This is a genomic window from Cohnella sp. WQ 127256 (genome assembly GCF_024519285.1).
Taxonomy (GTDB): Bacteria; Bacillota; Bacilli; order Paenibacillales; family Paenibacillaceae; genus Cohnella.
In genome coordinates this window covers 1-57,671 of sequence record NZ_JAMZCY010000006.1, presented here as the reverse complement: position 1 = coordinate 57,671, position 57,671 = coordinate 1, and the positions used below count along the sequence as shown (strand labels likewise).

58 protein-coding genes, 2 tRNA genes, 1 rRNA gene and 1 riboswitch (1 of these 62 running past the window's edge) are annotated in these 57,671 nt (G+C 46.5%); of the genes, 14 read left to right on the top strand and 47 right to left on the bottom strand.

The genetic code is table 11. The features are described 5' to 3' along the window. On the top strand, positions 1-267 hold the 3' portion of the coding sequence (locus M1K58_RS18750; protein WP_256760407.1) for a zinc-dependent alcohol dehydrogenase family protein. Its footprint begins 747 nt before the window's first position; 267 of the gene's 1,014 nt are visible here — the last part of the coding sequence; its start codon lies off the left edge, out of view; the stop codon is at positions 265-267. 38 nt (positions 268-305) lie between these two features. On the opposite strand, the gene M1K58_RS18745 is transcribed toward M1K58_RS18750, so the two are convergent. The 10 genes from M1K58_RS18745 to M1K58_RS18700 all read right to left on the bottom strand — a co-directional run bounded on the left by M1K58_RS18745 (position 306) and on the right by M1K58_RS18700 (position 10,177). Further along, a complete protein-coding gene (locus M1K58_RS18745) occupies positions 306-797 on the bottom strand; it encodes a hypothetical protein (RefSeq protein WP_256760406.1) in 492 nt (163 codons plus the stop codon). A gap of 29 nt (positions 798-826) precedes the next feature. Next, the gene (locus M1K58_RS18740; protein ID WP_256760405.1) at positions 827-1,852 is read right to left on the bottom strand and encodes an ABC transporter ATP-binding protein; all 1,026 of its coding nucleotides are present in this window, start codon (positions 1,850-1,852) and stop codon (positions 827-829) included. Continuing rightward, complete coding sequence (locus tag M1K58_RS18735; protein WP_256760404.1) at positions 1,852-2,847, bottom strand: ABC transporter ATP-binding protein; 996 nt, start codon at positions 2,845-2,847, stop codon at positions 1,852-1,854. The genes M1K58_RS18740 and M1K58_RS18735 overlap by 1 nt, the downstream gene beginning before the upstream one ends. Before the next feature lie 23 nt (positions 2,848-2,870). Further along, positions 2,871-3,716 carry an ABC transporter permease gene (locus M1K58_RS18730; RefSeq protein ID WP_256760403.1) on the bottom strand — a complete coding sequence of 282 codons (846 nt, stop codon included), beginning with the start codon at positions 3,714-3,716 and terminating at the stop codon, positions 2,871-2,873. Between the two features lie 5 nt (positions 3,717-3,721). Further along, entirely contained in the window at positions 3,722-4,705 is a 984-nt protein-coding gene (locus M1K58_RS18725; RefSeq protein ID WP_306220562.1) for an ABC transporter permease, read from the bottom strand. A gap of 15 nt (positions 4,706-4,720) precedes the next feature. Then, positions 4,721-6,304, bottom strand: coding sequence for an ABC transporter substrate-binding protein (locus tag M1K58_RS18720; protein ID WP_256760401.1), 1,584 nt, complete (start codon positions 6,302-6,304; stop codon positions 4,721-4,723). Positions 6,305-6,415: 111 nt separating this feature from the next. After that, positions 6,416-6,868 (bottom strand): MarR family winged helix-turn-helix transcriptional regulator, encoded by a 453-nt coding sequence (locus tag M1K58_RS18715; RefSeq protein ID WP_256760400.1) that lies wholly within the window; start codon positions 6,866-6,868, stop codon positions 6,416-6,418. A gap of 198 nt (positions 6,869-7,066) precedes the next feature. Next, positions 7,067-7,696 carry a 2OG-Fe(II) oxygenase gene (locus M1K58_RS18710; protein WP_256760399.1) on the bottom strand — a complete coding sequence of 210 codons (630 nt, stop codon included), beginning with the start codon at positions 7,694-7,696 and terminating at the stop codon, positions 7,067-7,069. Positions 7,697-7,980: 284 nt separating this feature from the next. Continuing rightward, a complete protein-coding gene (locus M1K58_RS18705; protein WP_256760398.1) occupies positions 7,981-8,583 on the bottom strand; it encodes a class I SAM-dependent methyltransferase in 603 nt (200 codons plus the stop codon). Positions 8,584-8,626: 43 nt separating this feature from the next. Continuing rightward, on the bottom strand, positions 8,627-10,177 hold the full coding sequence (locus M1K58_RS18700) for an ABC-F family ATP-binding cassette domain-containing protein (protein ID WP_256760397.1): 1,551 nt from the start codon (positions 10,175-10,177) through the stop codon (positions 8,627-8,629). 227 nt (positions 10,178-10,404) lie between these two features. On the opposite strand from M1K58_RS18700, the gene M1K58_RS18695 reads away from it, so the two are divergent. After that, positions 10,405-11,016, top strand: a complete 612-nt coding sequence (locus M1K58_RS18695; protein WP_256760396.1) for an Hcp family type VI secretion system effector — start codon at positions 10,405-10,407, stop codon at positions 11,014-11,016. A 104-nt stretch (positions 11,017-11,120) separates the two neighbouring features. Here M1K58_RS18695 and M1K58_RS18690 read toward each other — a convergent pair whose 3' ends face one another. From M1K58_RS18690 to M1K58_RS18675, 4 genes are read right to left on the bottom strand one after another with little or no spacing between them, the layout of a single operon-like run. Then, complete coding sequence (locus M1K58_RS18690) at positions 11,121-11,507, bottom strand: S-layer homology domain-containing protein (RefSeq protein WP_256760395.1); 387 nt, start codon at positions 11,505-11,507, stop codon at positions 11,121-11,123. A 37-nt stretch (positions 11,508-11,544) separates the two neighbouring features. Further along, a complete protein-coding gene (locus M1K58_RS18685; RefSeq protein WP_256760394.1) occupies positions 11,545-11,742 on the bottom strand; it encodes a hypothetical protein in 198 nt (65 codons plus the stop codon). After that, a complete protein-coding gene (locus tag M1K58_RS18680; RefSeq protein WP_256760393.1) occupies positions 11,732-12,421 on the bottom strand; it encodes a histidine phosphatase family protein in 690 nt (229 codons plus the stop codon). Before M1K58_RS18680 ends, M1K58_RS18685 begins: the two co-directional genes overlap by 11 nt. Then, positions 12,418-13,290 carry a sugar phosphate isomerase/epimerase family protein gene (locus tag M1K58_RS18675; protein ID WP_256760392.1) on the bottom strand — a complete coding sequence of 291 codons (873 nt, stop codon included), beginning with the start codon at positions 13,288-13,290 and terminating at the stop codon, positions 12,418-12,420. Before M1K58_RS18675 ends, M1K58_RS18680 begins: the two co-directional genes overlap by 4 nt. Before the next feature lie 227 nt (positions 13,291-13,517). Here M1K58_RS18675 and M1K58_RS18670 point away from each other — a divergent pair, with 227 nt between their 5' ends. Beyond that, positions 13,518-14,405, top strand: a complete 888-nt coding sequence (locus tag M1K58_RS18670; RefSeq protein ID WP_256760391.1) for an AraC family transcriptional regulator — start codon at positions 13,518-13,520, stop codon at positions 14,403-14,405. A gap of 283 nt (positions 14,406-14,688) precedes the next feature. Here M1K58_RS18670 and M1K58_RS18665 read toward each other — a convergent pair whose 3' ends face one another. The 3 genes from M1K58_RS18665 to M1K58_RS18655 form a co-directional block, all read right to left on the bottom strand. Continuing rightward, complete coding sequence (locus M1K58_RS18665; protein WP_256760390.1) at positions 14,689-15,543, bottom strand: sulfurtransferase; 855 nt, start codon at positions 15,541-15,543, stop codon at positions 14,689-14,691. A gap of 49 nt (positions 15,544-15,592) precedes the next feature. Beyond that, a complete protein-coding gene (locus tag M1K58_RS18660) occupies positions 15,593-16,792 on the bottom strand; it encodes an MFS transporter (RefSeq protein ID WP_256760389.1) in 1,200 nt (399 codons plus the stop codon). A gap of 146 nt (positions 16,793-16,938) precedes the next feature. Continuing rightward, a complete protein-coding gene (locus M1K58_RS18655) occupies positions 16,939-17,571 on the bottom strand; it encodes a DUF975 family protein (protein WP_256760388.1) in 633 nt (210 codons plus the stop codon). Between the two features lie 114 nt (positions 17,572-17,685). Here M1K58_RS18655 and M1K58_RS18650 point away from each other — a divergent pair, with 114 nt between their 5' ends. Together M1K58_RS18650 and M1K58_RS18645 are read left to right on the top strand one after the other, a co-directional pair. After that, entirely contained in the window at positions 17,686-18,189 is a 504-nt protein-coding gene (locus M1K58_RS18650; RefSeq protein WP_256760387.1) for a GNAT family N-acetyltransferase, read from the top strand. A gap of 80 nt (positions 18,190-18,269) precedes the next feature. Further along, entirely contained in the window at positions 18,270-18,473 is a 204-nt protein-coding gene (locus M1K58_RS18645) for a DUF378 domain-containing protein (protein ID WP_256760386.1), read from the top strand. Between the two features lie 485 nt (positions 18,474-18,958). Here M1K58_RS18645 and M1K58_RS18640 read toward each other — a convergent pair whose 3' ends face one another. The 7 genes from M1K58_RS18640 to M1K58_RS18610 are packed head-to-tail and all read right to left on the bottom strand — an operon-like array spanning position 18,959 to position 27,845. Further along, complete coding sequence (locus tag M1K58_RS18640; RefSeq protein ID WP_256760385.1) at positions 18,959-20,710, bottom strand: ABC transporter ATP-binding protein; 1,752 nt, start codon at positions 20,708-20,710, stop codon at positions 18,959-18,961. A gap of 36 nt (positions 20,711-20,746) precedes the next feature. Next, positions 20,747-21,037 carry a 4a-hydroxytetrahydrobiopterin dehydratase gene (locus tag M1K58_RS18635; protein WP_256760384.1) on the bottom strand — a complete coding sequence of 97 codons (291 nt, stop codon included), beginning with the start codon at positions 21,035-21,037 and terminating at the stop codon, positions 20,747-20,749. Next, positions 21,009-21,785 carry an ECF transporter S component gene (locus M1K58_RS18630; RefSeq protein ID WP_256760383.1) on the bottom strand — a complete coding sequence of 259 codons (777 nt, stop codon included), beginning with the start codon at positions 21,783-21,785 and terminating at the stop codon, positions 21,009-21,011. Before M1K58_RS18630 ends, M1K58_RS18635 begins: the two co-directional genes overlap by 29 nt. Beyond that, positions 21,782-23,485, bottom strand: coding sequence for an ABC transporter ATP-binding protein (locus tag M1K58_RS18625; RefSeq protein ID WP_256760382.1), 1,704 nt, complete (start codon positions 23,483-23,485; stop codon positions 21,782-21,784). The genes M1K58_RS18630 and M1K58_RS18625 overlap by 4 nt, the downstream gene beginning before the upstream one ends. Then, positions 23,458-24,351, bottom strand: coding sequence for an energy-coupling factor transporter transmembrane component T (locus M1K58_RS18620; protein ID WP_256760381.1), 894 nt, complete (start codon positions 24,349-24,351; stop codon positions 23,458-23,460). Before M1K58_RS18620 ends, M1K58_RS18625 begins: the two co-directional genes overlap by 28 nt. Continuing rightward, entirely contained in the window at positions 24,348-25,037 is a 690-nt protein-coding gene (locus M1K58_RS18615; RefSeq protein WP_256760380.1) for a DUF4430 domain-containing protein, read from the bottom strand. The genes M1K58_RS18620 and M1K58_RS18615 overlap by 4 nt, the downstream gene beginning before the upstream one ends. Before the next feature lie 51 nt (positions 25,038-25,088). Further along, entirely contained in the window at positions 25,089-27,845 is a 2,757-nt protein-coding gene (locus M1K58_RS18610; protein ID WP_256760379.1) for an S-layer homology domain-containing protein, read from the bottom strand. 267 nt (positions 27,846-28,112) lie between these two features. Then, a riboswitch (cobalamin riboswitch) is annotated at positions 28,113-28,301 on the bottom strand. A 232-nt stretch (positions 28,302-28,533) separates the two neighbouring features. Between M1K58_RS18610 and motA the strand changes: the two genes are divergently transcribed. Both motA and M1K58_RS18600 read left to right on the top strand, forming a co-directional pair. Further along, a complete protein-coding gene (gene motA / locus M1K58_RS18605; RefSeq protein WP_256760378.1) occupies positions 28,534-29,340 on the top strand; it encodes a flagellar motor stator protein MotA in 807 nt (268 codons plus the stop codon). Next, a complete protein-coding gene (locus M1K58_RS18600) occupies positions 29,321-30,154 on the top strand; it encodes a flagellar motor protein MotB (RefSeq protein WP_256760377.1) in 834 nt (277 codons plus the stop codon). Before motA ends, M1K58_RS18600 begins: the two co-directional genes overlap by 20 nt. An 84-nt stretch (positions 30,155-30,238) precedes the next feature. Here the strand turns inward: M1K58_RS18600 and M1K58_RS18595 are convergent, their stop codons facing one another. Continuing rightward, positions 30,239-30,772: a hypothetical protein gene (locus M1K58_RS18595; RefSeq protein ID WP_256760376.1), complete on the bottom strand. Its 534-nt coding sequence runs from the start codon at positions 30,770-30,772 to the stop codon at positions 30,239-30,241. A 235-nt stretch (positions 30,773-31,007) separates the two neighbouring features. On the opposite strand from M1K58_RS18595, the gene tadA reads away from it, so the two are divergent. Further along, a complete protein-coding gene (tadA, locus tag M1K58_RS18590) occupies positions 31,008-31,469 on the top strand; it encodes a tRNA adenosine(34) deaminase TadA (protein WP_256760375.1) in 462 nt (153 codons plus the stop codon). Here the strand turns inward: tadA and M1K58_RS18585 are convergent. Continuing rightward, positions 31,431-31,679 (bottom strand): aspartyl-phosphate phosphatase Spo0E family protein, encoded by a 249-nt coding sequence (locus M1K58_RS18585; RefSeq protein ID WP_256760374.1) that lies wholly within the window; start codon positions 31,677-31,679, stop codon positions 31,431-31,433. The genes tadA and M1K58_RS18585 overlap by 39 nt on opposite strands. Before the next feature lie 214 nt (positions 31,680-31,893). Here M1K58_RS18585 and M1K58_RS18580 point away from each other — a divergent pair, with 214 nt between their 5' ends. The 4 genes from M1K58_RS18580 (at position 31,894) to M1K58_RS18565 (ending at position 37,236) form a co-directional block, all read left to right on the top strand. After that, a complete protein-coding gene (locus M1K58_RS18580) occupies positions 31,894-32,583 on the top strand; it encodes a response regulator transcription factor (protein ID WP_256760373.1) in 690 nt (229 codons plus the stop codon). Continuing rightward, positions 32,571-33,887: a sensor histidine kinase gene (locus M1K58_RS18575; RefSeq protein WP_256760372.1), complete on the top strand. Its 1,317-nt coding sequence runs from the start codon at positions 32,571-32,573 to the stop codon at positions 33,885-33,887. Before M1K58_RS18580 ends, M1K58_RS18575 begins: the two co-directional genes overlap by 13 nt. Positions 33,888-34,003: 116 nt before the next feature. Further along, positions 34,004-34,696, top strand: a complete 693-nt coding sequence (locus M1K58_RS18570) for an ABC transporter ATP-binding protein (protein WP_256760371.1) — start codon at positions 34,004-34,006, stop codon at positions 34,694-34,696. Then, positions 34,693-37,236 (top strand): ABC transporter permease, encoded by a 2,544-nt coding sequence (locus M1K58_RS18565; RefSeq protein ID WP_256760370.1) that lies wholly within the window; start codon positions 34,693-34,695, stop codon positions 37,234-37,236. The genes M1K58_RS18570 and M1K58_RS18565 overlap by 4 nt, the downstream gene beginning before the upstream one ends. 65 nt (positions 37,237-37,301) lie before the next feature. Here the strand turns inward: M1K58_RS18565 and M1K58_RS18560 are convergent, their stop codons facing one another. The 5 genes from M1K58_RS18560 to M1K58_RS18540 form a co-directional block, all read right to left on the bottom strand. Beyond that, positions 37,302-38,309, bottom strand: coding sequence for a LacI family DNA-binding transcriptional regulator (locus M1K58_RS18560; protein ID WP_256760369.1), 1,008 nt, complete (start codon positions 38,307-38,309; stop codon positions 37,302-37,304). Positions 38,310-38,447: 138 nt separating this feature from the next. Beyond that, positions 38,448-39,590, bottom strand: coding sequence for a serine hydrolase domain-containing protein (locus M1K58_RS18555; protein WP_256760368.1), 1,143 nt, complete (start codon positions 39,588-39,590; stop codon positions 38,448-38,450). 168 nt (positions 39,591-39,758) lie between these two features. After that, the gene (locus M1K58_RS18550) at positions 39,759-40,001 is read right to left on the bottom strand and encodes a YolD-like family protein (RefSeq protein WP_256760367.1); all 243 of its coding nucleotides are present in this window, start codon (positions 39,999-40,001) and stop codon (positions 39,759-39,761) included. Continuing rightward, positions 39,998-40,207, bottom strand: coding sequence for a hypothetical protein (locus M1K58_RS18545; RefSeq protein WP_256760366.1), 210 nt, complete (start codon positions 40,205-40,207; stop codon positions 39,998-40,000). Before M1K58_RS18545 ends, M1K58_RS18550 begins: the two co-directional genes overlap by 4 nt. Positions 40,208-40,397: 190 nt before the next feature. Continuing rightward, entirely contained in the window at positions 40,398-41,939 is a 1,542-nt protein-coding gene (locus tag M1K58_RS18540) for a toxin-antitoxin system YwqK family antitoxin (protein WP_256760365.1), read from the bottom strand. Positions 41,940-42,280: 341 nt separating this feature from the next. On the opposite strand from M1K58_RS18540, the gene M1K58_RS18535 reads away from it, so the two are divergent. Beyond that, positions 42,281-42,916 (top strand): CatB-related O-acetyltransferase, encoded by a 636-nt coding sequence (locus M1K58_RS18535; RefSeq protein ID WP_256760364.1) that lies wholly within the window; start codon positions 42,281-42,283, stop codon positions 42,914-42,916. Here M1K58_RS18535 and M1K58_RS18530 read toward each other — a convergent pair whose 3' ends face one another. Next, positions 42,917-43,066 carry a hypothetical protein gene (locus tag M1K58_RS18530; protein WP_256760363.1) on the bottom strand — a complete coding sequence of 50 codons (150 nt, stop codon included), beginning with the start codon at positions 43,064-43,066 and terminating at the stop codon, positions 42,917-42,919. It abuts the gene before it with no gap. A 315-nt stretch (positions 43,067-43,381) separates the two neighbouring features. Then, positions 43,382-43,457, bottom strand: a tRNA-Arg gene (locus tag M1K58_RS18525). A 298-nt stretch (positions 43,458-43,755) separates the two neighbouring features. Between M1K58_RS18525 and M1K58_RS18520 the strand changes: the two genes are divergently transcribed. Beyond that, positions 43,756-43,923 (top strand): hypothetical protein, encoded by a 168-nt coding sequence (locus M1K58_RS18520; protein ID WP_256760362.1) that lies wholly within the window; start codon positions 43,756-43,758, stop codon positions 43,921-43,923. An 82-nt stretch (positions 43,924-44,005) separates the two neighbouring features. On the opposite strand, the gene M1K58_RS18515 is transcribed toward M1K58_RS18520, so the two are convergent. The 14 genes from M1K58_RS18515 to M1K58_RS18450 all read right to left on the bottom strand — a co-directional run. Beyond that, positions 44,006-46,432 (bottom strand): S9 family peptidase, encoded by a 2,427-nt coding sequence (locus M1K58_RS18515; RefSeq protein ID WP_256760361.1) that lies wholly within the window; start codon positions 46,430-46,432, stop codon positions 44,006-44,008. 173 nt (positions 46,433-46,605) lie between these two features. Next, positions 46,606-47,700, bottom strand: a complete 1,095-nt coding sequence (locus M1K58_RS18510) for a hypothetical protein (protein WP_256760360.1) — start codon at positions 47,698-47,700, stop codon at positions 46,606-46,608. Positions 47,701-47,832: 132 nt separating this feature from the next. Continuing rightward, complete coding sequence (locus M1K58_RS18505) at positions 47,833-48,738, bottom strand: YitT family protein (RefSeq protein WP_256760359.1); 906 nt, start codon at positions 48,736-48,738, stop codon at positions 47,833-47,835. Positions 48,739-48,895: 157 nt separating this feature from the next. Next, positions 48,896-49,045, bottom strand: a complete 150-nt coding sequence (locus M1K58_RS18500) for a small acid-soluble spore protein P (protein ID WP_256760358.1) — start codon at positions 49,043-49,045, stop codon at positions 48,896-48,898. Positions 49,046-49,062: 17 nt separating this feature from the next. After that, positions 49,063-49,239, bottom strand: a complete 177-nt coding sequence (locus M1K58_RS18495) for a hypothetical protein (protein ID WP_372339184.1) — start codon at positions 49,237-49,239, stop codon at positions 49,063-49,065. 15 nt (positions 49,240-49,254) lie between these two features. After that, entirely contained in the window at positions 49,255-49,602 is a 348-nt protein-coding gene (locus tag M1K58_RS18490; protein ID WP_256760670.1) for a hypothetical protein, read from the bottom strand. 309 nt (positions 49,603-49,911) lie between these two features. Continuing rightward, a tRNA-Ser gene (locus M1K58_RS18485) sits at positions 49,912-50,000 on the bottom strand. Positions 50,001-50,076: 76 nt separating this feature from the next. After that, entirely contained in the window at positions 50,077-51,363 is a 1,287-nt protein-coding gene (gene serS, locus M1K58_RS18480) for a serine--tRNA ligase (RefSeq protein ID WP_256760356.1), read from the bottom strand. 3 nt (positions 51,364-51,366) lie between these two features. Further along, positions 51,367-51,939 carry a pyridoxal 5'-phosphate synthase glutaminase subunit PdxT gene (gene pdxT / locus M1K58_RS18475; protein ID WP_256760355.1) on the bottom strand — a complete coding sequence of 191 codons (573 nt, stop codon included), beginning with the start codon at positions 51,937-51,939 and terminating at the stop codon, positions 51,367-51,369. A gap of 97 nt (positions 51,940-52,036) precedes the next feature. Beyond that, positions 52,037-52,918 carry a pyridoxal 5'-phosphate synthase lyase subunit PdxS gene (gene pdxS / locus M1K58_RS18470; protein WP_256760354.1) on the bottom strand — a complete coding sequence of 294 codons (882 nt, stop codon included), beginning with the start codon at positions 52,916-52,918 and terminating at the stop codon, positions 52,037-52,039. Between the two features lie 76 nt (positions 52,919-52,994). Then, the gene (locus tag M1K58_RS18465; RefSeq protein ID WP_256760353.1) at positions 52,995-54,335 is read right to left on the bottom strand and encodes a D-alanyl-D-alanine carboxypeptidase family protein; all 1,341 of its coding nucleotides are present in this window, start codon (positions 54,333-54,335) and stop codon (positions 52,995-52,997) included. 127 nt (positions 54,336-54,462) lie between these two features. Next, on the bottom strand, positions 54,463-55,920 hold the full coding sequence (gene guaB, locus M1K58_RS18460; RefSeq protein WP_256760352.1) for an IMP dehydrogenase: 1,458 nt from the start codon (positions 55,918-55,920) through the stop codon (positions 54,463-54,465). A gap of 151 nt (positions 55,921-56,071) precedes the next feature. Next, positions 56,072-57,295, bottom strand: coding sequence for a putative glycoside hydrolase (locus M1K58_RS18455; protein WP_256760351.1), 1,224 nt, complete (start codon positions 57,293-57,295; stop codon positions 56,072-56,074). Between the two features lie 261 nt (positions 57,296-57,556). Then, positions 57,557-57,671, bottom strand: a 23S ribosomal RNA gene (locus M1K58_RS18450); the annotation flags it as partial.

The following is a 57,671-nucleotide window of genomic DNA, read 5'->3' as shown; positions in this document are numbered from 1 at the left end:
AAGGTCGGTGGACAAGTGAGTATCATCGGCATTCTATCGGGCGACCGCGTCGAAAGCTTGGCCATCGTTCCAGCCATTCTCAGAAGAGCAAAGCTTCAGGCAATTAACGTAGGCAGCCGTGCAATGTTTGAGAATATGAATGCCGCGATCGAGCACCATAGCCTGCGCCCGATTGTCGATAAAGAGTTTCCATTCTCTCAAGCGGTAGAAGCCCTCCGCCATCTGGCGGAAGGTTCCTATTTCGGTAAGATTGGCATCGTATTCTAATCTAACATTCATTTACCTTCTGCATTCGGAGATAGAGCTCAAGCTTTATGCTCCGATCGGATAATCAGCATCAAGCTTCTCGGTTCCGCTACGCAAGAGTTATCTGAGGACGTCCGCTCTCTTTCCAGAGCAATTCCATCTTCAAGAATTACCCAGTTATCCGCTAAAGTTTCGCTCAGTAGACGAAGCTGTTCGTTACTCAGAGTCACTTGGTCCACGCGACCTGTGAATGCTTTGAAATCAACTTCCACCTCAAGCTCGAATCGTTCCCGCAGCCATTGCTGTACGCCACCTGGCGTATTGAACTTCATCTGATATCCGAATCTAACCGCGTCCTCTAGTCTTTCTTTATGGATATGTGCGTATGAGATAAATTCGTCATAGCTGTAATATTGTGCAACAGCCACCTGTAATGGAGCAGTTTCGCCAGTAGCGATGCAGGCAAGCAATGCCTCATCTGATATACCAAAGCGGCGTGCCCTCTCCAGCAGAATTCCAGTATGCTGCGATAACTTTGCACGATTGCTCATTCTTTCCCCTCCTATCATCCAATTATTACTTACACGCCGGGGCCATCGTGCAAGTGGCAGGCTGAATAATGTCCAGATGCTACAAGCTGAAGCTCCGGCTCTTCTTCTGCACAGCGCTGTGAAGCAAATGGACACCGCGATCGAAACCTGCAGCCTCCATCCGATTCAAGCAGACTCGGAAGCTCTCCCTGCAGCAGCCGATAGGCCGCAAAGATAGATTTCGGATCGGGAACCGGAATCGCCGCTAGTAGTGCCTGAGTATAAGGATGTGCAGGGTGAGCATACAGCTCCTCACTGGAAGCAATCTCCACAAGCCTGCCCAGATACATAACCCCGATGCGGTCGGAAATATGCCGCACCATCGAAAGATCATGGGAAATAAATAAATAAGTCAGGCCCAATTCATCCTGCAAATCCTCTAGCATATTGACGACTTGAGCTTGTACGGACACATCGAGGGCAGAGATCGGCTCGTCGCATAGCACGAATTCGGGATTCGAGGCAATCGATCTCGCAATACTGATACGCTGCCTCTGGCCCCCACTAAATTCATGAGGGTAGCGATTTGCATGGTCCCGCTTCAACCCCACTTTTTCCAGCAATTCCATTACTCTATCGCGTCGATCCGCCCGACTATAATCTCTAGCGATTTCCATCGGTTCGCTGATGAGCTGCAGCACATTCATTCCTGGATTTAACGAAGAGTATGGATCCTGGAAAATCGCTTGCATTTTTTGACGGTATGGCCTCATCTGTTTCTCGTTCAAGGCAGTCAGATCAACGCCGTTATATCGAATTTCACCAGAGGTAATATCGTATAAACGAACAACGCTTCGTCCGGTCGTCGACTTCCCACAGCCAGACTCTCCGACAAGTCCGAACGTTTCTCCACGATCGATATGGAAGCTTACATCGTCGACCGCTTTCAACGCTCTAGTCGTTTTCCCCAGCAAGGACTTCTCTATTGGAAAATACTTTTTTAACCCGCGGACTTCAATTAAGGAAGGATTACTCCGCGTCGTTTGCTCGTCCCCAGTCCAAATAGGGTTATCCATTATAGTACCCGCTCCAATCGTGATCCCGGATTGTCAGCCCTTAGCCAGCATAGCGAACGGTGGCCAAGCTTCGACTCTACGTATGGCGGCATGAGAGAGCACTTATCCATAGCATGCGGACAGCGTTCCATGAACGGGCATCCTGGAGGCGGGTTTAGTAAGTTCGGCGGTGAACCTTCAATAGGAACGAGTCGCTCCGGTTTGCCGTCGAGCATCCTCGGAATCGAGCGAAGCAAGCCTTGCGTGTAAGGGTGCTGCGGAGATTCGAAAATATCCTCAACAGCTCCCTCTTCCATAACCAGCCCGCCATACATAACAATTACGCGCGTACATACTTGCGCCACGACTCCGAGATCGTGCGTGATTAGAAGTACCGAGGTTCCCGTACTCTGGCATAGCCTCTTCATCAGTGCCTGAATCTGCGCTTGGATCGTCACGTCAAGCGCGGTGGTCGGCTCGTCGGCAATAAGCAACTCCGGCTTGCAGGACAAGGCCATGGCGATCATAACCCGTTGTCGCATACCGCCGCTGAATTCATGTGGATACTGATCGATTTTGGTTTCCGGTGAATGAATACCTACTTCCCCGAACCATTCGATCGCTTTGCGGCGAGCTTCCGCTTTGCTCAATTTCTGGTGGCGACGAAGCACCTCGATCAATTGGGCACCGACCGTGAGTACAGGATTGAGAGAGGTCATAGGGTCTTGGAAGATCATCGCAACCCGATTTCCCCGTATCGCCCGCAGCTTCTCTTCCGACAAGCCGGCGATATCAACTCCCCGTAGCTTCACCTCTCCACCGACGATTTGACCGGAAGGAGGCATTAAACGAATAATCGACTTGGCCGTGACGCTCTTGCCGCTCCCCGATTCTCCGACGATGCCAACCATCTCCCCCTCGCCGACCGAGAAGCTAATCCCCCGGATAGCCTGCACCTCGCCTTCCCGCGTTGAAAACGAGGTCCGCAATTGATGAACGGACAATAATTCAGCCATGCTCCCACCCCGTTAATTCAAATTTAGCGCCGGTTCGTTTTCGGCTCGAATGCGGCACGAAATACGTCGCCCAAATAGTTAAAGCTTAGTACTGTCGTTAATATAAGCAGCCCTGGAAACAGTGCCAGAGTAGGATTCTCTCCGATATACCCTTTAGCGTTATTCAGCATGCTGCCCCAAGAGGCATTCGGAGGCAGAATTCCCAGCCCAATGAAACTAAGCGCCGTTTCCATCATGATGACGCCAGCGACATTAAGGGTTGCGGCGACAATAATCGTCGGAACGATGCTCGGAATAATATGACGCGTAATTATTCGTAACGAGCTATGACCCGATAGCCGCGCATATAGCACATACTCCCGCTCCTTGACTGATATCGTCTCGGCTCTCACGATTCGAGAAATCGACATCCAACTGAGCAGACCGATAATAAGAATAATTGTAAGGATGCTTGGTTTTAGGTAAGCATTCAAAATAAGCATTAAGAAGAAGGAAGGAATAGACATCCCGATATCAATGGCTCTCATCAGCAGGCTATCGATCTTACCGCCGAAATAACCACTGATCGCTCCGACCATTGTCCCAATGGCGACCGATACAATCATCGCTAGAACTCCAACACTAAGCGAGACCCTTGCTCCGTACACCGCTCGCGCAAAGTAATCACGGCCATTATCATCCGTACCGAACCAATGCTGCGAGCTTGGTGGCAGCAATCGCTCATCCAGATGGATTGTATTCGGATCTTGTGTAAACAGCGGCGCGGCAATTGCCGCAATCACATAGACTCCGAGCACGATCAAAGCGATCAAGGCGGATTTCTGTTCCAGAAGCTGCCTCGTGAGAAGCTTCCATCTCATCTGGTTCATTTTGTTCACCTCATCGCTTTAATTCGGGGATCGACCACGCCGTATAGCACATCCGCCAGCAGATTGCCGAAGATCAGCAAGAACGACGACATCATCGTAATGCCCATAATCATAGGATAATCAAGGCTGAAGACGGCGTTGATGCCGAGCGAACCCATCCCAGGCCAAGAGAAAATGCTCTCGACGATAAACGCTCCCGTAATGATCTCCGGAACGGACAAGCCAAGTATCGTAATAACTGGAAGTAGCACATTGCGCAATACGTGCCGCAACAAAACCGTCGTTCTGGTAGAGCCGAAAGCATATTGGATTTGCACGTAATCTTCTTCCAGTTGGCTAATCGTGCTTGATCGAATGTATCGCATAAACACTGCGATGTTGCTTATGCTCAGTACTAGACAGGGCATAATCCCATGCAGGATAACGTCCCCTATCGAGCTCACGCCGATCGTTCGCATCCCCATGCTCGGCAGCCAATGAAGCTTAAGCGAGAAGATATAAATGAGAATCATACCAAACCATAAACCTGGTAACGAAATCCCGATATAAGAAAGGAGGCTGAGCACCCGATCGATCAGCCTATTCTTATTCAAAGCCGAGATCAGCCCCAGTGCGATACCGATGACAAGAGAAATGACCAGCGACGCTCCCATCAGACCAAGTGTCGCTGGAATGCGTTCCGCTATTTGATCCAGCACAGGTCTATGATTGAGCAAAGAATAGCCAAAATTCCCCGTCATCACGTTCTTCAGCCAATACGTATACTGTTGGACTAACGATTGATCAAGACCCATGCTGGCTCGAATCCGCTCAACATCCTCCGGACTCATGTTCGGCGTGACGAACGACAGCACGGGATCCCCCGGAGCAAGCCGGATGAGCGCGAACGAGACCACGGATATAAACAGCAGCATCGGAATAAGCTGAAGCAATCGACGCGATAGATACTTTTTCACCGTTACTCCTTCTGGACAGCGCTGTTTGCCCATCCGCTTTAATCATAATTACTTTTTATAAATTTTGGAGATATCATCGAACAAAACAACTGGTTTCTCTACAGCTTCTTCCAGTCCACCGAACTGCTTATCCACAGCAATGATCGTTTTCCCGTAAGCAATCGGGTAGGTTGTTACTTCCTCAGCGGACAGCTCTTGAATTTGCTCGTACAGCTTAGCACGCTTAGTTTCATCCGTCTCAACCGCCGCTTGCAGCCACCATTGATCGAACTCTGAATTTTTGTAATGAGAATAATTATAAGCAGCGTCGCTCAAATACAGCACCTTGTAAGCATCTGGCTCGTAGCCCATGCTGTAACCACCGAAGGACATGTCATAGTCCGTGTTATCCTTGTTTAGTGCCTTCTTACCAAGAGCTGCTCCATCAAGTGGAATCAGTTCGATCTCGACACCGATCTCCTTAAGCTTCTGCTGAACGAATAGCGCCATGTTCGTTTCAGGTGTGCTGGCGTTAAAGTAGGCGAACCGGATCTTAAGCCCTTCCGCTCCAGCTGATTTAAGCAATTCCCTAGCTTTGTCCTGATCGTATTCATATGACTTCAGATCAGTCTTCAGATAAGTCGTGTCCGGGGAGAATATCGACGTAGCCGGCTCGGCAAAATCCGTAGAATTAAAGCCTGCTTTAATCAGCTCCTCCTTATCGATCGCATGGACGATCGCCTGCCGTACCTCTTTCTTCTTCATGCTTTCGATATTCATATTGAACACCATCGTCGTTACACCACCGGATGGGAACATGATCACTTCCGACTTGCCGGATTCCTTCACTGAGTTGTAGTTCTGCGGCTCGATGCGTAACAAATTAAGCTCGCCGTTCTGTAAGGCTAGAACCGAAGAATTACTATCTTTAGCGACACGGTAAGTAATGGTGTCGAGCTTTGCTTTGTCTGCAAAATAAGTATCCGAGCGTTCCAAGCTCACATATTCACCCGAACGATATTCCTTGAATTTGAACGGACCGGAACCTACTGGATTATTGTTTTTCTCGCTCTTCTCTAAATCAACTTCTCCCTCGAAAATATGCTTCGGAATGGGGTAGATCTGGACTAGAGCACTCTCGAACGCAGCCGATGCCTCTGGCAGAACGAATTGAACCGTGCGATCGTCTATCTTGCTCACTTGAATCGGCGTTCCCTCGAAAACAAACGAACTACGGAAATAGCTATGTTGCTTCTCATCCAACAAGCTATTGAACGTAAATACGACATCATCCGCTGTCAGCGGTTGTCCGTCATGCCATACTAGACCCTCGCGTAGCTTCAGTGTGAACGTCTTCAAATCGTCCGAAGGGGTCAGGCTTTCAGCTAGCACGAATCGCTTTTCCCCATTGTTAACGCTAATCAGTGGAGCGAACAATGCATTCCCAATCGTAAGCGAAATACTGTCACCTGCGTAAATAGGGTTAAAAGTCAGGGGATCTGCCTTAATCGCTATGATTATATTGCCACCCTCTTTGGATACCGAACTCCCTGTGGCATCATCTACCGCAGGCTTGTTGTTGCTGCAGGCACTAGCAAGTAGCGAAATAACCAGAAGCATTGCCGTGATCCACGAACCTCTTTTTCTTAACATATCAATTCCTCCTATTAATTTGGGATGTCCCAATCGTCTAAATCAAATAATTCACAGGTGAATACTTGGTTAATTAGTTAAAAAAACGTGCACAGCTTTCGTGCCTTAACCTTATTCCGTTTTTTCCCTCAACACGTTGTCCAGAAGATTCTCAAGCTTCTTTAACCCGTTCAAAATATCCTCTAAATCCTGTGGTGACGCATTCTTAACAAACAATTGTTGAAAATCGCCGACATTGGAACGAATATCCTGCATCCGTTCGTTCGCTGTTTCTGTCAACTGGATTTGAACGACACGCTGATCATCCTTCACCCTAACACGGCTAACTAAATCCATTTTCTCCAGGCGAGAACAGATGGCCGATACATTACTGTCAACCATATTCAGCTCGGCGCCGATATCCCCCACTCTTAAAGGACCTTCATTCTCTAGCAGCAGCAAAATGTTGATCGAGGGACCGGTAAGGTTTTGCGGCGAATAGAACTGATTGATAATCTTCGAATGCTTTGTATCTATTACTCGCAATAATCCGCCAATCTCAATACTGTAGTTAACGAGATCCATGACTCCACCTCTGTTCACATTTATTTATCGCGATAAATATTATTGTGATAAGTAAATAGTATACGGATACCTTTACATCGTCAATCTTTTTTTCAAAAAATAATCACTTGGAATAGTCGGGATTATAAAATTAATAAAAAAAACCCGCCCCAAATAATCGCAATGGGCAAGGCATTCTTTGAATTTTGTCCTTTAACTTTAGCGATATCTTTGTCTTCTCACCCACTGAGTCGCTACCCACTTTTCACCAACAGTAACAGGATTTCCCGCATGCAATGTGAGTTCATTAATGACGTTATCGTTATAAAAATATTCAAAATAGACGGCATTTCCCTTTTTAGGCGTGACCGTAAAACGAAGCGAAGGGAAATACGTTTCACCGCCTTCTTCCACATCATTCAAATAGATTACCATTGTACTTATGCGATTGTTGGCAATACTTGCGGATGTAAAATAGTCAAAATGCGGCTGATACTGTTCCCCCGCTTTATAATGTAAAATTTGCAGCGGTTCAGCATGCGAAACGGGTATACTCATCAGTTCAGCAACTCTAGTTTCGATTTTTTGAATCAAGTCATTTTCGCTTTCCTCAAAAAACATGCTGCTGCTAGTTCTAATATCGCTTACCTCATGGGATTTCCCAATTTTCGCTCGCTGCATTTTGTCTTGAGCTAATTCAATCAACGCATCACACTCTTCGTAGCTTAATACGTCTTCCAATATTAATATAAGAGGTTCATCCATTTTACCGACAATATTAATCTCTTTGTCCGCCGTGACGATTTTGTTTCCAATAGAATTTACTATCGTCTGCTCTTTAGTTGTCATAGATACATCCTCCATGATTAAATACTAAGGACATATTCAATCTATTTTTTGTCAGTTGTTCTATTTAATTCTTCATCGGACATTTAATTCCCTCTATTTATATTTATCGGATCCTATTAGTCATGTTCGGTGTGATTCAACAAATTTCTGCAAAAAAGAAAACGACGAGATATTAGCACATGCCTGAATATGGCGGTGTGTGTATATAACAATAGGCCGGTAGCTTCTCGAAAGAGAGAGCCAACCGGCCTTTATTTATGACAAAATGGTCCTGTCTTAGAAGCTTACTTTTGAGAATCAAGAATAAACATAGATGCATCCTGTCCCATGAATATTTTACTTCCGGAATAAAAAGTTTTGGATTGAATATCCTTATACCCTATTTTAGTCATCATGTCAGTCAGCTCATCTTGATTAAATCCATTATGAACGATATCTGAAACTATTTTTTCATTTTTATCAAAATCTACGATCAGTAAATGCCCTCCTTCATTCAGAACATCAAATAACCTTGATAAAACGAATTCAACATCATCAATATGCAGGAGAACCTGAGCCATAAAAATATAGTCAGCATGAAAATCCGCTAGATCTTCCTTTTCAAAATCAAAGCATAATGTATCTACATTCTGAATATCAAATTCAGAAATTTTTTGCTTGATTTGATTAATCATGTTTTGGGATGCATCCAGAAAAAGCAAAGAATTAAACTCGTTTAACAAGTGCATTCCGACAAGACCAGTTCCACAGCCAAAATCAACAGCATTCTTATTTTTCGCGTCAACTACATATTTACGAATGGCATCTGAGGATACCTTTGCAATTTGGATTCTTTCAGGAGTGTCGTACATTTGAGCTATCATTTCAAACTTATCTGTATTTCCCATTCGTATTCCTCCTATCTGCCACCCAAAAGTCTATCCATCTCCTCTAGCTCTGCATAGACCAGGCTTCTACATCCCACGTTTTTGTTACCCAATCCTCATAAAAATCAGGCTCGTGAGAGACGAGAACGACTGTACCCTTGTAGGCTTGCAACGCTCGCTTCAACTCAGCTTTGGCGACGATGTCCAAATGGTTCGTAGGCTCATCAAGCAGAATCCAATTGCTTTCTTGCATCATCAGCTTGCAAAGACGAACCTTCGCCTGCTCTCCACCGCTGAGCTGATTAAGAGGGCGTGTAATATGCTCGTTCTTTAGTCCGCAGCGGGCAAGCGCCGCCCGTACCTCATGCTGGTTCATAAAGGAAAACTCATCCCATACGTCCTCTAGCGGAGTCATCGTCGGAGCCTTAGCCTCCTGCTCGAAATAAGCAGGAGATAAATAATCGCCCTGATACGTCTTGCCTTCCAGCGGAGGAATAACGCCAAGAATCGTCTTCAGAAGCGTTGATTTGCCCACGCCGTTGCAGCCTGCGATGGCAATCTTATCGCCTCGCTCAACGACCATGTCCATCTTAGGCAGAAGAGGCTTATTGTAGCCGATCACCATTCCCGCTGTTTCAAATACGGTCTTGCCGCTCGGTCTGGATTCTTTAAAGTTAAAGGTCGGCTTTGCCGCTTCCTCCGGCTTATCGATGCGATCGATACGGTCGAGTTGCTTCTCGCGGCTCTTCGCGCGTCCGGAAGTAGAAGCACGTGCCTTGTTTTTTTGAATGAATTCCTCTTGCTTCTTAATATACTCTTTCTGTTTCTCGTAGGCGTCGATATGCTGCGTTTTGTTCAGATCAGCCATCTCCAGAAATTTCTCGTAATTGGCCGAGTAACGTGTCATCTTCGTAAATTCAAGGTGATAGATAACGTCGACGATCTGGTTCATGAAGCCCGTTTCATGAGAAATAAGAACGAATGCATAGGGATAGTTTTTCAAATAATTCGTCAGCCAATTAATATGCTCTTCATCCAAATAGTTCGTCGGCTCATCCAGCAATAAGACACCCGGCTTTTCAAGCAGCAGCTTCGCGAGCAGCACCTTCGTCCGCTGTCCACCACTAAGCGCCGTGACGTCGCGGTCAAGCCCGATCGCATTAAGGCCTAAACCATTTGCCATTTCATCAACCTTCACGTCGATTAAATAGAAGTCGCCGATATCAAGCTCCTCTTGAATCTCTCCCATACGCACCAATAACTGATCCAACCTATCCGGATCGGCATCGCCCATCTGCACAGCAACATCGTTAAGCTCCTCTTCTAATACGAGTAAAGGCAAAAACGCATCCTTCAAAACATCTCGAATGGTTTTACCCGCTTCAAGCTTAGTATGCTGGTCCAAATAACCGTAACGAACATTGGGCGTCCATTCCACTTTACCTTCGTCCTTCAACAACTTTCCTGTCAAAATATTCATAAGCGTGGATTTTCCTGTACCGTTCGCACCAACTAACCCAACATGCTCCCCCTCAAGCAAACGGAAAGACACATTCTTAAACAATACTCGATCGCCAAACGAGTGCGATAAGTGCTCAACTGTCAACAAACTCATTTTTCTATATCCCCATTCATATATGCACCATAATTAAAACTTGCAAACCTTTCGATATATCCAAATCATTGTATCACGAAAATAATAGGTAACGCAGATACGCAGATGGCAAATTGACTATAACAATCGTCTGGAGCTTAGTCGCTTCGAACTCCGATTAAAGGGAGGATGAATTGTTGGTTCTCTTCGTAGGGTCGGCGGAATAGTGTATTGAGGCTGAACATTCATTGGGAGGGATTATTATTTCGTATTCAATCGCAGGCACTTTCAAAAAAACCGTCGCACTGTTGCTAATCTGTGCGGCCGCGTTGGTGGTGGCCACATTTGGAGGATCGTTCGCGAAGGCCGATTCTGAGGTTCCCGTCTACGACGTCTATCTGAAGCTTGACGGATTTACCGGCGAATCCGTCACCAAAGGCTATGAGAAGTGGATCGTGGTGAACGATAACGTCCAATTCGGGATGAAGAACCTTATCTCCGTTGGCACCGTAACAAGTGGGTCCGGCGCCGGTAAAGTCTCATTCGACAGTCTCCAATTCACCAAGGCGCCGGATTCCGCCTCCGTCCCGCTTATGCTAACGTTAGCGAGGGGATCGTCCATTAAGACCGCTTCTCTCGTATTCGTCAAAGGAGGGGCTACGGCGAAGCCGCTTGCGTTCCTGACGGTCGACTTGGGCGACGTCTTCATTAATTCGTACGAATTCGACGGCGGCGTCGAAAAGATCGGTCTTAGCTTTATTTCTATTACCATGAGCTACACTTCGATGAATTCCAGCGGTGCGCTTAATCCGGCGATTAAGGGTGGCTGGGACCTCAAAGCCAACAAGCAAATATCTTGATCATTTGATGTCGGGCACCGGTACAACCAATCCGAGGAGTCTCTATTATCTATCCAATCGCCGGAAAACGAATCGTAACCGTTGTGCCACACCCTACCTCACTGCTAATGTGAACAGAACCTTGATGTTGATCGACGATCCAGGGTGTAAACAGATAAATCTACTTGTGCCCCGGCATGGCTTCCTGCTGAACTCGCATCGGCCAGTCGCAATGCTCGAACAATCACAACGATCGCTTCTTGTCGCGATACTTCCTGATTAGGTCCAAATGTTCCGTCCTTATAACCATCCATAATTCCGTAAGCATTAACTGCCTCTACGGCACCGCTGTACCAACTCGACTCGCTCACGTCCCGAAAATCTGCAAGCTCTCCGCTTTCAGGCAAGCCCAACGCTCTTGCAAGCAAAGCAGCGAGTTCAGCCCGCGTAATCGTAGCTCCAGGATTGAAGCGGCTTCCATTCACTCCATGTACGATCATTCTGCTATTCATGTCAGCAATCTCCGCAGCGGCCCAATGTCCTTGAATATCAGTCAATAGCGACTTGATGTCCATCAACTTCAGTAAATTCAGTTGGGACCGGACGTATGCCTAGCTTCTGATCCCAAACCACTACCGTTGAAGCTGTTCCCTCAACGCCAGTAGGTAAATAAATGACCCTTTCTACATAACGACCAAAGCTGGAAACCTCTCTTCTCTCGCCATTGCGCAGCATATTATTTATCATTTGCCTTTAATCCGGCTGTAGAGACTCGAAGTCCCTTCTTATCAAGATGCGCAGTCTGGCCTAAGCCAATACAACGCGGAACGGCCCAATGCTCGCTTCTCTCTTCGAATAGAATCGTGGTGATCGAGCTTGGCGGAAGCCAGAACCCGGACCACACGATCGGAAACGGTAGCTCCAGCAAATGCGAAAGCCAAGTAAGCCCGAAGCCCATGTGGCAAAATACGGCGATCGTCTCTTCGTGCGGCATCTCGATTCGATATCGTCCGTCTTCCCTAACATAACCAAGCCGCCGTAAAAATTCGTCGGAGTCTCTTTTTAACGTTTCGAATGGATCGGCATACTCCATGTAAGGAGCCCCCAGCCAGATGCCGTGATCGGACTGCCGACCGGCGCGTACCCGTTCGCCCGGGATGTCCCATCCCGCGATCGGATTGCCCTGTTCGTCCGTCGTCATCCAGTTCAGTTCGCGAGTCCAAGGCTGAATCACGGGTACGATACCAAGACTGTCGGCTGTATATTTCATCGTATGGATGGCCCGATTGATCGGCGAAGAAAATATACGATCCACTCCCGTCTGCCGTAAATATCCCGCAAGCGCCTGAGCTTCCAAATGCCCCGCGGCCGTTATCGTATCGTTGGGATAATCCGGCTCCGCATGTCGAATCAATAGTATTCTCATGGTTGTTTACCCAAAGAAAGAACATAATTTCCAAGCTCGTACGAATATCTCAATCCCGCGTCGCGGATTTCGTCTGGCAAGTTGCGGACGCTGTTATGCGTTTCGTAAGTGAAATCACCCTCATAACCGATCGCAACAAGCGCCTGTACGACTTCTTTCCAATCGATTGAACCTTGGTATGGCAGCAAATGCTGATCTTTTTTTCCGTTATTATCTTGGATATGAGTTGCTTTAAGACGTTTGCCTAGCGCAACAATAGCTTCTTTTTGATTGACAGATTCGATGATTCCGTGGCCGGTGTCCCAGCAAGCGCCGATGAGTGGATGATTCAGCGTATCGATCAGTTCGATTAAATCTTCCGGCAACGCGAAATAGGACGGGAAAAAAAGGCGATTAAGACAGTTGTTTTCCAATGCAATTCCAACGCCCGTTTCTTCTAGTATAGGTACGAATTTTTTATAAAAGCGCGCATTGAATTCGATTATCTCATCGCGGCTTCCGGAACCGATTTTCGATATATTCGCCGGATGAAACACAACCCATGGAACCCCCAATATATGCGCCGTTCTTAACGATCTTTCGAGCATTCGTTCAAATGACTCTAGTGAATCGTCCCAATCTAGGTCGGTGAAGGTCGTACCGTGGACAGGACCATGCATTTGCGTGAACCGAACCCCGCAGCTGTCCGCGGTGTCCCGAATTTCACGCGCCCAAGCTTCTTCTTCATTAACGCTCGTTTGCATCAATTGCTTTTGATAATCCCAGTAGTTCATATCAAGCGAAACAAAACCCGCAGCGGCGCATCGTCGAACGGCTTCCGTCCGTGCAATCCCTGAATCAAAAACATTAAGCGACGTCGAAATTCTCATAAGACATCCTCCTGTAGTTAGTATTCAATTTAACTTATCGTCTTCAAGATCAAGTCCATTACTATCTTTCATTAACTATGCAGAATGAGCGAAAGCAGATAAAATATTCTTAATTAGATAATAGAATACAAATAAATCTTACCGTTCTTCCCTTGTATAGAAAATATCACCAAGTAGTTTATTTTTATCATTTTGTAGTCTTTGTAGATTTTATTGGGGGCTCGGAGATGCAGGAAACGCTCGTGGAATATGTCGATATGTGGTACTTTAAGCCGGATGGTTTCGCTGAGCTAGGAGGCGTATGGCCGATCCGCATGGGAACTAATATAGCAAAGCCGACTTATCGAATCCGTCCGCGGCAAATTCCGTATTGCAACATCCATTTTATTCATGATGGACAAGTTGAGCTGATTTATGGCGATAGAAAGGTCGTTTTGGGTAAAGGAGATATGTTTTGCAAATTCCCGAACAAAATATACTCCTATCAAATTGCGAATCCGCAACGTCACCTGCGAATGACATGGTTCACCTTCGATGGGCACCAGGCCCAACAACTATTGACTTTGATTGGTTTTGCTCAGGATAAGCCCTTTCAAAGAGGAGCAGTTGATAAGGATATTGAGTTGGTATTACATCAGATTTTTCAAAGATGCAAAGGTAACGGCCGCAAACATCTGATAACGATGATCAGCTTGATGTATCGGATTTTTAGTAAACTGCTGCCGGACACCGATAGTAAATTACCTCCTTCACAGAGCGATGGGGTAAATAAGTGTCTTGACTTTATCCATGCTTATTACAGCGAAAAGATAACAGTGGCAGATTTATCGAAGTATGTAGGGCTGCACCGAACGTATTTGTCTAAAATATTCACCAAAGAAGTCGGGATGCCGCCTTCCGATTATTTAATTAAGACGCGACTGGATCAAGGCAAGCAATTGCTTCAGGATAGCTCATTATCCGTAACTGAAATTGCTTCATCCGTGGGTTATCCTGATATTTATTCGTTCACTCGAGCGTTTACAAGACGCTTCGGCTGTTCTCCGAATACTTTTCGTAAACAGGCGTTTACTTTAAAGTACCAACAATACGACCAAAATTCGGCCTGCACCTGAACACTAAAAACTGGCCCTTATTTTTGGTACGGCTCACCTCGATTAATCTTCAACTCTGGATGTTGACTTTTTGTTGATTTTCCCCGAACACTCTTCGAGTGTTGATTCAAAGCATATCTTTGGGCAAGATACATTGGTATTTTAATACTACAAAAATGCCCAACACAATCAGTGAGGACACTTTCTGAAGACAATTGTTGACTCCATGTTGACTTCAGGGCATAAAAAATACATCGCCGGGGCTCTTGAGCCACATGGCGATGTATTCAACGTTAAAGTACTGTTATGCCTTCTTCGGTTCTTCCTCATCTCCAACGGCAATCGGGTTATCTTGCCAAGTAATCCAATCACTCCAGCTACCCGCATACAGCTTCACTCTAGTAAAGCCCGCTTCCTGTAAAGCCAGAACATTCGGAGTCGCTGTGACGCCCGAGCCACAATAGACGATGATCTCATCATCGGAAGATAGACCGGAGAACCGCTCACGCTGCTCATCCCCGTTCTTCCATGTGCCATCGGCATGACGACCTTCCGCCCAGAACAAATTCCTTGCACCTGGAATATGTCCCGCCACCGGATCGATCGGCTCAACCTCACCGCGATAACGCGGAGCTTCACGTGAGTCGATCAGGACAACGCCCTCTTTGCCAAGCGATTCACGAACTTCGTCCACCTCAATGAGCATATTATGCTGTACAGATGCGATGAAGGAAGCTGGAATAAGAACCTTTTGCTCAGCCGAAACCGGACAGCCGACCTTCTGCCATGCTGAGAATCCTCCATCGAGAACAAATACGTTCTTATGGCCTAAATACTGAAGGAGCCACCACAGACGTGAAGCCATTGCCCCACCTTGATCGTCGTAAGCAACAACCCGTGACTCATTGCTAATACCCACTTTGCCAAACCTTGCAGCTAACTCGGCTGCATCCGGCAACGGATGACGACCTCCATGCACGTCGATTGGCGCGGAGAGATCCTTCTCTAAGTCCAGATACAAAGCACCAGGAATATGACTTTCTTCATACGCCTTACGCCCAGCATCCGGTTGCCCTAACTGAAACCTGCAGTCCACGATGACCAAATCTGACTCATATAGACGGGCTAACGCCCACTTAACGGGAACAATATTCTGCACGATCGACTAACCACCTTTTAATAAGAATAATAGAATTCTAACTCCTTTATTAAGCAGGAGCTACTTCAGAGAGAGTACGTGCCCTCTTCAACGACTTCGCCGATAGCAACGCCCATACAATAACTGCAAGCATCAAGACTGCAAAGCCCGCAAATAACCAACGAGTTGCATCCGCACCATAGTCGTCCAGAAACCAGCCCGTTAATCTAGGCATCAACGCCCCGCCAATACCTCCGAAAGCCATTAGCAAGCTCGTCGTACGTTCCGTCATTCCAGGTACCGCTCGATTGGCGAATACAAGCGCAATGGCGAACATCCCAGACATCGCAAGCCCTCCTAGGAAGGTGAGCAAGAAGGTTGCCCACACACTGTCAAGTCCACCCATGAGGATAAACACCACCGCCGCGGAAATACAGGTAACGAGCATATAAACCCCGCCGCCCCAGCGATCTGCAGCATGTCCGGAAACGATTCGTCCAATAACCATTGCACCCCAGAAAATACTTAACGACAACGATGCCGCCGAATCGGATAGGCCGTTGTTTTGTACTAGCAACGAGGGTAGGTAATGAATAAAACTCATCTCGAACCCGACGTATACCGCAAAAAATATAGAACACGCAGCCAAAACGACGATTGCACGAGCTCGATTCGGCATCCTCGTTGATTGAGCTTCTACAGCCGTTTTGCTCTCAATCGGCTGATCCAATATTTTTGGCCAGTAAAGAAACCATAGCACCAGCGTAATTACCGCTATCACTCCAACAACAACGAATGCTAGAATCCAGTGTCCATTTGAGATTAACGCCGCACCCGCGAAGGGCATAATCAGCGCACCCACTCCAAAAAACACCTCAACCCGACTCATAGCCACATTCGCATTTCCCATGGCTGAGCCAATGATGAACGAGCCCACCACCGCCTCTGTCGTACCGAAGCCAAATCCAGCAAAAGGCGCAATCGTAAGCATAGTCCCCCATTCCGGCTGAAAAGAATAGGCGATTTGCGCAACAGCCATAATGCCGAGCGCTGTAAGTAATAATGCTTTTTTTCCAATTCGTCCGATTAACCACGGCGCCAGCGTAATACCGACCATCCCGCCAAGAAATTGGTTCATAACCAGTTGACCACCGTCACCGTATTGTATGCCGTATGCGGCTACCATGGGTTCCATGATCGTACCCACAACCAATTGCCCAAGCCCGACAGCTAAATACGCGATACATCCTAAGAAGACTAGCCGAGCCATTGTTTTATTCTCCCTTATAACACTTTTAACCATCATTTCTATAATACCATGCAAGAAGAAATGAGGCTTCCTTTAAACGCTAATCCATAACAAAAAGTCAAACTCCGAAGAGTCCGACTTTGGATGTGATAAAAGTTCCTTTACAATCAAGCATTTATGCCTGTATAAGGATTTGGTGGTAGAGGTAACGATGCGAAACGATTGCTCAGATCCGTATGGAAGTGACCAAGAGCAGTGTAGAAATACGGGACAATCCACAAAAATCCAATCCCAAGAGTGATTATTCCTAATAAGTACCAACCGAAGAACGTAAGCACCAATACGAATAGTCTTCCTTTGTGGCCAGCCATCATTGCCTTGCTTCTATTCAGTGCTTCAAGTCCACCGATCTGTGGATTATCCCGCAATATATAATAAGCTTGGGAATAGCGGAGCATTGCGATAATACCAGGAATAATTAATAGCAGTGACCATAAAAAAGTGAAGATAGCGATAAGGATATAGAGGACAAACGTTGGAACGAACCTCTGAAATCCACTAAACAATTCCTCAGTTTCAGGAATTCTATTTCGGGAGAACGATAAGTAGAAGTTATACAGCCCATAGCTCAATGCGCCTGTCACCAGAATGATTAATAACCATCCCACCACTGGAATCAAGCTGAATAATCCTAATACGAAAATAATGACATAGTACAGTAGAAAATGAAGAACTGCGGTCGTCCAATTGCCACTAAGGCTTGCCCATGCCCGGGCACGAATCTCGGAACTAGTCGGCACGAAATAATTCCCCCTCCAGAATGATATTATTAAGTAGATGTTCTCCCGTTGTTGACCAACCTTAATAATAGAATCACTAAATTTTTATGCAGGGGTAGGAGTGATTATATCCATATGGAAATTTTCTTAAAGCTAGAGCCTATGAGCGAAGAAGATGGACAAGCGATCTGCGAATGGCGCTATCCAGCACCTTATGAACTTTTCCGCTGGCCAGCTTGGGAGACTATGTTGAAGTATGGGCGGGAGTTCGCTGATGCTGAGATTCGGCATGAGCAATATTTAGCCGTGCGGACAACAAAGGACAAAGAGCTGGTTGGTTATGTGCAATTATTTCCGATGGATCGTACGTTGCGAATTGGAATGGGCTTGCGACCAGACTGCTGTGATCGAGGTTGGGGGGCAATGCTGACTAGGTTAGTCGTTCAAGAGTGCTGTCGTCGACAGCCGGACGCGGAGATTGACCTTGAGGTGGAGCAGTGGAATAAGCGCGCTATTCGCGTTTACGAGAAATCGGGCTTTATTATTACAGATGAATACGAGCGCTTAGCATCTCATGGAACCGTCAGTGTGTTCTGCATGGTATGGAATAAGGAGCAAAGCCCTCTCATACAACTATAGGGAACAACCAAGAATCAGTATACTTCTTTAGTCAGTTTCACCAAAAAGGGGCGAATCCCCATTAAGGAGGCTGTAACTGAATGAAGGTACTAAATGTCATCAGTCTGATTCTTATTATCCTCGGTGGTTTGAACTGGCTTTCTGTTGGCGTCTTCGAGTATGACGTCGTCGGTGAAATCTTCGGGGCAGCGGATGAGGTCGGCACACGAATTGTGTATTCCGTAGTCGGTCTCGCAGCACTCTACGCTCTCGTTCTTCTCCCCAAAGTTGCCAGAGACGACTAATGTAAGTCCGCTTATGGCTGCGTGACGCCAGCTTGGCAGGGATGCCGGGTGTGGCTACTCTCGCAGTCTTTTTCTTTCCTTTTTGCCACTATCCCCTTCGCTCAGGCTCGGGCTTGGGCGCAAGTGCGGGCGAAGGTTCGAGTGCTGGCTACGCACGCCCATATGGGTGCCTTGGTGGACTTCGCCATACTGTGTTAAAGGGCTAGATAGTTGGGAGCGTTGCAGTTCGGTGACGCAAAACTGCGCTAAGGGTTGGGCTCATTGGGCGCGCTAATGTTCGGTGGCAACGAACTGCGCGGTCGGTTAAGCTACTCCAGCACACCACAGTTAGGCGGCACCTAACTCCATCCCCACCACCACGCGGAACATTCGCTCCTAAACAAAAAAGACCCGAGAGAAGACACTTCTTAAGTGTCCAACTCTCGGGTCCCCCTATTCACAAACTTACACAACCGCAAGTAGCCTACCCCACTCTGTTACACTGTCTAAACTGAAGCTGCTGGAACCGCAGATGAAGTCACGCCACCACCGAATTGAGCCGCGTTCAGACGCGAATAGGTGCCGCCCGCAGCGATGAGCTCCTCATGGCTGCCTTGCTCGGAGATGCCTTCTTCAGTGACGACTACGATTCGGTCGGCATGCCTCACGGTTGCGAGGCGATGAGCGATGATCAGCGTTGTGCGATTATGTGCTAATTGCTCCAACGCCTGCTGAATCATCGTCTCGGTTTCCGTATCCAGCGCAGAAGTTGCTTCGTCCAGAATGAGTATCGACGGATTTTTGAGGAAAATCCGTGCAATGGACAAGCGCTGCCGCTGCCCGCCCGACAGCTTCAAGCCCCGCTCCCCGATGAACGTATCGAGCCCATCCGGTAGTGCCTTCAGCATCGCTTCAAGGTGCGCCATCCGTGCCGCCTCCCAGATCTCTCCCTCTGTAGCATCTAACCGTCCATAGGCAATATTTTCACGAATCGTTCCATTAAACAGGAACACATCCTGCTGCACGATCCCAATCTGATTCCGTAACGAATGCTGTGTCATATGCCGAATATCGATACCATCAATCGTTACCGCACCGTCATCGATCTCATAGAACCGCGGAATCAAGCTGCACAAAGTTGATTTTCCCGCTCCGGATGGTCCGACTAATGCAACCGTCTCACCCGCCCGAATGTGCAGATTAATCTCCTTAAGCACATGTGCATGGTTCTCATATCCGAAGGTCACATTGCGAAACTCGATATTCCCTTGTAACTTAGGAGCCACAATGGCATCATCCGCATCCTTCACATCCGGCTCGGTATCCATCAGCTCGCAATACCTCTTGAAGCCTGCCATCCCTTTCGGGTAGAGATCAAGCAGTGCATTAATTTTCTCAATCGGCTTGAGAAAAATATTCACGTACAACAGGAACCCTACCAGCTCCCCATAAGTCAGCTTACCTTGATACGCATACCAAGCACCGAATACGAGAACCACAATCGTGATGAACCTTGTTAGCATATAGATGCTCGATCCACTGAACGATATCGTCAGATAGGACCGCAGCTTTGCAAGTCGGAAGCCTTGATTATTTTTCGTAAAACGCTCCATCTCGAACTGTTCGTTACCGAACGATTTGACGACACGAATTCCAGAGATGCTATCTTCCACCCGAGCGTTAACATCCGCAATCCTCTCAAACATCACAGTGGCCGCATTGTTTAACCGCCGATTGAAATAAATAATGATCCACGCCAAGAACGGAACGACGACAAACGTAATGAGCGCCAGTTCCCAGTTCACCATAAACATGATACCGAACACGCCCACAAGTGTCATTAATGCGATGAACAAATCCTCAGGGCCATGATGCGCCATCTCTCCGAGATCGAAAAGGTCGTTCGTCATCCGGCTCATAATTTGCCCCGTTTTCGTATTGTCGAAAAATCGGAAGCTTAGCTTCTGGACATGCTGGAATAGCTGCTTGCGCATATCCGTTTCAATATTGATGCCCAGCTTATGCCCCCAGTAGCTTACGACGAATTGCAAACCCATACTGATGAGATACAAGGAGAATAAACCAACGCATACCCATGTGATAAGTCCCCAATCCCCAGTGGGCAGCAGCTTATCGATCATCCATTGCACACCAACCGGAAAACCAAGCTCAAGCAAAGCCACCAACACCGCGCAGCTGAAATCTAACGTAAATAGTTTTGTATAAGGCCGATAATAAGAAATAAAACGCCGAATCAACGGTCACACCTCCAAGATGCCAAAAAACTTAACTCATTATACCCGATCGTAGGCCCTAGCGGAATTTAAATCCAGAATTGTTAATCCTCTCGAATTCCAGGTCGTAAGCCGTATCGTCACCCGTCTGTAATCGATACCGATAAAAGGATGATGATTCATATCCTCCGCAATAGACGCCACTTGATTCACGAACGCGATCGCCTCTAGGAAGGTGGGGAACAGTCGCTTACACACGATCCATTTTCCATCGTCCTCAAGCTTCCAATCCGTAAGTTCATTCAGACCATCTGCTAGCTCCTTATCCGTTAACAGCGGGTATTTGTTCACTACTTTTGTCTCCCTTCGTGGCTTCTATTCGTTCGAGCGCTCCATACTTCCTTCGATACCTTTCCAGCAGCGCAATCCAAGAAGGACCAAACGTCAGAACAAAGAACACATTAGCCGTGGCATGAATGAGATCAAAGGGGAAACTCAACACATATTTACCGAGAACTGCTTCCCAGGAATGAGTCTGCACCCATTGGTCGATAGCTAGCGTCAAGTTCATAATCCATCCGAACAGGAACCCCCAGGCTGCGCCAAAAAGGACGAGTGGCAGACGGCGGCGACGCCATACACTGCGATGGGCGAACAAGCCCGCTGTATATCCTGCCATCCCCCAGGCGAACATCTGCCACGGCGTCCACGGACCTTGCCCAAGAAATAAGTTAGATACCAATGCGGTCACCGCACCGACCATCCAGCCTGCTTCTGCTCCGAAAACAATACCAGAGATCATAACGACGAAGGTAACGGGAGTAAATCCGGGCAGTAGCGTCGCAAAAGGAATTCGACTAATCGTAGCGACCGCGGCCATGACAGCAATGAGCATAAGCTCCCTAGCTTTACGTTCACGACGTTCGAATCGGAGTAAAAATGGAATCATCGACAGTAGCACTAGCACCAAGCCGATAAGTAATGAGTTTCCCCGTTGCAGTGACAAATATGCCAGTCCGAGATAAGCAATTGCGACAGGGAATATAATCCACTTCGCGGACAGAAGTCCCTTACCATTGCCCTCACCTAAACGATTCACCTAGGTGTCGCCTCCCCTAACGCAATTAAACGATGTAATGGGGTCGCATAAAATAGGTTCCCTTGGAAGAAGGACTCCGGCTCGCCATCCGCCACAATCTCACCATGAAATAGCAAGGAACAGCGATTCGCGTAGGCTGCCGCAAACTCAACATCATGTGTTGCCATTAATAAAGTAGTCCCCTGTTTATGGATATGCTGCAGATGCTTGCCCAAGATTAACTTCGTCATAGGATCTAAGCCCTTGGTTGGTTCGTCCAGCAAAAGTAGCTCCGGCTTACTAAGTAACGTTAAAGCCAGCGCCCCAAGCTGCTGCTCCCCGCCACTCATGTCATGCGGATGCCGGGACAGCAGGTGTGCAATTCCGAATCGCTCAGCCATATTTCTTGCTTCCTGCTCCGGATCGTGGGCTCCCGCCCGAGTTGCTGCTTGCCTTAAATCCTCTAATAGGCTGTCGTGTGCATAATGAAGCACAGGATTTTGTGCCAAATAGCCGATCACGGAATACCGCTGCTTGGAGCTCATCTTCGCGAAGGGTGTTCCCTCCCATTGGACGGACCCCCGCTGCGGAAGACGTAGTCCGGCCAATAGCTGAAGCAAAGTGGATTTCCCGCTCCCATTGCCTCCGAATAGAACCGTCCAGTCCCCGCGTCGAATTTGCCACTCTAATCCCTTCAGCACGATCGGTGAATACTTGTCATACGCATAAAATAACCCGTTAGCCGCTAGTAACGGCTTGATCGACTTAGCGTTCACGGTACTTGCAACACGCGATGCCGCAGAGGGCGCTAGGTGAGAGGCCTTTTGCTCAGCGGAATCCTCACTCGAGGCGGAGGTATTTCGCACGTCCGTTAATGACTCGGATGCCCGATCTAGCCATCTCCTCGTCTCCTTCACCGTGAGCGGCGGCTCATCCTCTGCAAAGTGCGATGGGGGCGGCGCTTGTTCCAACGCCCAACGGGTAATAGATGGTAGAGCACAAGCCTCATCCGATCGACCCCAAGCTTCCAAGACAAAGTTGCGGGAATCGCCATTATAAGCGATCTTCCCCTGCTCCATCCGTACGACTCGATCCGCAAGTGGAAGCAGATCATCCGTGCGGTGCTCACTCATGATTACCGTGATACCCCATTCGTCGTTCAACCGTTTAATCATCCCGAGTAGCTCACGGGCGGCCAACGGATCAAGCTGAGCTAGCGGTTCATCAAGTAATAGAACCCGTGGCTGCAGCATAAGCACAGCTGCTAAGTTTACAGTTTGCTTCTGTCCCCCAGACAGCTCATCTGTCTTGCGATCGAGGAATGGCTCCAATCCGAAGAACCCTGCCATCTCCGCCATGCGTCGTCGCATAGCACCCCGCTCAAGTCCGAAATTCTCCATCCCGAAAGCCAGCTCATGCTCAACCGTATCCACGACAAGTTGATTATCTGGATTTTGCATAACAAGGCCAACATGTGCAGCCAGTTCCTTAGCTGGCCACTCTTGAAGGGGTACCTGACCGAGTAAAATCTCTCCGCTTATCGTACCTCCAGGTGAAACTTCACGTTTCAGCAGCCGAAGTAGCGTTGATTTCCCACTCCCCGAAGGGCCGCATAAGACAACGAATTCTCCATGCTTGATGGCGAGGGATAGATCACGAAGGGCGGGCATGGACTCTTCTGGATAAGTAAAGGTTACCTTCTGTAATTCGTAATGAGCCATGCTCTACGATCCCTCCATTCCCAGCCTAATGGAATTGCTAAATATACAACATAAGCAGCTAGCGCTAGACCATCTCCGAGCGATAGCGAGAACGATCCAAGCCGCGGGTAGATCGTCATAAATCCATGCCCATTTCCCCATGCTGAGAGCAATAAGATCGCACAGCTTACAAAACCAACTAGCGTCCAACCGTCACGCATGCGAAACCGAAAGCCTAAATACGAGCTACGCGTTCCCGTTCCGTATCCCCGTGCTTGCATGGAATCCGCCGTTTGCAGCGCATCCTCCAAAGTCCAAGACAGAAGTGTACCAACGAGTCTCGCCCCGTTTCTCGCCCTCTGTGGCAACGACCCTTCTGAGATCGTTACCCCACGGGTGCGCTGAATGAGTATGAGCTCTTGCATCCGACGGCGTAATCTCGGAACGAGCCCCATGGCCATCATTGCGACAAGCGCAGCTTTAGGTGAAATTCGGGTAAATAGGAAGAGAAATTTCTGCTCTGTCATAACCAAGCGATATGTCACGAAGAACGTCAGCAAGTTCAGCATCGATATCGCCAATGTTGCACCATATATAACCGATTCTAACGTGATTGGGATATCTCCTAAATAATACAATACCGTCCGGCCCCTGTGGGACAAAATAGGGTTGACCACGGCAATCAGCACGACCCCGGATAGCATTGGAATGCACCACTTTCGCCATTCCCGGCCACCGTCCAAATGGACATTGACGATAACAGCCATCACCCATCCCACTAACAGAATAAGGGGATGAAACAACAACATGCCGAAGGTAATCCCTCCGGCATAATACATGAATATGATAATCGGATGAAGCGAACGAAACCCAAAGCCTTCTTTCATGATGCGGACTCCTTATCTTCTTTAGCCGCTTCGTCCTCTGAAGTATAGAACCACTCCAGTTGGTCTCCGGGCTCAAGCTTATAAGCACCTGCACCGATATCGGCCACAATACCGTTGACTTGATATTTCCATCCACTCAGCGGACCATCGTCGAATTCGAATAGTCCATCGATTCCTTCTATATAAGTCATCGTACCGCTTCCTTGAATTTCATAAGAAAGTCGATGTGCTTTCGCTGCACGTTTAAGCACACTCGCCGCTGTGTCCCCTTTGGCCAACAAGACGTTTTCCTCAGCGATGATCGTTCCCCACTCCGCATTTCCCACTACAGAAATCGTAATCATATCTACGGCTGGCGTAACGACATCTGGTTCTGACTGCGTCTTCGGAGTTGGGGTTACCGATGGAGCAGGCGTTAGGGACTGTGTTGGGGCAATCTCTCGAGCACCATCCACTGCCTTAGTAGGTTCAGAAGAAGGAGACTCGACAGGGGGTAAAGAGGGTGAGGGCTCATCCACACTATTATTCGATCCATTAGTAATCGACGGGGATTCCTTGATAGCATCCATCGTCGGAACGGAGGACTGGACTGGTATCTCCGAAGATACTCTGTCATTGTTCCTTGAGCACCCTACGACTACAAATAATACCGCGAGCATGACCAGTAACACTCTTATTTTTCCCATTGTAATCTCCTCCTTCCTTTAGGTCGTTGATCTGCTACGACTTCACTTCACCTATTGCTTCGCTTTCATCACTCTCACGGCAATAACGGCCGCTTGTTCACGGGAAAGCGTCGCTTTGGGTGCAAACTTACCCTCATACGGAGTCATCCAGCCTTGCTGAATAACGGCCTGAACGGAGCTCACAGCACTTGCTGCAATCTGCTTGGCATCCACTAAGGAAGTTGAAGTTGTTGCTTTAAGCTTAAGCGCACGCGTGAGCAGAATCGCTGCTTGCTCTCTCGTTAACGTTACATCTGGCGCGAATTGAGTAGCCGAAACGCCGTTCACAAGTCCCGCAGATACGGCCGCTGCAACATCCTTCGCATACCATGCTTGGCTTGGAATATCCTTGAATGCCAAGCTAGCGCTACCTTTCAAGCCTAGCGCACGTGCAAGCGACGCTACAAACTCTGCGCGAGTTACAGCTTGTTGAGGTTTGAACTCTGCGGTTCCGTCATTAACTCCACGTAAAAGCGGTGCTGCTCTGGAAATTTTCACAGCATCCAACGCCCATGCCGCTATTTTACTTTGATCCTGATAGCTACCTACGATAGGTAAGGCTAGAACCGAACGTACTGCAGTTGGAGCTACATCCTTCGCATATCCCGTTACTTGTAGCGAGTATAATCCTTCAGCTAACCCTTTTAACGTAGCTTCACCTTTGTCGTTCGTAACCGCTGAGACCGTTCCAACGCTTACCTTGACTCCCGATATAGGCTTAGCTGCTTCAAATTTACTCGCTTCCCAGTCCCATGCACGATTCGTTACCGTAATAGTAAAGTCCTCGCCCGGTATCGGATTAGCCGGTACTACTGAGATTGGGTCTATCAATAGAGTCGTGTCACCGCTATAGTACACAACAACCTCATCACCCTCCTCCAATTGGAAGGCTCCCACTCCTACTGCCGGAATGATCCAATTCCCACCACGAACAACTGCGAACCTCCAGCCATCATAACCGCCGAATTTACCGCTTTTAAGTCCAGCAATAGAGTCGATATATTTACCATACGTAGAATCTTGAATCTCATGCTTAATGCTGCCGGATTTAAGTAGCTTCTCTACCGCTTCCAAAGCCGTACCGCCTTGAGAAGGTCCAGACGCAACGACGCCGGCATCCCCTTCAATACGGACGGAAACTTGTTTCGTATATGTCGCTATATTAATTGAAGTTGTCCACGCTACATAGGCAAGAGGAGCATTGCTGCGATAACCATCTACGATAAGTTGATTAGCCCCGGCTTCCAGAGCCTTGATCTCAGCTTTTCCATCCTTATCCGTCTTGACTATCTGACCACCTATCTTAACATCTGCATTCTCAGCAGGGCTAACGACAACCTTACCAGACTCCCAATCGAAAGCTTCCTTCTCAACAGTCAATGTAAGGGACTGTCCCTCACGCGGAGCCGCTGGTTCGACTTTCACGCCATGAATAAGCGTTGTGTCTGCGCCACCATAGTACACGGACAGCTCATCACCCGCTTGGAGTGCGAACGAGCCCATACCTTCACCGATCGTAACCCAAGCTCCGTTACGTTTAACAGCATACTGCCAGCCATCATAGCCACCGAATTTACCGTTCTCCACACCTGCAATCTCTTGCAGCATTGCTCCAAACTGTGGATGGCGGTCTACTTTGTAAGGAATATCCGCACTACCAAGAACATTGATCAGAGCTTCTAGTGCTGTCTTTCCGTTCGCTGAGCTCGTCGTTAGCTTCTCTGTTAACTCGTACACAGTCACGCTTGTTTTTGTCTCTATTGGAACACCGGAATATAAACCCGGAAGTCCATCCATCCAACGTTCAACCGCCGTCAATCCAAGTAGTGCATTAAATGTAGCCATACCATCGGCTTTACCTGAGGCCAGATGCGAGAATTGACCATCCGGCTGACGGTATTCCAACAATGCCGCAACAGTGGATTTCTCGTTCTTAATGAATCGCGAATCATTGATCGGATCAATGCCCAACGAAGTGAGTGCGATCAATACTTGTGCAGAGCTTTCGCTCGATTCCACTGGACTGCCGAAGCCTGCTGTAGCACGCTGAACACCAGACAGCCAAACTAAAGCTTCATCTATACTAGCTGAAACCTCTTTGCGATCTTTGTAACCCGCAAGCGCGGTCAAGACGATAGCCGTAACATCCACATCGCTCTTGCCCTTAGCTAGCGACCAACCTCCATCTGTATTGCGCTGATCGACAAGCCACTTGATCAGATCATCTCTTGTCCAACGATCATTCGTACCCGGAACATAACCACCCGCATCGAGCGCAAGTAGTGCATAGGCAGGCGCGTTCACGCCTTGTGCCGTTATTTTCTCGAAATTAACGATTTTGCTAAGTAAATCGACTTTACCTGCTCCAACCTTACGGACATCTCCACCATTAGCATTAACAGCTAAAGCTACACGGGCATAGTCCGTCACTTTACTTAAGCTTCCGTTTTCTACACTCTTCACAGCCAATGGCAAATACTTAATGCCCACCGATTGTCCTGAACGCGCGAGTCCAAAAGCGACCCAATCGCTCATCGGTTCTGATTTGCTAAGCGCAGCCTGCAACGAAGATACAGCATCACTAACTTGTTTCTTTGACGTTGTCGCTGCATTTGGCTTGCTACCGCTGTCGACAGCTGTTGCCTCGGCAGCTTGTACGTTACCCGTCCAAGTTCCTAATCCCAATTGCAGCACCAAAGCTAGTGCTAATCCAACGCGTAACCAACCTTTTAATCTTCCGCCGCTGATCGATAATGATTCCAATTTCATCCATGAACACTCCTCTTCGCATCTCTCTGTCTCGCAACAGGGCATATCTCACATCCACCTGCTGAATAAAGAAAAAAAACATCCCCCTATATCGGAAGATGTTCGCGTGAGGGCCTGAGCTACCCGCGCCAATGCGCGATGACAACCCGTCTATGGCTAGATCGGGTTTCTTGTGCTCTACCGCATTTCATCAAGTCGCACTTAAGCTTGTCTTGAGTATCCGCGGAATATGCCGCCACACCTCCCCTATTCCTCGTAGGTACATTGGGTGTTTGTCGAAAACAGGTAGGTTTCCTGGCTCCTGGATCATTGTCCTCCGGGCCTTCCCACAGGCATCTCATGACGCTTGCAGTGGCATTTCCGAATAACTCCCCATGGTCAGTGGCGGGACCGCGCCGGATTTACACCGGACTTCCCTATTAAGCTCTTACGAGCACCTGTTTTCCTCCGTATTCATTTCATGCATATCGTAACATGCGGGTATAGGGCTGTCCATCCACCATTCCTACCAAGATCATCTACGTGTTCACCCTTCCGACGACATAATCTTAATGAATTTATGAAAAACGGGGTTAACCTCTAAATCTTTGACAAGGATCTGTCGATAAACCTATTATCGTGTCGGTTGTGAGAGTACCTTAGTAACTCCTTCGCGTACATATTATTCTTCTATAGGCCGAGGTGTACGATGAAAAATTCAACGATTATTGGATTGGTTTTAGGTTTTGTTGCGCTCATATTTGGAATGTACCTGAAGGGTGCACCACTTATTAGTTTGGTTAATAACCCAGCTGCGTATATCATCATTCTTGTCGGAACTTGTGCATCCGTACTCGTGGCATTTCCCATGTCAGAGATTGCTAAAGTACCTAAGCTATTTAAAATTGTGTTTGTTGAACCAACGTTGCTTCCACGCCAGCAATTGATTGGCATGTTCATGGAATGGGCAACCATCACTCGTCGTGAAGGCTTGCTCGCTCTTGAAGCCCGTGTCGACGAAATTGAGGATCCCTTCCTTAAGACCGGCATGCGCATGATTATCGATGGTAATGATCAAGACTTCGTACGGGATGTCCTTCTTGAGGATATTTCAGCAACGGAAGAACGTCACCGCGGAGGAGCGCTAATCTTCTCTCAAGCAGGGATGTATGCACCTACGCTTGGGGTTCTCGGTGCTGTAATCGGTCTTATTTCCGCGCTAGGAAATCTGGCTGATATGAATAAGCTTGCTCATGCCGTTGCTGCTGCGTTTATCGCGACACTTCTTGGTATTTTCACAGGTTACGTACTCTGGCATCCGATTGCCACCAAATTAAAACGTCTTTCCAAGCGTGAAATTGATCTTAAGCTCATGATGGTAGAAGGCTTGCTTTCGATTCAATCTGGTGTATCGACAATTGCGATTCAGCAGAAACTGCTTGTTTTCCTAACCCCTACGGAGCGAGTAGCATTCGCTAATAAGGAGGATTCGCAGCGTGAGCAGAAAACGGCATGAACCGCATGAGGAGCATATAGATGAGTCTTGGCTCCTTCCCTATTCCGATCTCATGACGCTGTTGCTGGCCCTGTTTATCGTTCTATATTCAGCAAGCGCTGTGAATACGTCCAAGTTCGAAGAGATGAGCAAAGCTTTCAAGACTGCCTTCAGCTCAGGTATTGGCATACTAGATAATGGTACCAATACTCAGGATAACAACTTGAAGAGGAATACCCCCCAGGACGAAACTCGTAGTAACAATGGAAAAAAAGATAAGTCTCGGGAAGAGCTTAAGCAGCAGGAACAGCAAAACCTCGAGCAGCTCCAAAAGGAGCTCAACAAGTATATTGATAAGAACGGACTTTCTTCTCAGCTGGATACGCAACTGAATCACTCCCAGCTGTTAATTACGATTAGAGATAATGCCTTGTTCCCATCCGGCAGTGCAAGTATTAAGAACGATTCGCAGAAACTAGCAGCAGCGATTGGTCAAATGCTTCAACAGTATCCAGATTATGAGATTATGGTTACCGGCCACACGGATAATCAGCCGATTAATACAACAGAATTCCCGTCCAACTATGAGCTTAGTTTCAAACGAGCACTCAACTTCATGAAGATTTTACTTGATAATACCGAATTTGATCCGAAGCATTTCAGTGCGATTGGGTATGGCGAGTTCAGACCTCTGGGCAGCAATGTTACTGATGCAGGCCGTGCAATTAACCGCAGGGTTGAAGTGTCTATCCTTCGTAATTACTTTGATCCTGCAGATAAAAGCAGTGAACTCACGCTATCCGCGATTGCGAACGAGAGCAAGAAAGAAGAATAGTTCGTCTCCACTCACAAAAGGAACGTCTAGAGAGCTTGAATCTCTAGACGTTCCTTTTGGCTAATCAGCCACCTTGTCCTTTGACTATCTTAACCTCCCCGCCCCTCGCCACTCCTGCATATTGCGCCAAATCGCAACAATATCTTGTCCATAGCTTAGATTCCCAGAGTGTGACCACTTCCCATTCAGATCCTCCCAGCAACCACCTCGCCCTCTCCAGCCCGAGCGCTCTATCCATGCAATTGGCCGTTTAGCCATATCTGCTTCCTGCCGCAGAATTTCCTTGGAGGCAAACGTGTATAGAAGCTGCATGTGCACATCTATTGCAGTTTCCTCCGCACCTTCAATGAGCAGGATTTGGCACCACGAGGGACCCATAATATCTAAAGCCCAACATCTTGTGTCATACACCATCTGACAATAAGCCACATCGCCCCGAATCCCATAACGCTTCCCCAACCTCAAATACGACTCCGCTATCTCTGGAGCTTGTGGATTTCGCCTCCTCACATAAGCATCCATTCTTTCAGCCGTGCAGCACGCCTCTCCCATAAGGGAGAGCTTGCCAGTCGGCTCCAACTCAAGATGCTTTCGGAACGCTGAGCTGACGGTTTCCATTTAAATTTCCCCTTCCCACTCTACACTTGCCAGATCTGTCCAACCTAGTCTCTATAATCTATTCACAATATCATTCTGTTTGACCTTAACTACCAACCTGTTACAATTAAATGGAGTTGTACCCACCGATAAATAAAAATTGTGCATAACTCTGTGGATAACCACGTAGTTATCCACAAAATTACGCACAGCATGTTCACAACGAATATACGTTCTATGGTAAGGGATGGAAAAAATGACAATTACGCAAGATGAACACTGGATGAAAGAAGCTATTCAACAAGCCCGCCTAGCTGAAGCGCTGGGGGAAGTCCCTATTGGTGCGGTCATCGTCCGCGATGGGGTGATTGTCGGCACCGGCTATAATCTCCGGGAAAGAGATCATGATCCGACGGCTCATGCCGAATTAATTGCCATTCGACGAGCAAGTGAACATCTACAAGCATGGCGACTTTTAGGCTGTACCTTATATGTAACGTTGGAGCCTTGCCCGATGTGCGCAGGTGCTATTCTTCAATCTCGTGTGGAACGCGTTGTCTATGGTGCGTCAGACCCGAAAGCAGGTTGTGTAGGCACACTGATGGATTTACTACAAGATTCAAGATTTAACCACGTTTCACCGTGGACATCAGGAGTTCTTCGGGAGGAATGCTCATCTCTATTGAGTGACTTTTTCCGTAGACTTCGAAGACGATAATAAAGATACGTTACAACTGCCGGCTAGTTTGCGATACTCTGATTCTTCCATACGTAAGCGTTGAAGCTGAATGATGAGACGATCCGCTTCCTCACTGACCGCTACAATCTCGGGATCGGTCAGATTGCCCAGGTCGTTAGCCATTTCACATAAGCGACTTTGTAGCAACTGGAGGCTTCTTATGAGTTGTGAGGTCTCCATGTGAGTCATCTGACCGCTCCTTTCTTAATTAAAATTTTCGTCACACTTTGTCATACAATGATAGGATGTTCGAATCATTCTCATTATAGGACAAATTTATCCATTTTTTTGTTGAAATGTGTCGACCACTACCCCCCATTTGCAAAATATTTTTCGACAAATGTAGGAGAAATGTACTAGATATAGTCATTTTATTAACTCAGAACCCTATGGAGGGACGAACTTGAGTATTCGTATACTATTAGTTGAAGATGATGAATCACTTCATCGAGGGCTCCAGTTTACGTTACAACAGGAAGGGTATGTAGTTCTTGGCACCCATAGTATTGCAGGAGCAAGAGCGATACTCAAGGATCATGAGGTTCATCTTCTTTTGCTTGATGTTCAGCTTCCCGATGGGAACGGATTCGATTTCTGTACCGAAATTCGCAAGCACCAGGATACCCCCATTATCTTCTTAACAGCTAGTGATCAAGAATTCGACATTGTCCGTGGTTTGGATCTTGGAGGAGACGACTATATCACTAAACCGTTCAGACTTCGGGAGTTTACATCTCGAGTTCAAGCGGTGCTACGACGTCGCTCACCCATTTCTCGTGAAGAGGATAAAGCTGTTCTTGTCTGTGGAGGCCTGACCCTGAATGTTGGTGAGATGCGCTTAGAGAAGAATGAGCATGAGATCCCCCTAAGCATTACGGAGTTTAGGTTGCTCAGCTTGTTCATGACACATCCCCGATCCGTATTATCCAAAAATCAGATCATCCAACAGGTATGGCCTGACGGAGCTGAGGTACTGGATGACAATACGGTTGCGGTTAATATTCGTAGGTTACGGGAGAAGATCGAAGAGGATCCGCAAAATCCACAATTCATTGGCACAGTGCGAGGAGCCGGTTACCGATGGAACGGTTAGAGGAAAAGAGATTAGGGATTTATCGACTTTGGCGCAATCCTTCCATAAGAAATCTTTCCCTCGTCCTGACTGCTCTATTGATCATGGCCGTTGTCCTTATTGCTCTGTATAGTCACTACTCCACTGAAAGACTGAAGAAAAGCTGGATGGACAAAGAGGCCGCCATGATCGGGAGCCTTGTTGCTGAGCAACCGGAGTGGGCTGCGAAATGGATCACTCATTTAGTTGAAACAGACAAGCCTTCCCCAGAGTCAGTTGCCGAGGGCTACAAAGTTTTGGATCAATATGGACTCACTACCGCACTAGAATCGGATTGGTTCCCAGTGCTCGGAGGGCACCAGTCCCGCACGTTCTGGAGTTTAATCGGTGGTGCTATTGTGTTCATGATTCTTATCGCGCTATTCGTATTTCGCGAAATCAGCAAGCAGCTGCAGAGAATTCGGACTTTAGCGAACTCCTTAGAGGACACTGTCAAGCATAACCAGCCTATGAGTTATCTCGTGTACGACGAAGGGGAATTGGGATTACTGGCGAACGGAGCTCAGGAGCTCACTATCCGTCTTAGAGAAACCATTGAACAACTTCACCGTGATAAAGCATTCCTTAAGGACACGGTATCGGATATTTCCCATCAGCTCAAAACCCCACTTGCCTCCTTAATGATCTACATCGATCTGTTACGAGAGGGAAATGTCGATGCTGGACATGCTGCTGAGTTTCTTGCGACATGCCGGCGTGAGCTAGACCGAATGGAATGGTTAACCTTAGCTCTACTCAAGCTTGCCCGTTTAGAAGCAGATGCATTAGAAATGAGCATGGAAGAAATCCCGCTTGCGGATACCCTTACCCGCGCAAAGGATTCTGTTCGAAGATTAGCCGACGATAAGACGATTGACATTAAGATTGAGAAATCCGCATCTGATACGAGTGTAGTCCTCCCCCACGACTCCCATTGGCTGGCGGAGGCTTTCATGAATTTACTCAAGAATGCCATCGAGCATAGTCCTAGTGGCAGTACTGTTGCCGTTTCCTTGGAGAATACCCCTGTATTCATACGTTTGCAGATCAAGGATCAAGGACCTGGCATCGCAGCACAGCACCTTCCCCATATTTTCAAGAAATTTTATCGCAGCTCTTCGGAAGGCAGTGGGGTCGGTCTCGGTTTACCGCTGGCCAAATCCATTGTAGAGAAGCATGGAGGAGTGCTGTCTGTATTACCCAATCCATCCGGAGGAACAATATTCAATATTGCGTTACCCCACCATCCATTCTCAGCGAATTCGACGAAGCTTACAAAACTGTAAGCGGAGAACCCACTATCCTGTAAGATTGCCACGATATACTGGGTTCAGTGCAATAGAGAGCGGGGATCGTTTCACTCCGTCTCTCACGAATTCAATTACCGGAGGATGAGACCTACATGGATGTTATTAACGTAGATGGATTAAATAAGTTTTACGGCAAAGGAACAACACAGGTGAGCGCGCTCCGCGATGTTTCCTTTGCTATTAAGCAAGGAGAATTCGTTGCGGTTGTCGGAGCGAGCGGCTCTGGTAAAAGCACATTGCTTCATATGCTTGGTGGACTCGATAAGCCGAGTGACGGTTATGTTCATATCGATGGAGAGAATCTATATGCGCTTAAGGAGAAGGATCGTGCGGTATTCCGTCGCCGGAAGATCGGTTTTATTTTCCAATCCTATAATCTTATTCCCGTTCTGAATGTGGAAGAGAACATCCAATTGCCCATGTTACTCGATCATCGTCAACCTGATAAAGCTTACATCAGTGACCTTATTCATACTCTTGGCCTACATGATCGTCGGAAGCACTTACCCTCAGAGCTATCTGGAGGACAGCAGCAGCGGGTTGCGATAGGCCGGGCATTAGCTTACCGTCCAGCCATTGTTCTAGCTGATGAACCAACAGGTAACCTCGACAGCGCGAACGGTCGGGAAGTGATCGAGCTATTAAAGCTTGCTGTAAATCAGTATCATCAAACCGTTATTGTTATAACCCATGATATGAATGTAGCCGCTGAAGCGGATCGCGTCCTGAAGCTACAAGATGGCAAGCTTATTAGTGATACGAGCAGCCACGGGAGGGGCGTATGAGAAGCTATGGCGCAATGGCAGGGCGATATCTGAAACAGCAACGCAAGCGGTCCATACTCACCATAGTGGGCATCATTTTGTCCGTAGCCTTAATTAGTGCACTTGGCACAATGGGGCAAGCGTTGAAGGATAACTTGCTTATGAATACCAAGTATGAGGATGGCTCTTTTTATTTTGGTTATGAGAAGCCGACACCCGAATTATACGAGACACTCAAGAAGCATGTGCTAGTAGACCAATTAGGCGTGCTTCGTGTGGGTGAGAAGACCACTCCACTGAAGAACAATATTACCGTTCAGGTAAGCTCAGCAGACGAAGATGGCTATAAGCTCCTTCCTGTACACCTTTATGAAGGTCGACTGCCGTCATCGGCTGATGAACTTGTCGTTGAACAATGGCTCCTTGAACAGCTACCTGGATCACCGAAGCTAAACGGATCCGTACAATTGAACAATCCAGATGGACAACCTCATAATTATCAAATTGTTGGCGTGTTGAATAATCAAAAAGGAAGTCAGATCAAATACTTCTCCCAAGCATTCACATTCACAGATGCTCCAAATGTAACGATCACTTCTAAGGCTCAATTGTTCCTCACCTTGAAGCCTGGCGTTGATATTAATAAACAGATTGAAGCTTTTACTAAACTTAGTGAAAATAAAATGTTTACCAACCATCAATTATTAGCACTCATGGGGGAGTCCGCCGATAACGGACTTAATCAAGTATTGGCAATCATCTTCGGTACATTAGTTGGTCTAGTCGTACTATCCACTGTTGCCGTAATCTACAACGCATTCCATATTGCTGTATTGGAGAGGATCCGACAATTCGGACTGCTGCGTACGTTAGGTGCATCTCCTGCACAAATTCGCAATCTGGTATTCCGCGAAGCAACGGTACTATCCGCTATTGGCGTGCCTCTAGGCTTGCTAGTTGGATGGTTCGGTCTATGGTTTTCTCTGTGGCTCATGGCCAAGAGCGGACTGAAAATCATGATGATGGAAACGTTCGAATTAACGTTCCATTGGTGGATCATAGGCGGAAGCTTCGTCATTGGATTCATCGCTGTATATTTAGCCGCTTGGCTCCCCGCACGCAAAGCATCGCGTGTGTCCCCGGTGGAGGCTGCGAAGGGTGCCGGTAGTATCGTCCGAGAATCGTATCGACGCATACGTATCCCATCGCTTCTTAACCTGATTGGAATCGAAGGTCAGATGGCTTCAAAAAATATTCGCCGTAATCGGACTAAATTCCGAATTACAACGTTCTCTATCGTCATTAGTATTATGCTTTTTATCGTGTTCCATTATTTTACCCAGCAAGCATTAAACATGACGACAACAACCAATGAGGATGACCGTATTGCTTTCATGCTCCGATCCAGCTACTCAGAAGATATCGCTAAGCCACAACAAGGCATTGACTTCATCTCCGACGACGTGATGGATCAAATTGCGGAGCTACCTGGTGTCTATGGCGTTTATGGCAATTATTATGGGCTGGGAGCTATGGTTCAGGTTCCTGAAGAGGTGGTCAACGGTCATTTCGAGAAGAAGACAGGGATCCTCTTCGAACCCATGCAATCGGATGGAAATAACAATAAAATCATCTACTCTGACATCCGTTTATACGATGATGCGAAATTACACGAGGCATCGAAATATTTAAAATCAGGTAATATAAATTCCGAGGAATTGGCCGACAATGGCGTGCTCCTTATACAGACGGTAAAACCTATGACCGTTGATGGAAAAAAAGAGATTATGCCATTAACCCGCTACAGTGTTGGGGATAAACTGACGTTGGACATGGGAGATGGGGAGAATGTGGAGCAGATTCAGGAAGTTACCGTCACGGGAATTTTGACGCAGTCTCCCTTTGACTCTCCTTATCAAGAAAATACCTTGATCATCATCACATCAAAGCCAACGTACGCGAAATTATTTGAGGCACTCCCTCAGAACGAGTCCACGAACACCTATGGAACGGCGCGTATCGGACTTGAGGTCGCACTTAAGGATGGCGCCGATCCGGAGCCGATTCGACTAAAGCTCCAGGAAGTCGCACGTAATCATCCCGATAGCCAGTTCATCGATTACGCCGCGTCCCAGAAGGAAAATCGTAATTTCAACATCCAGATGCAAATATTCGTCTACAGCTTCCTCGTTATTATTGGGGTGATCGGGAGCTTGAATATTATTAACACCGTGCAAACCAACCTGTTACTACGGCGCAGGGAGATTGGATTACTGCAGGCTGTGGGGATGACAATGGGGCAAATCCGCCGAATGGCTTCCGCAGAAGGGGTATGGTTCGGTGTCATCGGTAGCTTCTGGGGCATTCTGCTTGGCGTTGGTTTTAGTTATGTGCTCTATCAACAGCTGTCCAATGTTCAGGGATTCCCATTTGAATTCCCTTGGGGGGCTTCTCTGATCGCATGTGGTGCCGCGCTGTTTATTGGATTGTTCTCTGTACAGGGTCCGCTCAGACGGATGGAAAAAGCGAATCTACTTGAGGAATTACGCGAAGAAGCCTAATCTAATCAGACATAAGAAAGGGTGATTCCACGAGCCGCGAATGGCTTCTGGGATCACCCTTTTATTTATCCTTTTGCAGGTCCAGTGGATTTCCGAATAATGAGCTCTGTTGGAATAATCACTTCCGGAGGCGGAAGCTCCTTATCCTTAATGAGCTCGTCTAGTAACTCTATCGATCGTCTTCCAATCGTTATCATATCCTGACGGGTCGTGGTGAGAGCAGGTCTGATGTTACTTGCAATCTCGATATCATCGAAGCCGATCAACGAAATATCCTCTGGCACCGATAATCCAGCATCTTGAATGGCCTCCATCGCTCCAACCGCGCTCATATCTGAGCAGCAGACTACCGCTGTTGGCGGCTCAGCAAGCGCTAGAAGCTTGTTCATGGCTTGGTATCCCATCTCACGAGTGAAATCCCCTTCTGATACATAATCTTCACGATAAGGAATTTCCGCCTCTGCCAACCCGGATCGATAGCCTTCTAGACGTTGTCTATTCGCATAGGAATCCTTGTTACCTGACAAGAATGAGATTCTATGATGATTCAAATCTATCAAATAACGAATAGCGCGCTCCACAGCCTCGTGGTTATCCGAGCTTATATAACCTGCGCGTCCTTTTTTAATATCCAAATCAATAAATAAAGTTGGAATACCCGACTCAATGAGTTCGTCGAAGCTCATTTCCTCCTGTTGAAAGCCAAATACAACGACCCCTTCAACATTGCGACTGTGGCAATGGTGGACGAAGCTATATTCCTTAGCACGAGACATTTGGGCCAAGTAAATGAGATCATAGCCAAGGGACTTTAGCGCTTGCTCCATACCGGATAGAATCTGGGTGAAGAACGGATGTGCCAGTCCTGTCGTCAAAAATATCCCGATCGTCATCGAACGTCGTCCGACCAAGGAACGGGCCGCAGAATTCGGATAGAACTGCAACTCTTTCACAATTTGCAGCACTCTTTCTTTCGTATTCGCATTAACCGTCGTATATCCATTCAACACCTTTGATACGGTTGCAACAGATACACCCGCGGCCTTAGCCACATCATGAATATTGGTAGCCATCTTCACACCACCCCGCTAATTTCCGGAAACACAACTGATGTTAGCATATCACAAATGAGATGGACAGTCAGGAGGGTTATCTGAACGATTAACTATACCCAATGTTCTTCTAATATGGCGTAATAATGGCTCCTTATTTCAGACTAGGCTCGACCAGATTATTTGTTTCGTTCCGAGTACGGACAAAGGCACCCAGGAATAGATGGAGGGCACGAAGAAAACGACGACTAGCTTTTCCTTTGGATCAACGAAAAATGCCGATCTTCCCGCCCCCTCTAACTGGAATGTCCCCTGCGTTTCAAAAGATAGATGATCTATAGCGAGATCGAGTCCTAGTGCATGGCCCTTGTCTTTGATCTTGCCACCCCAATGGTAAGCAGGAACATGGAATAGATGACGACTTGTCAGTAGTTCAACTGACCTTCTTCCAAGAATGCGTTGATCTCGGAAAGCTCCACCGTCTAGCAGCATTTGTCCGAATTTCCACATGTCATTTAGGGTAGAATAGAGCCCACTGTCCGATCGTGGAGGCCTTCTTGAGTCATCTTCCTGCCCTCTCATCTTCTCCCTATCATATTCGTCAACTGTACATACTTCTGATAGGAGATGTTCCGGTATATCGAAGAAGGTGCGTTCCATTCCAAGAGGTTGTAAAATATTTTCGATGACATACTCTTCATACTTCTTACGAGATGTTCGGGCAATAATTTCACCCAGCAGTGCGAAACCTACCGTGGAATAATTATAGGCTTCCCCCGGTTGGCATACTAACGGTCCCTGTAACACTTTACGGATCCAATTGTCCGTACCTCCGGCTCCCCACCACTCCCGTGGATAGGGTTCATTATAATAGCCCGTAACAGGTAGGATTCCCGAAGTATGAGTCAACAAGTGAAACAGATTAATCTCTTGATGCATTGGATTATTGAACTCTTCCAATATTGACGCCACCGGCTGATCAATATAGAGCTTACCATCCTCGATCAGCTTAACGATAGAGACGCTTGTGAACGCCTTCGTGATGGAAGAGAGCTTACGTAAGGAGTCCGGCTGCAATTGCCCCTCGTTCGTACTTCCATGAAGCGGTCCCATCGATTTCCACGCTACTACTTTACCGTTGCGAGCGACCAGGTAACTTGCTCCTTGAAGTTTATTATGGGACATTAATTCTTGAAAATGATGATCTAACTTACTCAACTGGCGCGAGTCCAGTCCTACCTCCTCGGGTACAACCTCTATGTTGCCTTCTAATACTGGCCAGCCGCTCTCTAATGCATTCATTGGATGCCCTACCTTCTGTATAAAGGAACTTTGGACATATTCTAATGAAATCCACAAGTGTCGTCTATATAAATCAGAATACTCCATTTCATATTGTCAGAAATCATTTATTAGTATCAGATTAGTTCCATGTGTAAATACTGCCCCACTTACTCATCATATGATGATCTATAGCGTTTCCGCTCCGATAATATCCGCAATATTAAAACGTTCCCCATCCACGCTAAACGTGCGTGTATATCCGTCAACGCGATCGACGATGCCAATGACCGCGCAGTCTTCATAAGGGTGATAGAGGAAAAATTGCGCCATTGTCCGCTTACCGAACGATTCCATCAACACGCGCATAATCGCTTCCCACTCCTGTACATTGATTTCTGGGCATTCAATACTACTCGTCTTATTCGTCATAGTACCATCTCCACTGCAAGTATCCGATCAACAATTAGAGTACGGAAACCGCGTTTTTGAACATCGAACACGCGAGCTTTACCGTCACGGACTGCGAATAGGTTTACGCGGCGTTGCGAAAATTTACCGCTAGTATCTACATAAATGAGATCGACCTTGCGACCGATACACTTCTCGATGGATGTGTTTGCTCCGTTACTCATCATAAAACCCCTCCATAATAGGAACGTTTGTTCTTATTATAACGGGAACATAAGTTCTTATGCAAGGGATTATAAATAAACAAAAAGAACCGCAATAACAGCACGGTTCTTCTACTCTTTGCGTATGGTGGCCCTAAGAGGACTCGAACCTCCGACCTCGGCTGAGCCTTTATGAAATCAGCCATTTTCAATTCTAGTTAACGACTTCTATAAATTTATGATTCGTATACGCATAGGCATGATCCACACCGGAAGAACCGATTGGAACCTGAACTTGGTTATCCTCGAGAATAAAGGCGATTTGTCCGTCCGCTACGAGTATCTCTTCAAATGGAACGTCGGCTTTCAGACTTCCTTCTTTATAGGCATATACCATGATGGTAGCTTCGGTCATTAAATTGCCGCTAGCAATCCACAACTCATCCACGCCGTCGCGGTCGAAGTCGAAGGTTCCCGCTTGTACGCGATAATCGTCCATGAGTGTGCCGTACTCATCGAAGCCATTTCCCGGTAAATTAAAATCTAACGGCCTTTTCGTACCATCTTGGGGATTTCGGATGAGCTTTTTCATCCCGTTGGGGTGATCCATCCCGATGACCAGTTCCAACTGTGTATCGCCGAAAGTGAGCGGCAGTACGACGTCAGGGTCGTCGAATCGCTTCCAATCTACCACAGCCAACGATCCAGCCTTGCCGCGTACAAGCGAATCCCCCAAGGGGATGCTAGTTTCACTCGTCGCACTTACTTCATTAGTAATGATAGTGCTAGTGTCGTTCTTTTCCGGGGTCTTATTCATTTCTATTTCTATATCCGATTGCATAGCTTCTTGGGTATTGGGGTTGTCCTTTAAGTTGACCGATCCCGGCCAGCCGTTAAGTTGTTTCATTATCATAATCTCAAAGTCTTGCGGAGGATCACTGGACTCCGTCACGGAAGTGAGCGGATTATATGTATATTGGTTGCCCGAACCCATCGTTACGGATACGAGCATGCTCGTCCGAACCGACACGCCGAAGCTGTTGTTCGCATCGACAACAAGGTGAACCATAAAGTAAGGTTCGTTCTGATCGACAATATCGCTGGATACCCACTTCGCCGATGAGGGACTCGCCAGATTTTGTTCCATGATCTTTTTGGCGGCGCGGATCGCTTTGTGGGAATCATCTTGATTAACTATGACTTTACTAAATGCACCCTTGATATCGGGATAATATTTGTAGCTTAATGTGATGACGATAAAGAGAATGGCTAAAGCCGAGAAGATCCGCTTTATTTTCGCTCCCGAACCATTTATTTTCCCATTTTTGTAGGGGCCCTCGAACACTAAACTTCCGCTTCGATCATAGGATTTACCTGTTCCGTTCATCATGCCGTTACTAAACATACCCTCGTAGCATATGACTCCCGTATCGTAATAAATTGTTCCGTATCCGTTTAAGATGCCGAGCTGGATCGCTCCTTCGTACAGTCGTTCCCCGGTTTCGCGATATTCAATAATATGCCCATGAGGGAGATTATCTAGAAACTGGCCTTCATATTGCAGTTTTCCGTTCGACCGATACCATTGACCCGTCCCCTGCATACGCCCGTTTAGCCATTGCCCCTCGTAATTCAAGTTTCCGTTATCATAGTAGAGTCGGCCAATACCGTTCTCTTGGTTATTCTTCCAACCCCCCTCGTATTTTGTCCTTCCATCTGGGTATAAGAGGCGGTGAGTTGTTAGTTCCGAATCCATGAAAGATAAACTCCTTATATATGCTCAATTTACAAATAATTTACAAAAAAACCCACATTATATGGATAATATTTGAGACCAGTATAGCATGTCATATTGCAAAATGCACTGTACATTCTACTACATCCGACATTTGGCTGTCTTTGCTGTTCTTCTGTTGTCCTATGGGCAACAGATGGACAACCTCGCCCACAAGGAACTTCCCCAAGACCCTCATACCATGCAAAAAGAACTCGATCTCCATTAAGCTAACTGGCAGAATAGTTAAAGAAGAAATGTTATTATGAAATGGAAAGGGTAGTTAATGAAGTAATGATAATATTTTTTAGGAGTGTCGCTAAATGAGTGGTCCAGATATAAAAAGTGTTTTCCCAATGAAAAATATCCGAAGCCTATGTTTTTTGAAAAATGTAGTGGTTAATCCAAATATTGAAATTGGGGATTATACTTATTATGACGATAATAATAATCCTTTAGATTTTGAGAAAAACGTTCTTTATCATTTTGACTTTATAGGGGATAAACTAAAAATCGGTAAGTTTTGTGCTATTGCATCCAACGCCAAATTTATTATGAATGGTGCAAATCATAATACAAACTCTTTTACAACTTTTCCTTTTGGGGCGTTTGGTGAAGGTTGGGAAGTGGGTTTAAAGAATTTAAGTGGTGGATTCAAAGGTGATACAGTTATAGGAAATGATGTTTGGATAGGCTATAATGCTACAATTATGCCTGGGGTTAATGTGGGTGATGGTGCTATAATCGCAACAAATGCTGTTGTAACCAAAGATGTTCCACCTTTCTCAATAGTAGGGGGGAATCCAGCTAAATTAATTCGTTATAGATTTGACGAGGAAACGATTGATCTTCTCAATACTATTAAGTGGTGGGACTGGGATATCGAAAAAATAACTGAATTAATTCCCGTTTTGACAAGTAATAATACAAATGCTTTAAAGGAACTGATAAAGGCATAATTAAATACCGTTTTCCGGCACCTGATCCGGCGCAAGGAAATTAAATATCGTTCGCAACGTTCGAAGCCGCAACGCGATTGTATAAGGCGCCAGCGTTACACCTGCGACTGTTCGCTCCGGTACCTCGCTAAACTTCGTCTTGTGCGACATGTAATTAACGTAATCCCGTAGAACAGTCGCGGAAACCTCGTCAATATTCGTTATACTGCCATACTCCGCGAGCCACTCCGTAAAATACCGCCAATGTGAAACTTATCCTTTGGCGTCCTCTCGCGATTACCTTTAACTGCTGATTTCCCTTTACGCGGGTCCATACGAAAAACCTCCCCGAAATAATCGTAGGAGGTTCGCATAATAATGACCGGCGTTCATACGTTTAGCACGCTACAAACCGTATGCCTTACGGATATGGTTAGCGTTACATTCAACGCTGATAACCGTTGATATAACGGAAAAGTAACAACGTGGCGGCCCCGAGAGGACTTGAACCTCCGACCTGCGGTTTAGGAAACCGTCGCTCTATCCGCTGAGCTACGGAGCCATAGTAAAGAATATTATAACACAAACCTCACCCCGAGCAAAAAGAAATAATCGATAAATTCCCCCTCAACTCGAAGTTTAACACGATCATCCCCACGCCCTCTCTACCAAGAGAGGGTTTCTTTTTTTACATTCCGTTAATAGTAGCCGAACAAATCGTCTTTATACTGTTGAAATTAACAATAAGTAACCCCTAGGGTAGCCGCATAGACCACCCTATTCACCTGAGGAGGACATGAAATGCAAGCTCCAATACAGTCATGCTGCGAATGTTCGATTCCGTGAAGGATAAGATCCTCATGTTCATTATGCATGAGAGAATGTACTCCCGATCTAATCGTCCTTACACGGGTATTCAGCTGTTCGAAGTCTTGTATGAAGCTTTAGCGGATAATAAAGGTGCAGAAGCGATTAGAATCTTAAGACAAGTCGAATGGAATACGGATAACGGCTTAGTCCGGTTCTAATAAAAACTCCATACAAATAGCCGATCAGACTCCCATCACTGGGGAACTCTGATCGGCTATTTCAACTTAGCTAATTAACCTATTATTGCTGCTTCAGATGGCGTTGAAGGAATTTCTCCATAGCCCTGTAGAAATCGAGCTGATTTTCCATATTCGCAAATCCATGCCCTTCATTCTGCTTCAGCATATATGGAACATCAATGCCTCGTGTTCGGAGCGCCTCTACAATCTGATCGGACTCCGCTTGGTTAACACGTGGATCATTGGCTCCCTGAACGACGAACAGAGGGTCCTGTATTTGATCTGCGTGGAAGATCGGGGAGGTAGCTGTGAGCATCTCCTTGTCTTTCACTGGATCCCCTACGCGTTCGTAAAACATAGCTCTCATCGACTCCCAATAAGGCGGAATCGTATCCATAAACGTGAGCAGGTTCGATACTCCAACATAGTCGACTCCAGCCGCGTACAGCTCCGGTGTGAAGGTCAGACCCGCCAGTGTTGCATAACCACCATAGGAACCACCATAGATTCCTACACGCTTAGGATCAGCAATTCCTTCCTTAATGAGCCATTCTACACCGTCCGATAAGTCGTTCTGCATCGCCTTGCCCCACTCTTTGTTGCCTGCTTCTAGGAACGCCTTACCGTACCCTGTGGACCCACGGAAGTTAACTTGGAGAACCGCATATCCACGGTTTGCCAAGAATTGTACCTCTGGATTAAAGCCCCACGAATCTCGTGCCCATGGCCCTCCGTGTGGGTTTATTATCACCGGGAGATTCTTCGGATCAGCGCCCTTAGGCAACGTTAAGTAACCATGAAGGGTCAAGCCATCTCGGCTCTTATAGGAAACCGGCTTCATTTCTGCCAGTTGATCCTCCTTAAGCCACGGGGCGATTTCTGCTAACACTTGTAGCTCCCCGCTTTTACTGTTGTAGTTGTAATACGTTCCATAGCTCCGGTCGTTATTCGCGAAGAGCATGACCTGACCTGTCTTTTCATCTTCACCTAATACGGAAATATTATAGCCAGGCAATTTGCTCTCAAGCAGCCGATACTCCTTCTCCATGTCCTTATCGAGGAAATAGAGACCTTGCTTGTCCGTTTCATAGACAGCCGCAGCTACTGTTTTCTTCTCCGAATTCGGTAGGAAGCCCAGTACATCTGAATCTTCACGCTCGTATATCGTTTCAACGACCTTTTTCGATGCCAGATCGAAACGCACGAGTGCTGCCTTATCACGGCCAATATTCGATATCGCGTACAATTGCTTGTTGTCGGATGTAAACATGAGCGGAGAGAATGTCTCATCCATCTTCGTCGTTAGCAACGCCTCGAACGGCTTGTCATCCGCGGAACGATAGAGCAAACTCGATACGGTGCCATCACCCGCAATCGCAATTCGAATTTTCCCATCGTTGTCTGTCATCCAACCAGATATGTTCCCTGGATTTTCTGCAGCGAGGTCTAGCTTCCCGCTGTTCAGATTAAGCCGATACACATCGAACACCTGTGGATCTCTCTTATTGAGCCCCACTAGAATTTCATCTGAAACGTCTTCAAGAAGATCAATCGGCATTGCCCTTACCTTCGGATAAGGAGTAATATCCTTATTGTCCGTTCCATCTACATTTACGCTGTAGAGATGATAATTTTCGTCTCCACCACTATCGAGTAGATAAACGAGCTTGGAGTCGTTCGCCCAGCCAAAATTATAAATATCCCGATCCGTAGCATTCGTTACTTGTACCGCTTCCTTCTCCCCTACCTTCTTCACGAAAATATTCAGGCGATTGTTCGATGGTTTAACCGAAGCCAAATATTTCCCATCGGGGGAGGGCTGAAATCCGAATTCGGAAGGCTGGCGGAAAAAGTTTTCTAGTGGAATCGTCCCTTCACCCGCTACATCAAGGTTTAACGCTCGGTACAGCGCTTGAGCGAATTCCGCATGACTAACCGCCTTCTTCGGGTTGAACTGCATTCCTTCTACGATAAAATGCTGTCTCAACCGTTCAGCGTCGGTGCGATGAACCTTCGCAATCTTATCCGCATCCGAATAGGTATCTTGAATACCGTTGTCCTGGAATTGGAACACTCTCACGATAAGCGAAGCCATTTGCTCATGTGTCAGCGAAATGTTTGGGGCAAACTTTCCTCCACTGCCACTGACTACCCCTTTCTCCTTCAAAGCATTAACCGCTAACGTCTCGGGTAAGCCCTGCTTCAAATCAGTAAAGCTTAGTGCCCCTTCTACCGCTGGCAGCTCAAGCATCCTCTGGAGAATAATTGCGGCTTGTCCCCGGGTAATTGACGATGCTGGTTCATTCATTCCATCCACCGTACCGTCGACATACCCTAATTCCTTCAGCTTATCGATGTGTACGTTCTGGACAATCTGTGTCCCTGTCGCTACCACCGGCGCTGCTTGTGCAGCAGGTAGAAGCAATGTAAGTCCGAGCAGCGCCACTAACACCAACATAAGCGGTTTCTTCAATAGATTACTTGCCATACGATCTCTCCACCTAACCCTTCCTAATATGAACTATACAAAGCTTTACCTTACGATTACGGATAAGAATGAGTATAGGTTCCAATATTTAGGTAAACTTTAGGGTGAGTCCCTATCATTATTACAACAAATACCCCCCTGCCAAAGGCAGGGGGGTATTCACAAACGATTACTTACAGGCTATCTGCACCCATGTCGCCATACAAGCCACCCAGCTGCTCTTGCAGTTGGTCCATTGTAATCACGTCATCGCCTTTAGGTTCGCTGTTCTCAAACTTCACATCGCCGTTAATTCCTGTCATCTGAGTAACCACTTTAATACCCAGGCTTCCAGTCAATTCTTCGGATTCAATAGCAGCGCTAATCTTCGCATCTGTATAAACCGGATATTCCTTCTTATCTATACCGATATTGGAGGTAATATCGAGCGATTTAAGCTCTTTTTTCATTTCCGCTAATGCTTCCGTAATTTCCGTATCCTTCAATTCGGAAAGTGATTTCTTAGCTTCTTCCAAGTCTTCCTTCTTCAATTGAAGGAGGTCTTGATATTCTTGACTGTTCAACAGAAGATCAATAAGTTCAGGAGCAATCTTATCCACAATCGTGTTAACCAATGGCTCGATTTGAGTTTGGTCCATGTGGAACTGTACAACTTTCTTCACATCAACATCAGCTGGTAGACCCGCATCTTTAACTTTAATCTCTTTCAAATAGGACTCTTCCTCAACGTGCTTAAACAAAATTCCCATTACATCATTAGAAAACTTCTGAGACTTGCCTGGGTCTATGCTTGGAATCGTTTGACCGGATTCCTTAGCAAGCTCTTCAAGATCTAGCTCAATGAATTTACCAACCATATCTTCTGGAATAGGCAGCATTGGAATGTTAGGGATTTTAACCCAAACCTTCTTCTCCGTCATAAGCACTGGAATGTTGAAATTAATCGCAAGATCGCCCTTTAGAGCCAACTGTAGGTTAACTTCCATCATCATTGGGTCTGCACGATATCCACCTGTCCAGCTCAGCTCAGCACTTTTCAGAAGATTAACGACTGCTGCCGCTTCGCTAGCACTCATTTCATCATCGGGAAAGTTAAAATCTTCAAACTTCATGCTCCCGGAAAAGTTATACGATTTAATATCCGCTGATTTCGACATGGACGATTGTAGCGCATCTTTAGGTGACTTTTCTTTGGTACAACCGCTAAGCACGACCGAAACCGTCAACAAGATCGCCAAAATAACAAAACTCAATTTCCCCTTAAACAAAATGCAAAAACCCCTTCCGAATAATGTTACAATTGAAAATCAAACAAAGTCCATTGTATATCAATTTCGCACTCGCGAAAAGACTTTCCTTGTTAAATTTATGCTAAAAACCGTAAACGCTCGTCATTAATGTTAATGAATGTCTTTCTTCTTAAATCTTCCACCTTTTACATCGTGGATATTGCCTACTGCCAAGAAAGCCCCCGAATCGATTTCATTCACAATCGTCTTTAACTTCGCTTCTTCCAAACGAGTAATGACGCAGAAAATGACTTTCTTCTGATCACCTGAGTATCCGCCCTCTCCATGAAGCAGAGTAACACCACGGCCCAGACGTGCATTGATAGCTTCCCCGATATCCTTGTGAAAGTCGCTAATGATCCAGCAGGACTTCGATTCATCAAAACCTTCGATCGTCAGATCAATAACCTTAAATGCAATATAATAAGCAATCAAAGAGAACATCGCACGATCCCAGCTATACACAAAGCCCGCACTTCCGAGGATGAAGAGGTTAATAAACATGACCGTCTGTCCTACGGAAAAGGGTGATTTCCGGTTAATCAGAATCGCTACTATTTCTGTACCATCCAAGGAACCACCAGCACGGATAACGATACCTGTACCCGCTCCGAGAAAAATACCTCCGAATACTGCCGCTAGAAATATATCATCTGTAAAAGGTTCAACATGGTGAAGTAGGGTTGTTGTAATGGATAATACGATAATGCCGAGGAGAGTAGATAAAGCAAATGTCTTACCTATCGTTTTGTAGCCTAGGATGAGGAAAGGAAGGTTGAGGAAAAATAGGAATATACCGATGGGCACACCTGATAAATAATAAGACATAATGGAGATACCCGTAACTCCTCCATCAATAATGGAGTTATTCACTAGGAAGATTTCCAAGGATACAGCAACGAGAATGGCTCCTATAATAATAAAAATAACTCTTCTTGCAATTTCGAAGGGGGTTTGCTTGTGATGGCGGATCACGTTCGCGGTGCCTGGCGGTGCTAGTGTTTTCTTATCGGTCATAGACAAGTCCTCCTGTATTAAGTTTCTATCATTATACCAATGTATATACTGGGAGTAAACCGAGAGAAGCTTGTCCTGACAGTGTTTCAGCTGTAATTATCGATCAATTTTAGTAAAAATAAAAAAGCCCCGGCTCATCGCCAGGACTTAATTCACGTTAACCTTCTCCGTTATTGTGCCTCGTATGATTTCGATTCTTAACCTTTTTAGAGCCCGAAAGTGGCTCTACGGGTTGTTGATCCACCGTCGAATGCCGAGCGCTATGCTCCCCAGGCTGAGGTACAGACTGCGATTTAGGCTTACTCATTTCGTGTGTGAGCCCCCTTAAGATTTGAAATGCTTAAGATCTGTAGATTTATCGTGATTCAATGCATCCTGATGACGCCGATCATTTTTATCTTGCTGAATTTGCTGAGCTTGGTGTGAATTTACTGGAGTCTGAGCTAAATCCTCCACCACATTACTCAGATTTTTATCTGTAAAGCCATTAGAATCAGACAATTTCATACCCTCCTTCTATGAATGGGTATAATGATGTAAGGCTTGCGCGGTTTCATGCAGATGACGACGATAGTCCACAATCAATTCCTGAATCACATCGCTTCGTTCATCTACCGTTTGTCCATCTCTTTCCACGTCTGTGAGCTGAATATCGATTTCTCGACTATCCACATACTGAACTGCAAAATCAAATTCCATCATCTGCCGACCTGCAGCTTTAATATGGACATGAAGCTTGCGGGGATCAACCGCATCTGCCATTACCTCGGCTTTGTCACTGTCATTTAAGCGCTCCGGCAGTGTTTGCTGCCAGGCTTCTGCTAAGTCACCCTGCGGAACGTTTAGCTCATCATTGCTTGACATCATGGTCACCTCCACCCTCATTAGGTTGACCCATTGTCATTATCTTATGCGGGATTGATTCTATATCCCAAGCAAACAAAAAAACCGATTCCAGTTACAGAATCGGTTCGTAATGATAAAGTTATGGCGGAGAGGGTGGGATTCGCTCCGTCGCACTTAGCCGTATAAGCACGGCTACAGTAATGCGACTATCACGCCGGGGCCTAAGACCATGCCTTAGGGCATGTTCGCTTAACGGCCCGTTCTCATCCCATTCGCCATACGCAAAAAACCGATTCCTTTTCAGGAATCGGGCTCGTTTTTCGTGTATGGCGGAGAGGGTGGGATTCGAACCCACGTGAGCTTGCACTCTAACGGTTTTCAAGACCGCCCCGTTATGACCGCTTCGGTACCTCTCCACGACTGGCAGACGACTTACCCGTGAAGGCTCGACCGATACTGCCAAATTAGTATATCACAGTCGTTGGTGGAATATCAACCCCTGCGCGGAACAATAAATTCAAGACCGCCCATGTAAGGCTTCAACACTTCTGGCACTTTGACCGTTCCGTCCACTTGCTGGTAATTTTCGATAATAGCTGCAACCGTACGGCCGAGCGCTAAACCGGAACCATTAAGCGTATGCACGAACTCAGGCTTCGCTCCGTTCTCTGGACGGTAACGAATTCCTGCTCTACGAGCTTGGAAATCCTCAAAGTTAGTACAAGAAGAAATCTCACGATACGTTCCTGCGCTTGGAAGCCATACTTCTAGATCGTAGGTTTTCGCCGAAGCAAAGCCCATGTCACCTGTGCACAGTGCCAACACTCTGTAAGGTAATTCAAGCAACTGAAGCACTTTCTCAGCATGACCTGTTAATTCCTCTAATACCTCGTAGGATTTGTCAGGGGCGACTAACTGAACCAGCTCTACCTTATTGAACTGATGCTGACGAATTAATCCACGGGTATCACGTCCGGATGCGCCTGCCTCAGAACGGAAACATGCACTGAACGCGACGAAAGCTTTAGGAAGCGCGTCTACTGACAATATTTCATCACGATGGAAGTTTGTCACTGGGACTTCAGCAGTCGGAATGAGGAAATAATCCGTTCCTTCAATCTTGAACAAATCCTCTTCAAATTTCGGAAGCTGAGATGTGCCAATAAGGCTATCCCGATTAACGATATAAGGAGGGAGAATCTCTTCATAGCCATGCTGATCCGAGTGAAGATCCATCATGAAATTGATTAGAGCCCGTTCTAGACGTGCGCCTAAACCTTTGTAGAAAACAAACCGCGACCCCGTAACTTTAGCAGCTGCTTCGAAATCCAGGATGCTGAGATCATTCCCTAGCTCCCAGTGAGGCTTCGGATCGTATTCGAATGTCGTGGGTACACCCACGGTACGTACAACGACATTGTCCTCCTCCGAGGCTCCTACAGGCACACTCTCATGCGGCACATTAGGAATCGCTAACTGCAGCGCATCCATCTCTGCTTCAATCTCGCGCACTTCTTCGTCCAATAGCTTGATTCGGTCATTAACGTTACGCATTTCAGCTATGAGATCATCGGCATTCTCACCGTTTTTTTTCAGCTTCGCTACGTCTTGAGATACAACATTACGACGATTCTTCAGCTGTTCGCTTTCGGTAAGCTTCTCACGACGACTAATGTCTAGCTGAGGAAAAGCTGCGATCAAATCTAATGAAGCATTTCGATTAGTTAACGCCTGCGCAACGGTATCAAACTCATTGCGAAGTAGTTTAACGTCTAACATGATTTATCCCCTTTCCTGGGCCATACGAATAAATAACTCATGCAATCTATAGTCATCCGTCAACTCGGGGTGGTAGGAACAGGCTAACAAGTTTCCTTGGCGAGCTGTGACAATTTCCCCTTGATATACCGATAGAACCTCTACCTGCTCACCCACTTCTTTAATAAGGGGTGCACGAATGAATACAGCTTTGAGTGGCGTATCGATACCCTGAACGTCCAAGTCCGTCTCGAAGCTCTCCCGCTGACGTCCAAAAGCATTACGTGCCACTGTCATATCCATTAAGCGTAGATGGGGCTCTTCTGAGCCTTCTAGGCGCTCTGCTAATACGATTAAACCGGCACATGTTCCGAATACAGGCTTTCCTTGTTCTGCATATTCCCGGATCGCATCAATAAAACCATATTTACGCATCAGCTTGCCTATGGTCGTACTTTCGCCACCCGGAATGATTAAGCCGTCAACTTCAGCTAATTGCTCGATCCGTTTAACAGCTACCCCATGTCCGCCGGCAAGCTCGATGCTACGGATATGCTCAGCAACTGCTCCTTGCAATGCCAATACTCCGATGTTCATATGTGTTCCTTCTTCCCCACACTAGTTATAAATATCTCAAGCGGCCCCCTGCGGCATAAGAGTATGCCGAATGGAAGCCGCTCGATGGAAGTGATTTTTAGATTCCGCGATCTTGCATCCGTTCAGAAGCAGGCATCTTGGAAATATCGATCCCTTTCATCGCCTCACCCAGATCTTTAGATACACGAGCAATCAAAGCATAATCCTCATAATGAGTCGTTGCTTCAACGATAGCGCGAGCGAACTTCTCAGGGTTATCGGATTTGAAAATACCGGATCCAACGAATACACCATCAGCGCCCAAGTGCATCATTAATGCAGCATCCGAAGGAGTCGCAACTCCACCAGCTGCGAAGTTAACGACTGGCAAACGACCGGTATTATGAATGTTCAGAAGCAAGTCATAATTTACACCAAGAACCTTAGCTTCATGGAACAGTTCGTCCTTGGAAAGGTTTTGAATTCTACGAACTTGGCCCGTAATGATCCGCATGTGACGAACCGCTTCAACGATGTTTCCTGTCCCTGGCTCACCTTTCGTACGAAGCATGGAAGCTCCTTCTTGAATACGGCGCAGCGCTTCTCCAAGATCTTTAGCTCCACATACAAACGGAATCGTAAACAAGGATTTGTCGATATGGTACACTTCATCCGCTGGAGTAAGGACTTCACTTTCATCGATATAATCGACGCCAAGCGATTCCAATACTTTCGCTTCCACGTAATGTCCGATCCGTGCTTTGGCCATTACAGGTATGCTTACAACCTTCATAACATCTTCAACGAGCTGAGGAGTCGCCATACGTGCTACTCCACCTGCTGCACGAATATCAGAAGGGACTCTCTCCAATGCCATAACTGCTGTAGCGCCCGCAGCTTCTGCTATTTTAGCTTGCTCGGCACTCATGACGTCCATGATGACGCCACCTTTTTGCATTTCAGCCATACCGCGTTTAACTCTCGAAGTTCCAGTTTCCATTAGTCAAGCCTCCCGAATATTCTAAACATAAATTTTACATGAAGATTCTGTAATAGACAACTATTTAAGTCGGAATTTAGAAAAGATCTACGATCCCATTAAACAGTCCGGAGAAAAAGTTCCCAATCGCACGGAACATGAGTCTCCACCAGCTAGCTTTGTTCACTTCCTCAGAAGCAATCAGATCAATTATGACCGTCTTATCTTCTTGGGTGGATGGATCTTTGTATTTATAAGTGACCGTTCCCACTTTAGCACCTAGTTCAATCGGTGCGACTAGCGGGTCAGGAGTGCTTATGACTTCTTGGACAGTCGCTTCTACAGTTTGCCCTTTCGGCATCAATACAGTAAGATCCGAAGCCGTTACGACTGGTAGCTTAGTGGATTTACCTTTCTTAACCTTCAAGGTTTCATGCTCAGGAACAACCGATTTTGCATCAACAATCGTCTTTTTCTCAAAATTATTGAATCCATAATCGAATAACTTCGCTGTTTCCAAGAATCGTTTACCGTCGTTTACTCCACCAGGAACCCCCATGACCACTGCAATTAGCCGCGTGCCATTTCGTAATGCTGTCCCAGTAAAGCAATTACCTGCTTTGCTCGTGTGTCCTGTTTTCAATCCATCTACGCCCGTATAGGCAAACTTACGGAAACTAGGAACATCTTTATTGCTTTCCAGCATCCAGTTCACGTTAATAATAGGCGCTTTATCTTTCTCGCGGAACTTGTAAGAAGGAATCTTAGCTATTTCTAGAAATTCCGGTTCTTCTTTCAAAATATGATAAGCGAGAATAGCCGAATCTTTAGCAGACATAACCGTTTCCCCCTCGATAGAGGTAGGACGGTATTTTTCTGGCATATCCGCGCGATCAAGCCCAGTTGAGTTAATAAAATGTGCAGTTGTCATGCCAAGCTCAACTGCGGTTTCATTCATCAGATTTGCAAATGCTTCCTCTGATCCAGCAACCGTAATTGCCAATTGAGCTGTCGCGTCGTTAGCCGAACCTACAGCCATCGCCTTATACAATTCTCTGATCGTATGTTCATCGCCCTCAGCAAGAAAAATCCGACTGCCGATTTGTTTGGCGGCGTTCTCCGTTACTTTAACTTTATCATCCCATGACAGCTTACCTTGCTTAACTGCTCTTGATACTAAATATTCAGTCATCATTTTCGACATACTCGCTGGTGGTGCAGGTGTATCTGCATTCAATTGATACAGAATTTGTCCACTCTCGGCATCCATCAAGATGGCAGATTGCGCATTCAATTGGGGAGCTCCTGGAACGGCTTCCTCTGCTGAAGCAAAGGAGGATAGTACAAACATACATAAGAAATTAATGAGAACGATAACGGCGACTAAACGCTTCGCCAGGGATAATTTAGGCAATAACAATAGATGATGGCGATTCAACACATTCTCCCCTTTTCCGATAAAATACTTCCGTCCTATTGTAACATACGACTATGCAAAGGAAAAAGCCGAGGTCAGATATTTCCTGTCCCTCGGCTCCTCTATACGATCTATCCAAGCAGGATATTTACATCGAGTAATTCGGTGCTTCTTTCGTGATTTGCACATCATGAGGATGGCTCTCACGTAAGCCAGCTCCCGTAATACGAATGAATTGCGTATCGTTCTTCAATTGCTCGATAGATTCCGTTCCGCAATACCCCATACCCGAGCGCAGTCCACCAAGTAATTGATGAATGGTGTCCTTAAGAGGACCTTTGTAAGCAACCCGACCTTCGATACCTTCCGGAACGAGCTTGCTCTCGTCCTCCTGGAAATAGCGGTCCTTGCTGCCTTCCTTCATTGCCCCAATCGAGCCCATACCCCGATAGGACTTGTAGCGACGACCTTGATAAATTTCCGATTCGCCCGGACTTTCTTCTGTTCCTGCGAATAGGCTACCTAACATCACGCAGCTTGCACCAGCCGCTATGGCCTTTGCAACTTCACCAGAATACTTGATTCCGCCATCTGCGATGATTGGAATATTGTATTCACGTGCAACAGTAGCACAATCATAGATTGCTGTGATTTGAGGTACCCCAATACCAGCAATAATACGAGTTGTACATATCGATCCTGGTCCGATACCCACCTTAACAACAGATGCGCCAGCTTCGATCAGATCGCGCGTCGCTTCCCCTGTTGCCACGTTACCTGCAACAATTGTTAGCTCAGGGTATTTGTCCCGTAGCTTGCGAACCATCGTTACGATGTCAATATGGTGTCCGTGTGCTGAATCTACGACTAAAACATCAATGCTTGAATTCACCAATGCTTCCGCCCGCTCAAAAGTATCTTTGGAAACACCTACAGCTGCACCGACTAGGAGACGGCCGTGGCTGTCCTTAGCTGCATTAGGGAACTGAATGGCTTTCTCGATATCCTTAATCGTAATAAGTCCCTTAAGTGTATTCGTATCATCTACAAGAGGGAGTTTCTCGATCTTATGTTTCTGCAGAATACCTTCTGCTTGCTGTAATGTCGTTCCTACAGGAGCTGTAACTAGATCTTCATGTGTCATTACATCAGAAATTTTTATGGAATAATCATGCACGAAGCGGAGATCACGATTCGTCAAAATACCGACCAGCTTACCTTCCGGATTTACGATAGGTACACCTGAAATTCGATATTTTCCCATGAGCTCTTCAGCATCATATACGTGATGATCCGGCGTTAAGGAGAACGGATTCGTAATGACTCCACTTTCAGAACGCTTAACACGATCCACTTCCTCAGCTTGCTGAGCAATAGACATGTTCTTGTGAATAATGCCAATGCCGCCCTCACGAGCAATTGCGATCGCCAATGCTGATTCCGTGACCGTATCCATTCCCGCACTGATTAACGGTATATTGAGCTTCACCGAAGGACTAAGCACTGTTGAAATATCTACGTCCCGTGGAAGAATGGAAGATTTACGGGGAACAAGTAGTACGTCGTCAAAAGTTAATCCTTCTTTGGCGAATTTATTTTGCCACACAGCTAATACCCCCTCTGCCGGTTACTTCACCAGCTATTGTCTCCGATTGATTATCGTCAATCTTAGCAGAGGCATCATAGGCTGTCAAGCACATTCCAAACCGCTGGAAACCGCATGAAATAAGCGTTTTCATAATCCACATGTATCCAAATCAGGGTGCTATATTCGGATATCGATTCGCTGAGTTCCAGATCATATAAGAATTAAAACCAGCTTTTCGTGCAGCTCTTATTTGTTCATTAATTTGTGCTTGTCCGTATTTCTGATGAGGATGTATCCAGCCCGCAGTAAATCCCTGTATCCAAGGTCTCACTTTCGCTGTGGCAATCCCTTGCTCATTCAGCTTCCGATTATGCTTTACTGTATCCTCTAAAGCACGTTTAATAATCGGACCCGGACTTAAATCTGGGTTATCCACTCCCCACATTCCTTTAGAATAGTGCGAAGGATAGATCATTGGTGAGATGACATCTACCTCTTTGACTATAGCATCCCACTTCTGCCCAATTCCCATATCATCATTAGAGGAACCCGTCATACCGAATACGTCCGCAGACACCTTTGTGCCATATTTGTGTAATTTTATATTTGCCCGATGTAGAAATCTTCGAATGGCTTCCGACTTCGTCCAGCCTTCGCTGTTAGCGAATTTCACTTCTCGGTTTACCTTTGAAGCATTTTCTGGAAAACGAACATAATCGAACTGGACTTCATCAAAACCGATTAATGCTGCATTCTCAGCTAGCGCGAGTGGATGCGCCCAAGCTTCTTGGCGATAAGGATCTATCCAAGCGGTTCCACTTCGATCTTTCCATATTTTTCCGTCCTTGCGTTTGATAGCCCAAGCTGGCATTGCATTCGTCGCTGCTGGATTTTTGAACGTGACAATTCGTCCAATTAAATAAATATCCTGTTGCTTCAGTTTATTGATCACTTCTAGGAAATGTTGAGCAGATCGTTTGTTCGATAACGTAAGCTGCGAATAATCGGCCATGTTTCCCGTTTGCACCGGTTCAAATAGGGTTATTCCGCTGTTAACATCCAATACCATTGCATTCAGCTCTGTTTCCTTCACTAGATCAATCAGTCCCGTCATTCGTCCGCTATTCGCGACATGAGAGGTTACATATATAGCGCGCACAGGTCTTGTAGAGGTCACAAGTGAGACTGGACGTTCATCTAAGGAAGTATTTTGTACGTCAGATTTAGTGTTTACCAGCTTATCTTGGCTATTTTGATGGCTAATCTCTTGTACTGAATTCTCATTTTTTCTTTGCGGCTGGGATTGCGGACCAGATTGTCGTGAAGCGCATCCAAGCAACAAATACTCCAAAACAAGGAATAGTACAATGAATCTCGCCAGCTTATTTCTCACCCACAGCACCACCTGATTTTGCATAGTAACGGTAGTGTATGCATCGAGTGTAATTGTCTAGCGCTTAAGATTGTGGAATTTCAGAGCAATTTTACTTGAAGAGGATATTATTAGGTAGCTGTGAAAACAAAAAAACGAAGCCATTCTCAAAAGAGAACACTCCGTTTATGTACAAATAGGGCTTGCGCCTTGAAAACTGGATGCGAAGTAAAGCTATATAAAAGAAGTGGTGTGTCAAATGTCTTGCAGTGTCAATTCGCTTAGGATAAGCCCTCGACCTATTAGTACTCGTCAGCTCCACACATTGCTGCGCTTCCACCCCGAGCCTATCAACCTCGTGTTCTTCAAGGGGTCTTACGAATTGGGAAATCTCATC

Coding starts and splice junctions, on each gene's coding strand:
- M1K58_RS18585 (WP_256760374.1), bottom strand. CDS start 31,679: ATGACTCACATGGAGACCTCACAACTCATAAGAAGCCTCCAGTTGCTA.
- M1K58_RS18730 (WP_256760403.1), bottom strand. CDS start 3,716: ATGAACCAGATGAGATGGAAGCTTCTCACGAGGCAGCTTCTGGAACAG.
- M1K58_RS18545 (WP_256760366.1), bottom strand. CDS start 40,207: ATGATGAGTAACGGAGCAAACACATCCATCGAGAAGTGTATCGGTCGC.
- M1K58_RS18680 (WP_256760393.1), bottom strand. CDS start 12,421: ATGAGAATACTATTGATTCGACATGCGGAGCCGGATTATCCCAACGAT.
- M1K58_RS18500 (WP_256760358.1), bottom strand. CDS start 49,045: ATGAGTAAGCCTAAATCGCAGTCTGTACCTCAGCCTGGGGAGCATAGC.
- M1K58_RS18560 (WP_256760369.1), bottom strand. CDS start 38,309: ATGGCTACCAATATTCATGATGTGGCTAAGGCCGCGGGTGTATCTGTT.
- M1K58_RS18670 (WP_256760391.1), top strand. CDS start 13,518: ATGCAGGAAACGCTCGTGGAATATGTCGATATGTGGTACTTTAAGCCG.
- M1K58_RS18540 (WP_256760365.1), bottom strand. CDS start 41,939: ATGGATTCGGAACTAACAACTCACCGCCTCTTATACCCAGATGGAAGG.
- serS (WP_256760356.1), bottom strand. CDS start 51,363: ATGTTAGACGTTAAACTACTTCGCAATGAGTTTGATACCGTTGCGCAG.
- M1K58_RS18530 (WP_256760363.1), bottom strand. CDS start 43,066: ATGTCGCACAAGACGAAGTTTAGCGAGGTACCGGAGCGAACAGTCGCA.
- M1K58_RS18700 (WP_256760397.1), bottom strand. CDS start 10,177: ATGAGTTTGTTGACAGTTGAGCACTTATCGCACTCGTTTGGCGATCGA.
- M1K58_RS18720 (WP_256760401.1), bottom strand. CDS start 6,304: ATGTTAAGAAAAAGAGGTTCGTGGATCACGGCAATGCTTCTGGTTATT.
- M1K58_RS18725 (WP_306220562.1), bottom strand. CDS start 4,705: ATGGGCAAACAGCGCTGTCCAGAAGGAGTAACGGTGAAAAAGTATCTA.
- M1K58_RS18490 (WP_256760670.1), bottom strand. CDS start 49,602: ATGTCAAGCAATGATGAGCTAAACGTTCCGCAGGGTGACTTAGCAGAA.
- M1K58_RS18675 (WP_256760392.1), bottom strand. CDS start 13,290: ATGAGAATTTCGACGTCGCTTAATGTTTTTGATTCAGGGATTGCACGG.
- pdxS (WP_256760354.1), bottom strand. CDS start 52,918: ATGGAAACTGGAACTTCGAGAGTTAAACGCGGTATGGCTGAAATGCAA.
- M1K58_RS18615 (WP_256760380.1), bottom strand. CDS start 25,037: ATGGGAAAAATAAGAGTGTTACTGGTCATGCTCGCGGTATTATTTGTA.
- M1K58_RS18555 (WP_256760368.1), bottom strand. CDS start 39,590: ATGAATGCATTAGAGAGCGGCTGGCCAGTATTAGAAGGCAACATAGAG.
- M1K58_RS18625 (WP_256760382.1), bottom strand. CDS start 23,485: ATGGCTCATTACGAATTACAGAAGGTAACCTTTACTTATCCAGAAGAG.
- M1K58_RS18550 (WP_256760367.1), bottom strand. CDS start 40,001: ATGACGAATAAGACGAGTAGTATTGAATGCCCAGAAATCAATGTACAG.
- M1K58_RS18690 (WP_256760395.1), bottom strand. CDS start 11,507: ATGAATAGCAGAATGATCGTACATGGAGTGAATGGAAGCCGCTTCAAT.
- M1K58_RS18705 (WP_256760398.1), bottom strand. CDS start 8,583: ATGGGAAATACAGATAAGTTTGAAATGATAGCTCAAATGTACGACACT.
- M1K58_RS18520 (WP_256760362.1), top strand. CDS start 43,756: ATGTTCATTATGCATGAGAGAATGTACTCCCGATCTAATCGTCCTTAC.
- M1K58_RS18710 (WP_256760399.1), bottom strand. CDS start 7,696: ATGACAACTAAAGAGCAGACGATAGTAAATTCTATTGGAAACAAAATC.
- pdxT (WP_256760355.1), bottom strand. CDS start 51,939: ATGAACATCGGAGTATTGGCATTGCAAGGAGCAGTTGCTGAGCATATC.
- M1K58_RS18715 (WP_256760400.1), bottom strand. CDS start 6,868: ATGGATCTCGTTAACTACAGTATTGAGATTGGCGGATTATTGCGAGTA.
- M1K58_RS18505 (WP_256760359.1), bottom strand. CDS start 48,738: ATGACCGATAAGAAAACACTAGCACCGCCAGGCACCGCGAACGTGATC.
- M1K58_RS18645 (WP_256760386.1), top strand. CDS start 18,270: ATGAAGGTACTAAATGTCATCAGTCTGATTCTTATTATCCTCGGTGGT.
- M1K58_RS18745 (WP_256760406.1), bottom strand. CDS start 797: ATGAGCAATCGTGCAAAGTTATCGCAGCATACTGGAATTCTGCTGGAG.
- M1K58_RS18570 (WP_256760371.1), top strand. CDS start 34,004: ATGGATGTTATTAACGTAGATGGATTAAATAAGTTTTACGGCAAAGGA.
- tadA (WP_256760375.1), top strand. CDS start 31,008: ATGACAATTACGCAAGATGAACACTGGATGAAAGAAGCTATTCAACAA.
- M1K58_RS18685 (WP_256760394.1), bottom strand. CDS start 11,742: ATGATAAATAATATGCTGCGCAATGGCGAGAGAAGAGAGGTTTCCAGC.
- M1K58_RS18595 (WP_256760376.1), bottom strand. CDS start 30,772: ATGGAAACCGTCAGCTCAGCGTTCCGAAAGCATCTTGAGTTGGAGCCG.
- M1K58_RS18575 (WP_256760372.1), top strand. CDS start 32,571: ATGGAACGGTTAGAGGAAAAGAGATTAGGGATTTATCGACTTTGGCGC.
- M1K58_RS18565 (WP_256760370.1), top strand. CDS start 34,693: ATGAGAAGCTATGGCGCAATGGCAGGGCGATATCTGAAACAGCAACGC.
- M1K58_RS18515 (WP_256760361.1), bottom strand. CDS start 46,432: ATGGCAAGTAATCTATTGAAGAAACCGCTTATGTTGGTGTTAGTGGCG.
- M1K58_RS18535 (WP_256760364.1), top strand. CDS start 42,281: ATGAGTGGTCCAGATATAAAAAGTGTTTTCCCAATGAAAAATATCCGA.
- M1K58_RS18610 (WP_256760379.1), bottom strand. CDS start 27,845: ATGAAATTGGAATCATTATCGATCAGCGGCGGAAGATTAAAAGGTTGG.
- motA (WP_256760378.1), top strand. CDS start 28,534: ATGAAAAATTCAACGATTATTGGATTGGTTTTAGGTTTTGTTGCGCTC.
- M1K58_RS18650 (WP_256760387.1), top strand. CDS start 17,686: ATGGAAATTTTCTTAAAGCTAGAGCCTATGAGCGAAGAAGATGGACAA.
- M1K58_RS18740 (WP_256760405.1), bottom strand. CDS start 1,852: ATGGATAACCCTATTTGGACTGGGGACGAGCAAACGACGCGGAGTAAT.
- M1K58_RS18735 (WP_256760404.1), bottom strand. CDS start 2,847: ATGGCTGAATTATTGTCCGTTCATCAATTGCGGACCTCGTTTTCAACG.
- M1K58_RS18620 (WP_256760381.1), bottom strand. CDS start 24,351: ATGAAAGAAGGCTTTGGGTTTCGTTCGCTTCATCCGATTATCATATTC.
- M1K58_RS18660 (WP_256760389.1), bottom strand. CDS start 16,792: ATGGCTCGGCTAGTCTTCTTAGGATGTATCGCGTATTTAGCTGTCGGG.